This window comes from Streptomyces sp. STAM6 (genome assembly GCF_054963715.1).
This window is the reverse complement of the sequence record NZ_JBUEFZ010000041.1, coordinates 1-45842: the sequence shown is the minus strand read 5'-3', so window position 1 is coordinate 45842 and position 45842 is coordinate 1. Positions and strand designations below refer to the sequence as shown.

Genomic DNA, 45842 nt, shown 5'->3' with positions numbered 1-45842 from the left:
GGGCGGCGGCCAGGATGGGAACGGCCTTCTCCGGCCTCGGCGAAGGCGCCGGCCGAGGTCGTCGCCCGGTGACGAGGACAGGGATGACGGAGATGTACGACTACGACGTGCTGGTGGTCGGCTCGGCCAACGCCGACCTGGTGGTCGCCGTGGACCGACGGCCGGGGCCGGGCGAGACCGTGCTCGGCTCGGACCTGAGCGTTCACCCGGGAGGCAAGGGCGCGAACCAGGCCGTCGCCGCCGCCCGGCTCGGCGCCCGCACCGCCCTGCTGGCCCGGGTGGGGCACGACGAGCACGGCCGGATGCTGCTGGACTCCCAGCGCGAGGCCGGTGTGGACACGGTCGGCGTCCTGGTCGGCGGCGCCCCGACGGGGGTCGCGCTGATCACTGTCGACCCGTCGGGCGACAACAGCATCGTGGTCTCACCCGGCGCGAACGGCCGTCTGACGCCCGAGGACGTCCGGGCCGCCGGGACGCTCGTCCACGCGGCCCGGGTGGTCTCGGCCCAGCTGGAGATTCCCCGGGAGACGGTGCTGGAGACGGTACGGGCCCTGGCCCCGGACAGCCGCTTCATCCTGAATCCGTCCCCGCCGGCGCCGCTGCCCGGGGAAGTCCTCGCCGCCTGCGACCCACTGATCGTCAACGAACACGAGGCGCGGTACCTCCTCGGCGACGCGGCGGGGGACACCCCGGAGGACTGGGCACGCGGTCTGCTCTCCCGGGGCCCGAAGTCCGTGGTGGTCACACTCGGCGCGTCGGGCGCCCTCGTCGCCGCTGCCGGCTCCGTCACCCGGGTCACGAGCCCGCGGGTGACGGCCGTGGACACCACGGGCGCGGGTGACGCCTTCACCGCCGCCCTGGCCTGCCGCCTCGGCCGGGGCGACGACCTCACGACGGCCGCGGCCTACGCCGCTCGCGTCGGCGCCGCCGCCGTCACCCGCGGCGGCGCCCAGGGTTCCTTCCCGACCGCCGCCGAGGTCGACGCCCTGGCCGGCGGTGCCGGTGGCGAGGTCAGGGCTCTCTGAGGAGGTCCCTGGCCCTGACCGCCGACGGCTCGTCGGGGGCGATGAGTTCCAGCGTGTCGGCGAGGGACGCGCTCAACTCCCGGTCACCGGCCGCGAGCCGCGCCAGCGCCACCAGACGGGACCGGAAGTGCGGGCTCTGCGGGAGCCGGACCCGGCGCCCGAGGCGTTCCCCCGTGAGCTGGAGCCAGAGCTGGAAGCCCGCCTGGTCGTCGAAGACCTCGACGGTCTCCAGTTCGTCCACGACCGACTGTGACCACGCGTGGGCGTCGGTCCGGCCCCCGGCCTGACTGCCGGCCGGGGTCGCCGGGGTCGCCGGGGTGGGGTCGGCAACGGTCGGCGCCGTGGCGGAGGCCCCCGGAGCGGGCGCGAGGTGAGACGGTGCGGTCGGCCTCGGAGCGGACGCGGCGGGAGCTGCCGGGCCGGGCGCGGCAGCGGGTGCCGGTGCACGCCATCCCGCGGGCGGGGCGAGCCCCGGCACGCGGTCGACGGGCAGCGGTGGCGGCGCGACGGCCACCAGGTCGGCGATCCGGTCCGCGACGCGGCTGACGAAGCGGCGGTAGGCGTCCGGCTCGAACCGCATCAGGTCGACGACACAGCTGTCGGCGTACTCCTTGCCCAGGTCGGGAGAGCCCTTCTGGATCGCGTCGACCGCCTCCGGCCACGGTTCCCGCAGCCGGGTCCAGACGAGGGGGAGGATGCAGGGGGGCCGCCGGACACCGGTGGCCGCGGCGAGGCCGGCCCGTTCCTCGAACACCGCCCACTCCCTGCCGCACCACGTACTGGCGAAGTAGTCGTCGCTCACCAGCGGCACCAGTACCGACGCCGTGCACACCGCCTCCTCGATCAGCGGTTCCCAGTCGTCGCCGAGACGCAGCGCCCGCTGGTCGAGGAACCCGACGGTGGACACCCGCCGGCCGAGCTTCAGCTGGAGTTCGGTCTCCAGATCGGCGTGGAAGTCCCGGACGTAGTCCAAGTCGGCTTCCCTGCGCGGATAACTGGTGAAGAAGGGGTAAGGAAGTCGGTTCTCCGCTGCTGTCACAGGTGCCTCCGCTCTTACCGCCGGCCGGGCACGGCCGGCGTCGGTCATGGAACGCCCGGCCCGGTTTCCGGTGCGCGTTCCGGTGGCGTCTCGTATCCCTCCCGTTCCGCGTCGACCAGGCGCCGGAATTCCCGGACGCCGGGATCGTCGCCGCCCACGAGCCGCAGGGCGTCGGCGATCGTCTCCAGCATCGTCAGGCCGGGGGACAAGAACGCCCGGTCGACGAGCCCGGCCAGTCTGGTGCGGAGTAGGTCCGACTGCGGCAGCCTGAGCTTGCCGCATTTCCCCTCGATGGCGCTCTGCCAGGCCCACCAGGTCGCGTTCTCGTTGAGGAAGTCGAGTTGTTCCAGGGCATCGACCAGGGTGGTCCTCCGCCGGAGGTCGCCGGTGGTCTCCGCACGTGGCCGGGGAATGCCCTGAAGGGCAGGGGCCGGTGTCCGCTCCCTCCCCGTGGCCGGTTCCCCGAGCCCCAGCCTGCCCAGATCCAGCAGCCTCGGAACAGCCTTCGGTTTCACATCCTCACGCACCAGCATCCAGCTCACCTCGGTGATGAGGGCGGGATGGTCGCCCAGCCGCTCGGCGATCAGCTCCGAGGTGGGCGGGTCGACGGCGGTCGCGAGCGAGCGGACCAGGGCGGCGGCGCTGGCGCGGTCCAGCGGGCCGAGGGCCACGGAGTCCTTCGGCCAGCCGGCGGTGCGGGCCGACGGTGAGGTGATGAGGATGTGCCCGGCGCCGGTCCGTACGTGCTCGCGCACGGCCTCCGGGTCGGCGACGTCGTCGAACACCAGCAGCCAGCCGTCGTCCGGCCGCAGCAGCCCCTCCTCGCCCTCCTGCGCCTCCGGGACGGTCATGTTCGCCGCACGCAGTTCGCGGTGGAGCATCTCGCGCTGCTGCTCCAGGACGGCCTGGGGGTCGCCGGCCTTGCACGGGAGCCACCACACCACCTCGTAGCGCAGGGAGTAGCGGTGGCAGAACTCGACGGCCGTCTCGGTCCTGCCCGCCTTGGTGAAGCTCTCGGCCTCGTGGAGGAGAGCGGCGCCGTCCTGCTCCAGGTACTGGCATATGAGGTCGATCTCGCCGTCGCGCCCCGCGAAGTTGTGCAGGCGTGAGGGCACGTTCCAGACGGGCGGGAGCTGGGCCGGTGAGCGCGGCTGGTCCCGGGGCGCGGCGGCCAGGGTCACTCGGCCTCTCTCCACCGTCGGGCGACCCGGCCCGCGAGGCGACGGATCTTGGCGTACAGGGCGTCGGCCTCCTCCGCGCCGCCGCCCCGGAGGTCGACGAACTCGGCGGTCCGCAGCGACGGCGGTGGCAGTTCTCCGTCCACCCGGGCGAGGATCAGCCGGTCCTCGTCGTCGGCGGCGGGATCGGCGAGGGTACGGTCCCAGTCCTCCGGCGCGGAGGCGTAGGGCCCGAAATAGCCGCGCGACAGCAGTACGACGACGAACTCGCCAGCGGCTCTCGCGCGCCGCACGGCGTCGTGGACCGGTTCCCCGGACGACGCCTCCCAGCGGACCTGCCGGACGGTCACTTTCCGTCGTTTGAGGATCCAGGTGATCCAGTCGGCCCACTGCTGGTCCGCGCCGACGTAGCTCACCGCGACCGAGTCGGGATCGCCGAGGGGGCCCGCCGCCACGGGTACGTCGAGGCGTCTGGCGCTCAGCGGCGTCGTGTCCCGCAGCGGCTGGGCCGGCGCCCCGGCCTGGACGGGCCTGCGGGCGGGGCGGGCCCGGCCGGGTGCGGGGGCGAGCGGGCGCAGCCCGAGCTGTTGCGCGTCGATGATGCGGCGGGCGATGCGGCGCACCGCGGAGTAGTACTCCGTCTCGTCCCGCTCGCGCGCCAGGTCGTAGAGCCCCCGGTCGGCCGGTACCGGATGCTCTTCGGTGTCCAGCCGGGGCGGCGGTACTTCTTGATGCGGATCGCCGGTGAATGCGGTGCGCGACGTCACTTTCCAGCGCACGGAAATAAGACATTCCGAAGCGTCCCGCGAGGTGGTGGTGCGGTGCAGGGCAATGCGCTCGTGGAAGTGCCGCCATTCCCTGAGGCCGTCCGGGTCGGCGAGATAAGAATCGGACACCAGTGCAACCATGCAACCGACCGAGGCCGCGAGTTCGGCGGGGGTACCCTCGTCCGCCCCTGCCGCGGCCAGCCCCGCCCCCAGCCCCCCGTACGCCGACGACCCTTCCCTGATGCGAAGTTGATGCTCCAGGTCGGCGTGCAACCGCATCGCCCACGCGCGGCCGTCGCCGCGGGCGCAGCTCGTGAAGAAGTATGGCTTCACACAACGCCCCCAGCGGTCCGGCTCAAAAAAGTTCGAGAAACAGCGACAATGAGACCTACCGCCGGATTAAGTGGCTCATTGACTTTTCAGATACCAGAACGCAGGTCAATCGCGTTAGCATACAATAAAGCCCGGTTCAGCAGAGGTCCAGCCTAACAGGTGATCAAAGGGCATTCATAGAGCCGCATTGCTTTTCAGTCAGACGGAGCACGGAACCGGCCACTCGTCGTTTCGAGAGGCGCAGGTGTGTTCAGGGGAGGCCGGTGTGGTCCAGGTCGCACACAACACGGAACGAGCAGCCAGTGACCTCGATTCTCTGGTTCAGCAGATCGGCGCGACCAGCGGAATGCTCACCACCATGCCGGGGAGCGTCCTCGTCACGGCACTCCGCCGACGGCTGGCCCAGGAAGAGGCCGACTCCGTCCATGTCCCTCCGCTGTGGACCAGCGCCGTCTGAACCCCGCGGGCGAGCACCGTCCGGCCCCGGCACCCGGCGCCGCGGATGAGGGGGCCCATGAGGTCGTACGCCATCAGCCAGTTCGTCGTGAAGATCCATGGCCGCTGCAATCTCGCCTGCGACTACTGCTACATGCACCGTGCCGCGGGCCGCAGTTGGGCCTCCCGCCCGCGCGCGATGCCGGACCGGATCCTGGCCGCGGTGGTCGACCGGATCGGCCGGCATGCCGAACTGCACGGACTGCCCCGGGTGAGAGTGGTGCTGCACGGCGGTGAACCGCTCCTCGCGGGCCGTGAGCGGATCGACTCCTTCCTCACCGCCCTGCGCGACCGGTGCCGGGGCGCGGGGACCGCTCTGGACGTGGTCGTCCAGACCAACGGCACGCTCCTGGACACCCCGATGCTCGACCTGCTGCTGCGCCACCGCGTGCTGGTCGGCCTCAGCCTGGACGGCACCGCCCGCGCCCACGACAGGCACCGCACCAACGAGCGGGGCGAAGGGAGTTACGCCGCCACGGCCGCCGCGCTCAGGCGGCTGCGCGCCCCTCGCCACCGCAGCGTCTACGGCGGTCTGCTCTGTACGATCGACCTGGACGAGGACCCGGTGACCACGTACGAGGCGCTCCTCCGGCACCGGCCGCCCACCGTCGACTTCCTGCTCCCCCACGGCAACTGGAACCACCGGCCGCCGCGGGCGAACGATCCGGAGGCCCCGTACGGCCGTTGGCTGGCCGCCGTCTTCGACCGTTGGTACGGAGCCCCGTTGCGGGAGACCGGGGTGCGCATCCTGGACTCGGTCCTGTCGCGCTGCCTCGGCGGCCCCAGCGAGAGCGAGAGCGTCGGGCCCTCGGGCGCCGACGTGGTCGTCGTGGAGACCGACGGGGGCATCGAGCTCAACGACGCGCTCAAGTCCGTCGACGCCCGTGCGGCCAGGACCGGCCTGAACGTCGTCCGCCACACGTTCGAGGACGCGGCCGCCGACTCCCGGTACCGGGAGGAGACTTCGCCGTCCGCCGGGCTGAGCGAGCTCTGCCTCACCTGCCCGGTGCTCAGCGTCTGTGGCGGCGGTCTGCGCGCCCACCGCTACCGCGAAGGGAGCGGCTTCGCCAACCCGTCCGTCTACTGCGGAGACCTGCGGTTCCTCATCGAGCACATCAGCAGCCGCCTGCGCCGTGACCTGCGCGCCCTGGCCGCACCGGACGTGCTCACCGAACCGGCCGGCCACACCGGCCCCACGGGTGTCACCGAACCGGCCGCACCCCTTCTGGCGTCGCAGTCCACGGGCGCGGTCATCTCATCCTCCGGCAGGAGCGAAGGCGGCGGGCGATGCTGATAGAAGTGGGAGGCGTAAGCGCGGACTTCCCGGAGAAACGACATACAGTCATTCGTGTGAGGGCACTTGCCCCTGCCTCCACGACCGGTGCGACCCCCTCTGCCGGCCGCGGACCCCCAAGACGCCCGATTCCGCGCGGTCTCCGCGCCGGAGACCAGGAGCTGGGATGAGCACCACGCAACTCCGTTCCACCTCTGCGACGGCCCCGGAGGACGCTTCGGACGCCGGGGACCACCCAGCCCGGATCATCGGCTTCCACGCGTTCAAGGGCGGGGTGGGCCGGACGATGGCACTGGTCAACGTGGCCACCGTGCTCGCCAGGGCGGGCAAACGCGTTCTGATCGCCGACTGGGACATGGCCTCCCCCGGAGTCCACGGATACCTGAGTCCGTATCTGGACGATCCCTACCTCCGGGACAGCGAAGGCCTCCTCGACATCCTCACCGCCTACCTGGGCGACGAGCGGCACGACCGCCCCGCCGAGGTCCAACACGGCCACCTCGCACGGGAGTACGCCGAACGGCTCGTCGAGGCGGCGGTGCCGGTACGGATGCCCACCGAGGACGGCGGACTGCTCGACTTCCTCGGAGCCGGCCGCCAGGACCTGGACTACCCCACCGCGTACGCCGCCTTCGGGCGCACGGACTTCTACGACGGCATGCGCGGAAGCGCGCTGCTCGGAGCGCTCCGCGACGTGCTGCACGGCAGCGATTACCACTACGTGCTGGTGGACAGCGGCAGCGGCCACTCCCTCAGCGGCAACGTGTGCACCCTCCACCTCGCCGACACCCTGGTCCTCGGATTCAGCATGGGCGCCCGGGCCATCGACGGCGCGGCCGAGCTGGCCGAGGCCGCCCGCCAGGCAGAACCCGGGCTGCGCATCCTCCCCGTCCCGATGCAGGTGCCCCAGGACGACAAGGACAGACGCCGGCAGAGCCTCGTCGCCTGCCGCGCCGCGTTCGGCGACATCCTCGGCCTGTCCTGCGACAGCGCCGAGGAGCAGCGCTACTGGAGCGCCGCCGAGATCCCGCACATCCCCTTCTACGCGCACGAGGAACTCCTCGCCGTACTGATCGACGAGCCGGGCGAGCCGCTGCTGGCCGCGTACGAACGGCTCACCGGTGAGATCACCCGTGGCGCGGTGACCAAGACGGTGCCCCTCGAGGAGGGCGAGCGCGACCTCTACCGCGCCCGCGCGGAACGCGTCGCCGTCCGGGACGGCGCCTGGGTGCTCCTCCACTCCCCCCGCGACCGGATGTGGGCCGACTGGATCCGCGCCGAGGTGGCCAGGGCCGGGGTCAACCTCGGCGGGCGGCTCGTCGGGGACCCGGAGAACGTACCGTCCGACTGCCGCAAGGTGCTGGTGCTCTCCTCGTCCCACCTCGCGCACGACACCGCCGAGCGCGGCCGCCTCGACCACCTCGACGCCCTCCGCTCCACGCCGTGCTCCGGCGCCCCGGAGATCGTCGTGGTACGCGTCGGTGACGGCGCGCTGCCCGTCCTCGACCTGCTCCAGGCGCCCGAACTGCACCACCAGAGCGAGGACGAGGCACGCCGGCTGCTCCTGCACCACCTGCGGCTCCCGGCCCACCCGGCCGCACCCGGCTCCGGCGACCGCTCGATCGGCCCCCGCTTCCCGGGCCTGCGCCCGAAGGTGGCGAAGATGCCGGCGCAGTACCCCAAGTTCGTCGGGCGCGACACCGTCCTCGACGGTCTCCGCTCCCACCTGCGGCCGGGCGCCGCCGCCCCCTCCGTGGTCCTGGGCAGCAGGGCTCCCGGGATGGGCAAGAGCCAGATCGCGCTGGAGTACGTCCACCGGTTCGCCGCCGACTACGACGTCGTCTGGTGGCTGCCCGCCCACGACCCCACCGAGACCAGGTCCGCCCTCGGCCTGCTCGCCGAGCGCCTCGAACTCCCCAACGCGGCACGGTCACCGCAGGCCGCCCGCAGCGTGCTGGGCGGGCTCGGCGAGGACGGCAGCGCCCACGGCCGCTGGCTGCTCGTCTACGACAACGCCGCCGACCCCGCCTCCCTCTCCGGGCTCCTGCCGCCCGACAACACCGGCCACGTCATCATCACCTCGAACGACGAGGGGTGGGACGAGCACGCCCAGTGGATCGAGGTGCCGGAGCTCGGCCGGGACGAGTTCCACGCCCTGCTGCGCCGCCGGGCCGGCAGCCTCTCCGACGAGGACGCCGACCGCATCATGTTCGAGACCGGGCGGACGCCGCACGCGGCGGAGATGGCCGGGGGCTGGCTGGCCCGCAACGAGCCGCCCTACTCCCAGCACGTCGCCGTGTACCTGGAAAGCCTCCAGGAGTACAGCCGGCGGCAGGCCGCACTCCCCTCCACCGAGGGCTACGGGGCGGCCGAGGCAGCCGCCTGGAGCCTCGCCCTGGACGACCTCGAAGGACAGAAGCCCGGCGCGGTGCGCCTCCTCAAACTGTGCGCCTTCCTGTCACCCGACGGCATCGCCACGGACGTCTTCACGATGCCCCCCGTCCTCGACGAACTCGCCTCCGTCGACAGCGCGCTCGGGGACACCGCGCTGCTGCGGACGCTCCAGCCCCGGATCAGCCGGCTCCAGCTCGCCCGCTACGAGCCGCAGTCCGGCCGGCTCGTCCTGCGGCCCGCCCTCCAGCGCTTCCTGCTCTCCCGCATGGACGACGAGGAGCGCAAGCGGCTGCGGTCCGTCGCGCTCGCCGCGCTCGCCGCATACTCCCCGGTGGACGCCAAGGCCGACGACCCGGGCCAGGAAGACGTCTACCGCGAACTCCAGCGACACATCGTGCCGTCCGGCGCCCAGGACAGCGAAGCCCCCCAGGTGCGCCGCTGGCTGGTCAACCAGCTCCGCCACATGTGGCGGACCAACCAGTGGACCGCGGCCCGGACGATGGGCGACGAGATCCGCGAACGCTGGCGCGCCCGGCACGGTGACGACGACCTCCTGCTGCTCCGGCTGACGGCGCAGCTGGCCAACGTCTACCGTCTGCAGGCCCACTTCACCGACGCGTACTCCCTCACCTCGGACACCCTGCGCCGCCAGCGCGAACGTCTCGGCGCCGACCACCCGTTCACCCTCATGACCGCCCGCGGCCTCGGTGCCGACCTGCGCGCCATGAACCGCTTCACCGAGGGGTACGAGTCCGACAACGCCACCCTGGAGGGCCACCGGCTCGTCTTCGGCGAGGACCACCCCGACACCCTCCTCGCCGCGAACAACATGGCGCAGGCCCTGTACACGCTCGGCCAGTACGCAGAGGCCCTGGAGCTGGCCACCCAGACCTTCAACGCCCAGTGCCGGATACTCGGCGAGGAGCACGTACTGACCTGGTGGTTCGCCATAGCGACGGGCATGGCCCACCGCGAGCTCGGGGAACTGGAGCAGTCCGAGCGGCGGATGCGCGAGGCCATGGAGCGGAGCACGACGCTCAAGCGCGTCGGCGGCCAGCAGCGGCACGTGGCCGCCCGGGAACTGGCGACCACCCTGCGCCACCAGGGCCACGTCGAGTCCGCCGCGGGGCGGAGCCGGCAGGCCATGGGGCTCTACCGCGCGGCGCACACACTGGACGTGGAGGCGCAGAACGGGCTGCGCGCGCTGCTGGACAGCCACCACCCCGCGACCCTGATCACCACGCTCGGCCTCGCGACGGACCTGCACGCGATGGGCGAGAGCGACGACGCCGTCCGCCACGCCGACGAGGCGCTCAAGGGCTTCACCGCGATCTGCGGCACGGAGCACCAGGCCGCCCTCGCCTGCGCCGCGATGCGGGCCCGCTTCCTCAGCGACACCCGGAACCCCGGGAGGGCGCTCGAAGAGGGGCGGACCGCCGTGCGCAAGCTGCGCGCGCTGCTGGGCGCACACCACCCCGTGGTGCTCGCCGCGGACCTGAACCTCGCGACCGTGCTGGTGCGCGAAGGACGGCCGGACGAGGCCGTCGCGCTGGAGGAAACGGTCCTCGAGGCCGTCGGCCACCGGCACGGCGACGGGCATCCCCTGGCGCTCACGGCCGACCGCCACCTGCGGCACAGCCGTGCGGTGGCGGCCGGGGCGGACGACGCCGACTTCGTCCGGGGGACGGCCGAGGTGGCCGTCCTGCCCTTCTGATCCGCTGCCGGTCCGCCGCCGGCCCCCTCCGGTCCGGCGGCGTCCGCACCTCCGGTCCCACCGTCCCCGGCGGTGTGGCCGACGCCATTCTTATTGGCCAATTCCGCCATTAGCCCTTACAGCGCAACCCAGTTGAGCCATCCTGGTCGCGCGGCCGCCCCTCGGGGGGGCCGCGGAACCGACGGGGGCAGGAGGGGGAGCCCGTGATGGAGGCGCCTGTGAAGGACGGCCGACCGACGAGCGGGGCGGTACCGGACCCCGTAGTCATACGCACGGACCGTCTCGGCCCGGCAGCCGACGCGTTCCTGGAACTCTGCGCGAGTGCCGTGCTCCCGGCGGGCCTGCACTTCGTCGCCCACTACGACCACGGGATGTTCGACTTCTCGGCCGACGTCCTGGACCTCGCCCCCGGCCGTCCGCCCGTCCCCGGGCTGCGGGAGCTCTACCGCGCCGTGGGCAGCCAGCTGAGTTACACGCTCTCCCGCGTCGACCACGACCTCGCCGTGGCGGACGGCGGACGGCTGGTCCGCACCGTCCTGCGGTCCCCGATGGGCAGCCTCTTCTACTACGAGGTGCGCCCCGGCCGCGAGTACCTGCTCGGCGCCAGTGTGGGCCCACAGGACCCGGAGGCCGCCGCACAGCACATGGACCGGCTCGTGGACGCCTACCGGGCCGCCTCCCACCTCCCGGTCGCCCACCGGAGCGGCCCCGCCGCCATCACCCCCCTGTGGCCGGACAGCGCGGACCCGTGCTACATCCGCACGAGATCCGCGGCCACCGGCAGCACGGCCGGCTTCGCCGGCGCGGGCCTTTCCGGCGGCTTCGCCCCGACCGGGGGCTCCGGTCCGTCGAGCGGCTCCGGTCCGTTCAGCGGCTCCGGCCCGGGCGCCGGCACCGGTGAGCAGGTCCTGGCCCTCTGCCGCACCTTCCTCGACCCGGCGGACCTCCCCTACGTCGCCTGGCTGTCCGGCCCCCAGATGACCGGCTCGGTGGACGTCCTGGAACACCCGCGGCTGAACCCCTACTTCAGAGCCACCACCCACGAGACCCGCCGCCGCTCCTACGCCCGCCTCTCGTTACGCCTGCTGCGCACCTCGGCCCGGCTCGCCGACCCCACGTCCTCCCTGGGCCCCACGCACCTCGTGCGCAGCCTCTTCGACGTGGAGCAGGGCACGGTCCACCTTCGCTCCTTCGGTCCCGGCGGCCACCTGGTCGGCATCACCCTCGACCAGACGAGGGTGCCGGCGGCCGACGCCCGGATGAACCGCCTCGCGTCGGCGATCGACGACACCCTGAAGGCCCCCGCCTGCTACCTCCCGACGGCGCGCATCTGAGACGTGGCGCCAAACCAAAAAGCCCAGCTCAGAGTCGGTTCTGAGCTGGGCTTTGGCTGAGCCGCCTTCGGGATTCGAACCCGAGACCTACGCATTACAAGGGCATGCAAGATCGTGATCAGTGGTGCCGGACGGTGCCACCGAATCCTGTTCTCGCTGATCAGAGACCTGCAGCCTTGATCAGCATGACTCCAGGTCCGCTGTGGTGCCGCCCAGTCCGCTCACGCAGCGCTCACGCTTCAGACCTACGTCCGCACCCAGCAACTGAGCAACGCCCGGTTCTGCTGCCCCTGGTGCTGGGTCGTGTCGAGGGACGCGGTGAGAACAGCGATGCCGTTCGCGCCAGCCGCCGAGCCGCGGGTGCGCAGCGTCGTCGCTGCCGAGGTAGTCACGCCCAGCTGCTCGGGCGGCGACTGGTCCTGGATGAGCGCGAGTGTCATCGTGGCAATGACGGTTCCGATACCCACCGCCTTGCCTGCCAGCCAGGCAAGTTCACCGATTGCACTGAGGGACGCGCTGGAAACCTCAGCTTCCGGAAACCTCTTCGCCCGTACCGCCACCCTGCCTATGCTGCGACCCGCCCCCTTCCCAGACTGACGAGGCCGACATGCAGCAGTCATGGAACAGCGACCGCCGCCGCACCGCGATCGGTCGCTCCAGCCTCTCCGTGCCGGCGCGCCAGGCTCTGGCCGATCGCCAGCTCAACACGGACCGCACGATCCTCGACTACGGCTGCGGCCGAGGCGGCGACGTCGCCTCCCTCCAGCGCCTCGATTGCAAGATCACCGGTTGGGACCCCTACTACAACTCGAGCGCGCCGGTGGCCCCCTCCGACGTCGTCCTCCTCACCTACGTCCTGAACATCATCGAGGACCCCGTCGAGCGCCGGCAGACGCTCAAGGAGGCATGGAGGCTGACCACCTCCGTACTCATCGTCTCGGCTCGCCTCACCTGGGAGCGGTCCAAAGTCCGCGGCCAGGAGTACGGCGACGGCCTCCTCACCAGCCGGCAGACGTTCCAGCACCTCTTCAGCCCGGACGAGCTCCGGATCTACGTCGAGGAGGTCACAGAAACACGCTGCATATCGGCGGCCCCCGGCATCGTGTACGCCTTCAAGGACGACTCAGCCCGACTGGGCTACCTCGCGCACCGCATCGTCCCCGACGCCGAGTGGCTCGCTTCAGCCGATACCACTTCCGCTATCGCCTCGCTGGTCGACTACGTCGAACGGCGTGGCCGCCCGCCCCGTGTCGACGAGATGCCCCGGCCGATGGCCGAACAGCTCGCCCACCTGAAACCCGGCGAACTTAGGCGCCTCATACGCGACTCCGCAGACGCCGGGAGGGTCTCCGAGGGCGCCAAGCGCACGACGCTGAACACGTTGCTGTTCCTCGCCGTCGAGCTCTTCAACGGCCGAGGTCCGTTCAGCAGCCTCCCCCTCGGCATCCAGCTCGACGTCCGTTCGTTCTTCACCTCGTACAAGGAAGCCTGCAGGCGCTCCGACCGTCTGCTCCTCAAGCTCCGGGACGACACCTATATCCGGGGCGCCATGAACGCATCCAGCGTCGGCAAGATCACCCCGACCGCGCTGTACGTGCACCGCCGGGCGATCGACCGGATGCCGACAGTCCTGCGCCTGTACGAGCACTGCGCCTCCGTCGCCGCCGGCCGCCCTCAGGAATGGACCATCGCCAAGCTGAAGCACCAGGGGCGAGCCATCAGCTGGCTCGACTACCCGGAATTCGACAAGGACCCACACCCGCGGATCACGTCCTCGTACCTCGTAGATCTCAAGACTTTCGAGACCTCGCACATGTCCTACGCGAACTCTGCCAACCGTCCTCTGCTCCACCGCAAGCACGAATTCCTGGCGCCCGACGACCCGGACGTTCCGCGTTACCGCCGTCTGACCGAGTCCGAGCTACGCGCCGGCCTCTACGAGAATCCGCACCTGATCGGCACCGAGAATGGCTGGGAGGCCGAACTGATCAGGTGCGGTCGCATGCTTCGGGGACACCGGCTGGTCCAGCGCCCCGAAGACTGAGCAGCTCAAACCGTCAGAGGGCATCCGGTTGCATGTACGCGATCGTCTCCGCCAAGCCGTCCGGGTCGAAGTCCGAGACCTGCCCGGGAAACCACGAGAAGCGGAGGCCATTGGTGGCCACCTCCTCCGGGAGGCCCATTGCGGTCAGCACGTGGCTCGGCGTGTACGAGGCGCTGGTGCATGCGGAACCGGTCGCCACGGCCACCTGGTCCTTGATCCGTACGATCAGGGCCTCGGCATTGAGCCCGTCGAAGGTCACATTGAGGATGTGCGGGACCGCGTGGTCGGCATCGCCGTTGATCTGGAAGCGGGTCTTCCCGAGCGCGGCGAGCAGCCGCTCCCGCATCTCCTTCGCGTCCCGTTCCCAACGCGACCGGTTCTCCTGGAAAACCTTGGATGCTTCGTACAGCCCCATGACCAGTGGCACGGGAAGCGTCCCGGGGCGCAGCTTTCGTTCCTGCCCGCCGCCAAACATGATCGGCTCCAGCGGCACCTTGTCCCAGCCGCGGCGCCGGGTCACCAGAGCGCCGATCCCCTTGGGTGCACCGATCTTGTGACCGCTGATGCTGGTCAAATCGATGGGCGCCTTCAGGTCCTCGGGAACCTTCGCGTACCCCTGCGCGGCATCGACGTGGAGAAAAGTCGGGGTCTTCTGGAGCTTCTCCGCCAGCTCGGCCACGGGCTGGATGACGCCTGTCTCATTGTTCACGTGCATTAGCGAGACGAGCAGGGTGTCTGGCCTCAGCTTCTCCAGCACGGCCTCCGTAGAAATCCGCCCCGAGGGACCGGGCTTCAGGAAATCGACCTCGAACCCCTGCTTCTCCTGCAGATGCAGCAGGGGCTCGATGACCGCCTTGTGCTCGATAGCGGAGGTGATGATGTGCTTCCGGGCGTGCTTCTCTCCGTACGGGGCCATGCCGAGCAGCGCGATGTTGTTGGACTCCGTCGCTCCACTGGTGAAGATGACCTCTTCGGTCCTCACACCAACTGTCCTGGCGAGGAACGTCCTTGCCTCCTGGACCGCTTTCTTTGCCCGGGCTCCGTACTCATGGGTGCGGCTGCCGGCGTTGCCGAAGTCCTCGGTCATCCAGTGGAGCACCACGTCAGCCACCCGCGGCTCCACACGGGTCGTCGCCGCCACATCGAGATACGCCACCACCGCGCTCACCCATCCCAGAGCAATCATCCCGTTACCGGGTACGTCAAACCGTTAACGTACACGCATGCTCGGCTGACGCACAGCGCAGCGCCTCAGAGTTGTCAACGCAGACATCAACGTACGCCTTCCCGGGCAGGAACGTCCTTCGCGCCAGCCGGGCGTAACCCCAGACATGCCGGTGTGTCTTACGTACGTGAAGGTGACGTAACTTCAGCAAGCTCCGTACGTTAAACGGATGACGTACGCTAAGGTTGCCGGGTGGAGATCAAAGCAGCGACACCAGCGCCCCGAGTCGTAGCTCCGCGCACCTCAACGGGGTTCGAGTACACGTTCCCGGCGATCCGCGGCATCCAGGCAGGGCGCGAGTATTACGTCTCGATGTGCCCCCTGCGCCTCATCCCAAAGATCTTTATTTTCGACGAAGACGAGCTCTCGCCGGAACTACGCGCCCAGCGGCTCCTCAACAAGGGGCGCCTCCCGGCACTCACGAAGTACATTCTGGACAATCCAGGGGATTACGTCTTCAGCGCTTTGACCGCATCCGTCGACGGCGACGTGGAGTTCGACCATCTCGGCTCCGACGGCAACGCCTTCCGTACCGGGCAGCTGCGCATCCCCATGGACTCCCGCTTCCTGATCAACGACGGCCAGCACCGGCGCGCAGCCATCGAGCACGCCCTCAAGGAGAACCCGGACATCGGCAACGAGACGATCGCCATCGTCTTCTTCCATGACGCGGGGCTCGCCCGCTCGCAGCAGATGTTCGCGGACCTCAACCGGCACGCGGTACGTCCGGCCCGGTCCATCGGCGTCCTCTATGACCACCGGGACAGCGAAGCCCAGGTCGCGCGCTCGCTGGCCGGCCAGTGCAAGGTCTTCAAGGGCTACGTCGAGATGGAGAAGAGCACCCTCTCCGCCCGTTCCCGGATGATGTTCACCTTGAGCGCTCTCTACTACGGCACCCAGTCCCTCCTGCAGGGCCTGGAGATCGAGGCAGACGCCGCAGCCGAGCTGGCGCAGGAGTACTGGGAGCACATCGACACGACGCTTCCCGAGTGGGAGATGGTTCGCAAGCGAGAGCTCTCGGCACCCGAGATGCGGCGCGACTTCATCCACAGTCACGGAATCGCATTGCACGCTCTCGGCCGCATCGGAAATTCCCTACTTCGGGAATCCACCACGCCTAGTAAATGGAAACGGAAACTCTCCCCTCTGAAAAAGGTCGACTGGACTCGGTCAAATGCAGATTGGGAGGGCCGCGCCATCGTCGGCGGCCGTGTTTCCAAAAGCCACCAAAATGTAACTCTCACAGTCAACTACCTGCGCAATCACTTGCGCCTCGGCCTTAGCGCCGAAGAGCAGCGGGTAGAGGACGCATACCTGCGAGGCGAAGCATGAGCACCATCCCTCTGCAACTCGGCATCACGCCGGTGCGGCGGAAGCCATTCGACGGGCAACCCCTCGAAGAGGTCATCGCCAAGCTCTCAGACGAGGTTCGTGAGCTCTACACCGCCGACCAGGTGCCCTGGGTCATCGGATACAGCGGCGGCAAGGACTCCACCGCTGTCCTTCAGCTCGTATGGAACGCTATCGCCGCTCTGCCGGCGGAGCAGCGCACCAAGACGGTCCACGTCATCAGCACCGACACCCTCGTCGAGAACCCCGTCGTCGCGGCGTGGGTGACGACATCCCTGGAGACGATGGAGAAAGCCGCCGCCAAGCAGGGCCTCCCTATCGAGCCTCATCGCCTGACGCCGGAGATCAAGGACACCTTCTGGGTCAACCTGATCGGTCGGGGCTACCCGGCGCCGCGCCCCAAGTTCCGCTGGTGCACCGAGCGCCTCAAGATCAAGCCCTCCAACTCCTTCATTCGGAACGTCGTGGCAGCACATGGTGAGGCGATCATGGTGCTCGGTATCCGTAAGACCGAGAGCCAGGCGCGCGCCCGTGCCATGGAGAAGCACGAGAAGCGACGCGTCCGTGATCGTCTCTCCCCCAATGCAAACCTTCCCAACTCCCTCGTCTACAGCCCGGTCGAAGACTGGACCAACGACGACGTCTGGGAATACCTGATGCAGAAGCCCAACCCGTGGGGCTACAACAATCAGGATCTCCTCACCATGTACCAGGGCGCCTCCGGCGATGGCGAGTGCCCGCTCGTGGTCGACTCGACCACTCCCTCCTGCGGCTCTAGCCGCTTCGGGTGCTGGACGTGCACACTCGTCGAGCAGGACAAGTCGATGTCGGCGATGATCCAGAACGACGAGGAGAAGGAGTGGATGAGGCCGCTCCTGGACCTCCGCGACAAGCTCGACGCCCCGTTTGGCTATTTCGAAGAGGGCGAGGAAGGACTCCCCGCCGGCCGGAAGCTCCCGTACCCCCGCCCTGACCAGCCGGCCCGAGACTTCCGCCGCATGAACGGCAGGGTCATGGTCTACACGCGTCGGACTGATGGCGAAGAGGTCCCGATCCACGGCCCGTACCTGCAGAAGTTCCGCCAGGGCTGGCTCAAGGACCTGCTGGACGCCCAGACGTGGATTCGCGCCAACGCGCCGGAGCACGTCAAGAACATCGAGCTGATCACCCTCGACGAGCTGCACGAGATCCGCCGCATCTGGGTCTTCGACAAGCACGAGGTCGAGGACTCCCTCCCCCGTATCTACAAGGAGTCCACGGGCGAGGACTTCCCAGGCGGACCTCTGGACGAGCAGCTCGTCATGGGCGCAGACGAGATGGAGCTCCTGAAGGAGCTCTGCGGGGACGACGACCTGCACTACGACATGGTCCGCGAGCTTCTCTCCGTCGAGCGCAAGTACCGAACAATGTCCCGACGCGCTGGCCTCTTCCAAGCCCTGGAGACCGCTGTAAAGAAGGGTTACTACGAGGACAGCGCCGACGCCATCGACTTCGCGCAGCGCAAGAACAAGTGGCGTGAGGAATCGCAGACCCACCTGACCCTGGACGAAGAAACCAATATCGATGCTCCTGCGTAAGATCACTCTCGAAGAGTTCGGGGCTTACCGCGGCACCCAGTCGCTGGATCTGACCACCAAGACGAACAAGCCGATCGTCCTCATCGGCGGCCTCAATGGCTGCGGCAAGACTACCCTCCTCGACGCCATCCAGCTGGCACTGTACGGGCCGCGAGCGCGTTGCAGCGGTCGCGGCAGCAGGTCGTACGAGACGTACCTCCGCGAGAGCATCAACCGGCAAGCCGACCCCACCCGCGGTGCGCAGATCATCCTGGAGTTCACGGTCACGGTGGACGGCACGGAGCACTACTACAAGGTGGTCCGCAGCTGGCACACCAGCGGCAAGACGACGCTTAAGGAATTCGTGAACGCGTTCGTCGACGAGGAGTACGGCTCCAGGGCGAAGCCGGGGCGACGCGTCGAACCTGAGCTGAAGTACAGCCGGGTTCTCAGCCAGGAGTGGGCCGATCACATCGAGAGTCTGCTCCCGCTCGAGGTCGCCTCGCTGTCGTTTTTCGACGGAGAGAAGATCGAATCGCTCGCCGACCCCGAGCGCGCGGCATCGGTCATCGAATCGGCCATCCACTCGCTGCTCGGTGTCAGCACCGTCCAGCAGCTCCGTACGGACCTGCTCGCGCTCCAGCGCCGGCAGAAGCTGTCGGACGAAGAGCAGCACCTGATGGACAAGATCCACGCGGAGGAGCAGGAACGGCAGGCGGCCGACGCCGCTCTGGAGAATGCAGAACAACGGGCCGCGCAGCGCAACAGCGAGCTCGTCAAAGCTCGGCGCACTCTCGAAACGCTGGAGGCTGCCTACAAGCAGGAGGGCGGAAACCTCTTCGAGCGTCGCGTCGAGATCGAGCGCGAGTACGCGCAGGTTTCCGCTCGACTCGCCGAAATCCGCAGCTCCCTCGTCCAGTTGGCTGCAGGCCCGCTTCCGCTCCTGATGATGGGAAGTCACCTCAAGGAACTGCGCAAGCAGGCTGGTCGCGAGCGGACGGCAGCCGAGTCCCACCAGGTACTGGGGGTGCTCGAAGAGCGTGACCAGTGGCTACTGGACATGCTCCCTGACGAGGCGAAGGCCGCTGTAATGGAGAAGCTGGAGGCTGACCGCGCCAAGCGCGCCAAGTCCGCTGGCCTCAAGGTGGATCTCGGCCTCTCCCCAGACACGCTCCCCCAGCTGTCGGCACTCGACGAGGCACTCAGTCGCGACAAGGCACGAGCTGCCGAGCTCCTTCAGCAGGCTGCGGAAGCCGCCGAAGAGAGTGTGCAGCTGGAGCGTCAGCTGGCAGGTGTACCGGCCAAGAGCAAGGTCGAGGCCATCCAGAAGAAGCGTAAAGACCAGCTCCAGGAAGTCGCACGGCTGGAACGGGAGCACGAGAACAGCCTCAACAACGTCGACGAGTTGAAGCGCCGCCTCGAATACGTCTCCGCCTCTCTTCAGCGTGCCCATGAAGAGTTCGTTCGCACCAAGGTGAAGGCCGAAGAGGTCGAGCGGATCATCAAGTACTCGGAGAAGGCCCGGAAGACGCTGGAAAAGTTCGGCGATGCCCTCCTCAAGCGGCACATCAGCCGCCTCGAGGTAGCAATGCTCACGAGCTTCCAGACCCTCATGCGCAAGCAGGGCCTGGTGAACGACCTCCGCATCGATACCGACAAATTCACGCTCACCCTGGCTGACACCGACGGTGAACCGATCGATCCCGGCCGTCTCAGCGCGGGCGAGCGACAGCTACTCGCCGTCTCCCTACTCTGGGGCTTGATGAAGGTCGCCGGCAACCGCCTGCCCAGCGTCATCGACACGCCGCTCGGCCGGCTCGACAGCCGCCACCGCGAGCACTTGGTGGACCGATACTTCCCATACGCCAGCGACCAAGTCCTCCTTCTCTCCACCGATGAGGAGATCGACGAGTACCTGCTTGGCCGCCTCGAGAAGTCCGTCGCCCACACCTACACCCTGGTTCACGACGACACCACCTTCACCACCAGCGTCGTCGAGGGTTACTGGTGGAACGTAGGAGCCAGCAATGTCGCTTGAGAACATCCGCCTCGCCACCGCAAGTAAGGATCGCCTGAGCCGTCTGAAGCACACCACCGGCATCACCCAGTGGAACGTCCTGTGCCGCTGGGCACTGGTGCTCTCCCTGGCGGACGCCTCTACCCCCCTGGTTCGTGAGGTCGTCACCGACTCCAACGTCGAGATGTCCTGGAAGACCTTCGCCGGACCCCACGGCGACCTCTACCTCGCCCTGCTCAAGCAGCGCTGCGTGGCAGACGGACTGGAGCCGACGGACGAGAACGTCTCCCATACGCTGACGATCCATCTGGCCCGGGGGGTCGGGTACTTGGGTGCGCACAAGGAGATGACAGCGATCGAGGGGCTGATCGGGGCCGTAACAGCCGTCTAAATTGTCAAAAATTGCCCAGTTTAGGGCCGATTCGCCTGCGCGGGTCGGCCCTTCCCTGCACCTCCACACGATTGCGACCAGTCATCAGAAAACACAGATCCACTTAACTCATTGACACTTAAGCTGCCCTGTATGGCATCGGGACACGGCAGCACCTCGCTTCAGCTCTACCTCGTCGGCATCGGTGAGGTCCTGCGCAACAATCGCCTGGTCGTTCCCCAGTTCCAGCGCTCGTACTGCTGGAAGGTGGAGCAGGAGGTCCTCGACTACTGGACCGACCTGAACCGGGCGATCAACGGCGGGGCGAAGGAGGAGTACTTCTTCGGCACGATCGTGATCACCCAGGACGGCGACGGGACTCGGAAGCGGATCATCGACGGCCAACAGCGGCTGGTTACCTCCTCCCTCCTGATCGCTGCCATCCGCGACGAGCTGCGAACCCTGGAGGGGAACCTGCTCAAGGCGGACGACTCCCAGGCTGTGGGCATCAGCCGCACCTTCCTGGCCAGCAAGGCATGGAACGACAGGTACGCAGAGTCGCACCTCAAGCTCAACGAGAACGACAACCCCGACTTCCTCGGGATCACCACCGAGACCGCGCTCCCGGGGAAACCCGCGAGGACCGACTCCGACATCGTCAAGGCGTACCGGTTCTTCCGGGAAAAGATCTCGCAGTTCCGCAGCCTGCATGGGATGGACGCGGCCAACGTCCTCGAGAAATGGGTGAGCTACATCCAGCACCGGGCGCAGCTCGCCGTGGTCGAGACCCCGACCGAGGCAGACGCCTACGTGATCTTCGAGACTCTCAACAATCGAGGCGCCGACCTGACCACCGCGGACCTCCTGAAGAACCACCTCTTCGGAGCCGCCGGCGAGCAGCAGAACCTCAACGCGGTCCGGAACAACTGGCACCAGTCACTCGGGACGCTCCAGCTCGGGGCCGCCGATGCGAAGTTCACCAAGTTCCTGCGCCACTACTGGAGCTCGAAGGTTGGCAAGATCACCGAGCGCGATCTCTACGCGGAGATGCGCAAGGAGGTGACCCATCGACAGGAGGCGCTGCATTTCTCGGAGAACCTCCTGTCAGCCACACACGCCTACACCGCGCTCTCCAACCCGGAGAGCGACTTCTGGGCGACCAAATGCAGCGGCAACGGTCACCGTCCCGCTCTCGACACACTCGCCATGTTCGACCTGGTTCCCAACAAGATCCTCCTGCTGGCGGCAGTCGACCACTTCCACTCCCACGAGCTCGAGAAGCTCCTCCGGGCCATGGTGAACTGGTCAGTGCGCGGCATGATTATGAGCATGATGAACCGCGGCCGCTTCGAGGACCAGTACTCTCAGATCGCGGTCGCCATCCGGAATGGCGAGGTCACCACCACCGCGCAGGTCCGACTGCGCGTAGAGGACCTCATCCCCTCCGACACCGACTTCAGGGAGCAGTTCGCGCTCGCCACCATCGGAAGAAGCGATTCCAAACTTGCCCGGTTCTACCTAAGCGCCCTGGAAACGACAAGGCGAAAGGAGTCCCAGCCAGAGTTCGTCCCCAACAGCAACCCGAGCCAGGTCAATCTGGAGCACGTGTTCCCGCAGAACGCCAAGGAAGCCGACTGGGAGGACTTCATCAAGAAGAGCGGGGGCAAGCAGGACGCCGCCAGCTGGGTCTACCGCATTGGCAACATGGTGCTCCTGCAGGCTGGAGTGAACTCTAAGATCGGGAACAAGTCGTTTGCCGAAAAGGTCGAGGTCTTCAAGGCGTCGGGCTTCGAGCTGACCAGAAAGATCAGCGAGAAGAGCGAGTGGACCCCGGACAGCATCCGACTTCGGCAGACCGTCCTTGCCGGGCTCGCGGTCAAGACCTGGCCGCGCTGAACTACTGCAGGCACGGAGAACCCATTCCTCAACCGGCTCAAACGCCAAAGTATGTGAAATGTCAGCCTGTCGAGGCTGAAGCACGACTTCCCCCGCCTGCCCTTCTACTACATCCTCTCGAATACAAAAATAGCGCCGAGGCTGCAACCATTATTGATCAGAAACTCAAATGGTTCTCTTCGAGGGTGCAGCGGATGTGGAGGCCGTCGAAGTAGCCGCGGACGATGTGGGGCTGGCGCTGGCGGCAGTGGAAGAACCTGCGGTTCTCGGCTGCGAGTTGGGCCTGGTGGCGGGTCCTGCTGCTCATGAGCAGGCTGCGTTTGAGGTCGACGTTGACGAGTTCGTCGGGGGTCAGTTCGGGTGAGTACGGGGGGCAGAAAGTGCAGCTCGATCCTGTCGGCGTGGTCGGCCAGCCATGTGCGGACCACGTGAGAGCGGTGTGCGGAGTGACCGTTCACCACGAGGTGGATCTTGCGGTCGGAAGTGGCCGATGAGCCGGTCGAGGAAGCGGCACATGACTTTCGCGTCGAAGGTCTCGGTGAACACCATGAAGTGCATCCGGCCCTTCGCGCTGATCGCGGACATCGCATTCACGGAGAACCGATTGCCGGTGCGGCGCACGATGGGGGTGCGGCCCTTCTCGCCCCAGGTGCGACCGGTGACCTGATCAGAACGGATTCCGACCTGGTCGGCGAACAGCACCTCACCGTTCTCGGCCTTCGCCGTCGCCCGGATCGCCGGCCATGTCTCCTCCAGCCAGGTCCGCACCGCCTCCGGTTCTGCTCGACCGCGCGCTTGTCGGGCCGCTGGAACGACAGCCCCCAGCGCCGCAGGTACTTGCCCGCCCCGGGCTCGGTCATCCGCACCCGATACAGCTTCGCAATCAGCTCACCCACCTGGCCACGCGTCCACAACTGGCCACGAACACCCAGGTCACACGGCAGGTGATCCAAAATCGCCTGCCGCACTGCTGCCTGCTCGACCCCGGACAGCACCTGATGCTCACCCACGCGCCGCGCGGTCAGCGCCTCCCCCACCAGTTCACTCACGCAGCATTCGACGACCCGGAACGCTTACCGTTTCGGATCAATAAGTGGCATTTAACACTATCCGGTTGCCCACTATCAGACTCCTGACCCTCTCGCCGAAAAATCAATACACCTCCAACAACCTCGATGATTTTCGGCCGATACTCTCTGTAATGAAAGAGCTCTAATCGATGTAGCGTGAAGGTTTTTACTTTGCCATGCAGCGGATCCAGGCTTCATTCTAAATGAAAACGGAACGAAAAGTTCCGAGACTTAGGGCAGCCATCACACGCACCGCCCGGCACTCGAATGAAGTAACCCATATGAGGTGTCGCTTCACTTCCCGCGAGCGCCACCCTCCGGACCAGCAGTTTTAGAGTGCCAGTCTAGGGAGTCTTCCCTTCCGGATTTCCTCGACTGGCACCTAGGCGCCAAGTCGCACCGTTCGCGAAGTGCACTGCGACTTGGCGTGCCGCTGCACGAACATGGTTTCGCGTGTCGCAATGGCGGATCGAATCCAGGGGGCTTGAATTTATAAATCAAAAACTGTGACGCACAGCTACGTATAGCTGTCTGTGAGAACGTCTCGTTCCAAAGCGGTACGACTCGGATGGTGTCAGGGTTACCCCGTCATGGTCGTTCCTCTTCCCTTTGGCTCGCTGCAGCCGAGGGGGAGGGGTAGTTGGGCTCCGCTTTCCCCTGCTACGTGGCAACCGCATGAGCCCAAAGAAAGGAGCAACGTGCACAATCCGCTTGGCGACGATCACTGCTGCACCTCGACGTGCCTGCGGGATGAGGGCCGGAGCACGTCTGGTGGTCAGAGTAACGAGGCCCCTCGAAGGGGCGTATAACTCCGGCCACAATCACGGCAGTTGCCACCCTGGTAACTTCCCTGGCTGCACTGATCACGGCCTTCCGGTAGCAGGCAGCTGTACTGCAATAGTTGAGGCGCAGGTGACGCCGGCTGACCATCTGGGATCACCTTCAGCGTCTTGTCAAGAGTCGCATAACTTCCGAGCACGTTGACCCTATCGGCATCAGTGAATTAGGGCATGAAGCGCTTCGGTGCTAATTAAAGGCTCGATTCCCTGAGCGAATCAAGTCATGGCCCGCTCGTCCTCTTACCCTGCCGAGTTTCGCGAGTGTGCGGTACGCATGGTCGCGGAGATTATTCACAGCCACCCCACCGGGTGGGCCGTTATGAATGCGGTCGCCGCGGACCTGGGCATCGAGGCCGCGGCCACCGCAGAGTGGGCCGACTGGTTCAACAACCAGCTGCTTCACACCGCCATCGGAGACATCCCGCCCCATGAACACGAGACCAACTACTACGTTCCACAGAGGTGGGCAGGGTTGATAGCCGTACGGATTCCGGCTGTCGACCCTGCCCTGAGGTAGCGGCTTTACCAGTCCAGGTCAGCGCTGGCAAGGATGTCGCCAACGTCGTCCTTCTCTGCCTCCGGCGGCGTCCTTAGCCCCTCAAGGACGAGGTTCGAAATGACCGTGTCAAGGTCCTGGTCGGACTGACGATTTATAAGGGTCTGCAGGTGGGACAGGCCAGCGTTCGCGTACTCCTCGAAAATGAGGACCCGCTCGGGCTGCCGGTCCGCGCTGAGGATCTTCGGGTCGTCGGGGCACTCGACGGCTCCAAGCATGTCGAGAAGCACCTCCCCGTAGTCCCGGCTCTCCATCAGCGCGAGGCGAATCGGCTCGTCAGCCTGGTCGAACGGCTTGCGCTCGCCTCGGCGGCGGCCTAGCAGCGCGGCGAACATCATCGCCTCGACCATAGTCGCGAACGTCCCGGTCTTTCTGTCGGTGAGCTTACCGAGCAGGACCTCATGCTCTTGGGGACGGCGGAATCGGTCCGTGTAGGCCATCAGAAGGTCACCTTCTCCAGAACAGTGTGCTCGAAGTCGCCGTGTGACACGTACGGAACCTCACGATTGTTGATCACAATCGTCTCTTCGCCTGCCGACTGGTTCGGCGTATAAGAGCGCAGTACGTACATCTGGTTGGCGGCTTGCTGGAGGTTCTCCAGAACCTTTCCCCGCGCCTGCGACTGCGAGAGCAGGGTGACGATCTGGGATGTCAGCGCTGGCAGGGCCTTGGAGATTTCTTCCTGATAGGTCAGGTCGAGACTGCCGAAGGGGGCATCCATGACGACCGGGTAGACACCGCCGCTGCCGGTCTCGATAGTCGCCTCCCCCCTGTTCTTCTTTCGGGCACTGATGTTCCTGGCAACCTCGGAGACCGCGCCGACGAAGCTGAGCCCGAGGATCTGGTTCTCACCGGTGGAGCGGATGGCCACTCCACTCGCGGTGTGCAGCTCCAGCTCGAAGTCGTCGTTCAGCTCGGGTACGTAGCTCTTGATGAAGATCCGGGAGAAGACCTCCTTGACCTTCTTGTCAAGCTGGTCGCGGACCTCCTCGGTCTTGATCTCGAGGATCTCCTTCAGCGCGGCACGCACCTTCTCGACGAGCTCGACCTGCATCTGAACCTTGCGGGCCTTCTCGCTCTTGACCTCAGCATTCCGGTACTGGCGGCCTGTGGCCTCTGCCTCCTGCTTGATCGAGGTGACCTTGTTCTCAGCCTCCTTGTGCGCGACGCGGGCGTCAGTCTCCTTGGAGGCGTAGTTCTTCCGGCGCTCGATGAGGCGCTGGACGTCCTGGATGTTCACCCCCTCCAGCTGCCGATCGACATCAGAGCGTTCTGCTTCCAGCTCGCTGATCTCGGCGTCTGCTTTCTGAATGTCGGAAGCGTTGAGGGTGAGCTGCTCCAGGATCTCCTGGCGCCTCTCCTCCAGGTTCTTCATCTTGCCGCTGACCCGCATCCAGCTCTCCTGGACGTCCTCGAGACCGGCGTTGTACTTGCGCTTGTCCAGCTCCTCGTACTCCTGGGTCCCTTCTCGGACCTCACGGCCGCACATGCACAGCTGGGCTTCGAGAATGTCCTCGATGAAGCTGCGCTGGATGCCCGCGGGCAGCTGGCGGCGCTCGCGCATCTCGTCCGCGAGCTCAATCACCTTAGTGTCGATCCCGCTGGTCAGAGCCAGGAAGCCGTGCCGTGACAGCAGCTCGCGCTTGCGGCTCTTGTACTCCATGTGCCGGTCATGCGCGGCCTTGATCTGGCGGGTCAGCGAGTCCCGCTTCTTCTGGAGCGGCTCCGCCTCCCTGTTCTGGAGCAGGGCGCGGTCAATGGACTGGACTTCCTTCTGGAAGGCGCTGATCTCGCCGGAAAGGCGCAGCATCTCTGCCACCTCTTCCTTCTCGCGGGTGGCGAGCTGGTCCATATGGTCAGACAGCTGCTTCAGCCTGCTGTCCTCCTTGGAGTCGATCTCACTGGCGAGCTTTCGGGAGACCTTCGGCAGGTCCTCCAGAGCACGCTCGATGGCCTCCAAGTCCAGAAGGGTCTTGATGGCCTTCTGGACCTCCTGGTTCTTGCCTTCGCCTTCCCGCTTCACGTCGCCGGAGAACATCTTCTCCATGCGCTCACCGTTGAAGAAAAAGAACTGCCGCAGGCCCTTGGGCAGGATCTTCTCGATCCGGTCCTGGCCGTTGAGGATGCTCTGGGCTTCGCCGTCCGTCCCGATCTCCGTGACCGTCAGCTCGGGCTCGACGGGCTCCTGCTCCGCCTTCTCCTTGGTAACGGTGACGTGCCGGACCACGGAGAACCGGGTCCCGTCGTGCTCGAAGTCCAGCCGAACCGAGGCCGTGATGTCCTCCCCGAACGCCGTGTCCGCCCATGCTTTGTCGTGAATGACGCGATGCTGCTGTTCCACGTCTTCCGAGAAGGTGCCGTAGAGGGCCCAGGCGAACGCGTTGAGCAGGGTGGTCTTGCCGGCACCGTTGTTACCGAAAATGAGGACGGCGGGCTTGCCCTCCTCCACAGACAGGTCGAGAACCTGCTCACCATAGAAGGCTCGGAAGTTCTTCAGCGTCAGCTTGAGCAGCTTCACTTGGTCAGCTCCCTCACGGTGTCGACGATCTTCGGGACGACCTTGGTCGTCTCCCTGATGTGGATGTTCTCGGTCTCCAGGTCGATGACCTTCTGGACGAGGATCTTGGCTTCCCGCGGCAGCTCGTTCAGGACGTCGCGCACCGTTCGTGCGGGAGGCTGGCCGGCTGTTTCGTCGCTCACGGGTTACTCCTGGTTCGAGGTAGCGGGTACGGAAGGAATGGCAGTACTTGCAGTGAGGGCTCAGGTGTCGAAGAGGCCGTAGCGCTCGCGCACGGGGCGGAGGACATTGAGCGTGTCCCCCTCGTTGTCAGCGAGGTAGGCGAACTCTTCGACGCGAGCCAGTTCGCGACGGAGCAGGCTGCGTTCGGTCTCGTACTGAATCGCGTCCCCGCCCGCAGGCGGCACGACGACGAAGTCGATGATGTCCGCGTGCTTCTTGCCGGGCGCCTTGCGCAGGACGCGGCCGCGGCGCTGGATGAACTGGCGGGGGTTGGAGGAACTGGACAGGAGGTAGGCGGTCCGGGAGGCCGGGACGTCCACGCCTTCGTCCAGGCAGCGCATGGAGGAGATGACCTGGAGGTCGTTGTTCTCGAAGCGGCGCAGGATGTCCAGGCGGGCCGAGCGCTTGGTCTCCGAGGTGTAGCGGGCAGCGGGCATGTGCAGCTCGTTGCCGACCATCTCCATGACCTGGTCAATCTGACGCGGGCCGTCGGTGCCGTGTTCGTAGAGAAGGGGATGCTTGCCCTCGGCGCAGTAGATCAGCTGGTGGCTGGTGTCCCGGCGCCTCTCGATCTCCGCGTGGAGGATCTCCAGCTTGCCGCGGGCGTGGCCGATGATGTCGGCGCGCTTCTTCAGAAGTCGGCCGAGCGGGGAGTCCCGGTCGGCGGTCTCCTTCAGGTCTGTGCCAGCCGCGATCAGGCGGGCGATCTTCGCGCTGGTCTCTGCGTACAGTTCGGCTTCTTCGTCGTCCAGCTCCACGAGGATGGGCGTGTAGGTGTAGCGGCACAGGGCGCTGCGGCGGATGGCTTCGCCGATTCCCATCTCGAAGACGACTCGGTCGAAGTAGTCGGTGAGGGCGTCGGTTCCCTCCTCATCAAACCAGCGCTCCGGGGTGGCGGAGAGGCCGAGGCGGTACTGGGCCTTCTCCGGGAGGCGGGTACGCAAGTGCGCGGCGCCGAGGTTGTGGGCCTCGTCCGCGATGAGGAGGAGGTGCCCCCGGTAGGAGCTGAGCAGGTTCTGGAAGGCATCGCCGCCGAAGGTGGCGTTGGTAGTGACAATGACGCCGCTTCGGGTACCGCCGAGGGCGATGTTCTGGAGCAGGCTGTGAGCGCGCGGGGACCATCTGCTGGTCGTCTCGTAGGCCCGCAACGGTGTCACGCCGAACCACTCGATGTCCTTGGCCCATTGGTCGACCAGATGCTGGTACGGGGCCACGACGACAGTGAGGAGTGAGGCGGACGCATCGTTCTTCCGAAGGAGCGTGCCGAGCTGGGAGGCAGCGGAAAGTGCGGTCAGGGTCTTGCCTGTGCCTGTGGCCATGCGGAGGATGCCTCGGCACTGGTTGCGGAACCAGTTCTGGACCGCTTCCTTCTGGTAGTCGCGAACCTTCAGACTAGGCGGGATCGCAAGCGTGCCAGGAGGAGGCAGCGGCGTGGTGCGGATGGGGGTTCCGCCGGTCGGGAGTTCGTCCAGCTCGTACTGGTCTGCGGTGGCCCGGGCGCTGCGCTCGACGATCACCTTGGCGGCATCGGTGAACGGGATAACGCGCAGCATCTGCGTGCGGTTCTCCCAGAGGTCATCGAAGTCCTTGCTTATACGCGCGGCCCGGCGTGCATCGCTCGGTTCCCAGCTCCGATAGACCTCGATCGCCTCGAAGTTGCCAACGAGACCGGAGCGGGTCTCGTTGGCGCTGCCCTTGAAGGCGATGATGTCTCGGCCGTCCCGGAAGACACCAATCTTCTCGTGGTACATGCCGACGCGGCCACGCTCTTCGACATAGGCCAGCTTGAAATCGACTCGGTGCTCGGCGACCAGTCGTCCGAGCTTGCCGAGGCCGCGGGCTGCCCGCGCGTCCTCGACCGCCTGCTCTAGGTCGCGGAGGGCAGCACGCTGGAGGACTTTGCGCAGCTCGTAGCCGTCCTCAATGTCCTTGATGTCGGCCGGGTCAAGGTAGGGGGAGGCGATGATCCGCATGGTGCCGCCGCGCGCGGTGAACTCGTCGATTCCCTGCCCGAGCGTGGCGATCACGGACGCAGCGAAGTAGCCCACGGCCCGGTCGTAAGCGGTGGAGGCGGCGAGGGCAGGCAGGTAGAAGTCCTCGACAAGGTTGTTGCGGTCGCTGCGGTAGTCGGACTCCGCGCCGCAGTCGCGGAGGAAAGGGGAAGCCGCCATCAGATCAACCCCAGGTGGTCCATGAGGTCATCCACGTCGGGGGCCTCGTCGACGGGTTGGGGCTGCTGCTTGCCCGACGCGTCGGTCTCAGCGGTGCGGGCTGCGGGGGCAGCTGCTTCCTCGGAGCCAATGTCCAGGTCTTCACCTATACGGCGGACGATCCCTCCGCGTGCGGTGAAGGGCGCAATGGACATGGCGGCCCGCAGGCTGGACTCCTTGATGTCGAAGTCTCGGCGAAGAAGCGCCACGACCTTGTCTGCCTCAACCTGGCCGCCGTGCGCATCGACCATGTCAGAGATCAGTTCCTTGATCGGCTTGTACACCGGGAGGTGCCACTCGGTCAGCGCCCAGTGGTTCCGCTGGCTCCGGCTGAAGCGGGCATCCCCTTCGATCTGCTGCCGGAGATACTGGATCCCGATGGCGACGCCCGTGCGCTCCTTCAGCTCCTCGACAGTCAGCGGGGTGTCCGCCTCGCGCAAGGCGGCCTCCACCTTGTCGAGGCGCTCGCGCTCACGCTGAAGCCCGCCGCGCGAGCCGACGCCGCTGGCAGCCTCGGTGGTCAAGGCGGACGCTTCTTCTTCTCGGGAGGAAAGTCCCTGGGACGGGATTGCTGCAGCGGAGGGTGCAGTCGTGTCGGAACCGTCCTGGAGGCACCAGGCTCCCCTGGCCGTGATCGCGAAGCGCGCATCCGTGAAGAGCGCCTCTGTCACTTCTCCCTGTGGCACGACTCCGTCCAGTGCACCCTCGATGAGCGAGGTGCTCATGCCCTCAGCGCAGCCTTCGAGGAGCTGCGCGATGAGGTCTCCGGGCGACGCCTCCAGACCCGCTTCGCCGGCATCCGCCAGCGTGCCTGCAAGCGAAATGGATCCGTCACTCTCTGCTTCCCTGTTTTTGACTTCCTCGGCCGCACTCGAAGGGCTATTACCCTCCGTAGCGTTCTGCTCTGCCGAGGTTCTGTCGCCTCTCACTGCCCGACGCCGCTCGGAATCGGTGGAGCGATCCGGCACAACCCAGCCCTCGCCCGCCGTGAAGGTGGCGTCTCGGAGCATGCGCGAGACCACTCCAAGCTCCCCGTCCGCCGTCTCCGCCTCACCAAGAAGGTTACCGAGAGTGAGAATGCTCTTGCCGTTCTTATTTCCTAGCAGGAGGGCGGACAACTGGTCGACGAGCTCGGACAGCCCGCCAGAGACGACAGCGGTCTCAGTCGGCTGGGGCTTGGAGCGAGTCAACGAGATCTGGTTGCCCTCACAGTCAAGACCGCAGTGGATCAGCCACTGACGCAGGGTGTCGAGATCGCTGGGGACAGGCACCTGGCGTGCGTCGAGAAGAGCGGAGGCTGTCGACAGGCTCATCAACTCGTCGACACCAAGATCAAGGGCTCTCACCGTGGCGGCGCCGCACTCTTCCAGATCATCCATGAAGATCCACTGTCCGGTCGGGGACGCCGAAGTGGTCGCGTCCAGCCAGCGCATGCCGGTGAACAGGCGGAGGACGGTGAGCCTCTCCCCAATGTTCTCGCCAAGCCAGGCGTGGCGGTCCACAAACGAACTGACGAGGCAAGGTTTCCGCAGGTCAAGCTCCGCGTGCTCTATCCAGGCTCGGAGTATCGAATCCCCCTCAACACTGCGGTTGAACTCGTCCATAAGGAAGTTTCGGCACTGTCGCGCAGTCTCCCGAAGAAGGGCATGCTGAGAAGCAAGTTCGCCCAGCGGAACCGGAGCCTCTGCGCAGAAGTGCTGCAGGACGAGGTCCCGGTTGAAGCTGCTGAGCCCCTTGTACCAACGGTCGAATGCGTTCATGGCCTTCAGAGGTAGGGGTGGACGATGGTCAGCGCGCTGGGAGCAGCGCCTCATCACACGCGGCTATCGGGTTGCCCGTCACCGCGCATTAAAGGCGCCATTGGGTTGTTCGTTCCAGCACACCCCTGTGCCTCTTCCTCCCTCCTGGTACACCAGCGACAGAGCTGATGCTTCCAACGGTACGGGCGACGCCTTGAACTGACCCATGGTTCCCTGCACTGCAGCAGACGGGGAACGGCGGCCGCGGTCCTACAACCTCACGCCCGCCTCCATGTAGTGAATACGGCTCCAGATCGGGTCCGGCCTGACTGGACTGGTGCATGAGTCTCTGCTCTCGGCAACAGGTGAAACGAGGCCCTGGATCACTTTCCGTGCCAGAGCCACGGAGGGTCACCGAAACCGCGATCATGAACGGCCGTGAGCGATGTCGTGTCCGGGGACCTGGGGGAACCTCAGGTCGATGGTGTCCTGGTTGAAGGGGTAGTTGTAGGCGGCGAGTTGGGTGGTGGTGCGGACATGCACCTCTGCCGGCCCGGGACCCGGAAGTGAAGGGCCTGGTCGAACGCGCGAACGACTACCTGGAGACCAGCTTCCTACCCGGCCGCCTCTTCAACGCCCAGCTGACCGCCTGGCTGCAGATCGCGCTTCCCATCGCTACCAGAGGCGCGCTGGGCCGTGCACCGAGAGAACCGCGCCACGAAATGCCCAGAACCTTACTGGCACTCGTGGACGTCACGCACGGCTGATCGCATGATGGCGAAATCCAGTCCGGATTCGCGGGCGAGGTCCCACGCTGCGTCAACAGCCTTTCCTCCCAGACCGTGGTGGGTGAGGAAGCCGTTGGAGGCTTCGATGCCCCAGGTGCTGTGGATGACATAGGCCGACCTCCAAATTCGGGGGTAAGGGCCTCGCCCGCCGAGACTCGCCGGCCACTCTGACTCGTGGTACCTCGTCGAGGCCGACAGAGTGCTGACCGGGGACGGTTTGCCGGATGGTCCCGGACCAGCCTCGGGGTGACCGTATGGCTGGCAACATGAAGGAACGATGTGCGGCGCAGAGCGCAGCGGGAAGGGTCGCTCGACGCGCCACGCAGCCCCGAGCACACAGCTGACCGCCGCGCATTAGGGTGCAGGATGTGCAGCCGTCTCTGGTTCTCTTCGACCTCGACAACACCCTCGTGGACCGGCGAGGAACGCTCGCCGGCTGGGCCGCAGAGTTCACCGCCCAGAACGGCCTGGAGGACGAAGATCAGGCGAACGTCCTAGACATGGTGGCCGAGCGGGCCTATCCATCCACTTTTGAGACGATCCGCACCCGGTACCGACTGCCCATGTCGACTGCGGAGTTGTGGCACACGTACTGCACGGACATCGCTGCCTTGGTGTCGTGCCAGGCCGGGGTCCTCAACGGCTTGGAGGAGCTGCGTGCGGCCGGCTGGCGGGTGGGGGTGGCGACCAACGGTGCGGCGGATATCCAGCGCGCCAAGCTGCGGGCCACCGGTATCTCCGAGTGCGTGGACGGCGTCTTCGTCTCCGAGGAGGCTGACGCGCGCAAGCCGCAGACCCGCCACTTCGCCCTGGCGGCGGCCCGCTGCGGCACCGTGCTGCGCGACGGTGGCTGGATGGTCGGGGACAACCCGGTCAACGACATCGGCGGCGGACGCTCCGCAGGACTGCGCACCATCTGGATCGGCGAAGGCCGTTCCTGGCCGCCGGACGATCCCGGGCCGGACCACGTGGTGCCGCATGCACGCGCCGCCATCGACCTGCTGCTTTTGCACTCCGTCGATCACACAAGGACTGCGGCATGACGAGCACCATTGGGCTGTTGCACCCCGGCAGTATGGGCTCCGCCTTCGGCGCCCAGCTGCGCGCGAGCGGCCACATCGTGCTGTGGTGCCCCGACGGACGCAGCGACACAACCCGCCGCCCGCCCGAACGCGCGGGCCTCGAAGCCGCGGCGCTGCCTGAGCTTGTCTCCCGCTCCGATGTACTGCTCTCCCTATGCCCGCCCGCCGCAGCGGAGGAGACCGCCGGCCAGGTAGCCGAGCTCGGCGTGTCCGAAGCGGGCACGATCTATGTCGACGCGAACGCCGTCTCGCCGTCGCGCGTGGTGAATATCGCCGACCGCCTGGCCCCGACGCCGGTCATCGATGCAGCGGTGGTCGGGTCCCCTCCGGTGGGCGGCAAGTCCCCGACGCTCTACCTTTCCGGCGCCGTCGAGCAGGCCGACCGGATCGCCGAACTTTTCGCCGGCACCGATGTGCGGACCCACATCCTGGGCGACAGCATCGGCAAAGCCTCCGCACTCAAGCTCGCGTACTCCAGCTACCAGAAGGTGTCCCGGGTGCTGGCTGCCGTGGCCTACGGGGCGGCGGACACGTACGGGGTCGCGGACGAACTGCTGGTGATCGCGGCCAAGCGCACCCGCAGCTACCTCGTGGAGACCGACTACATCCCCAAGACCGCTGCCCGCGCCTGGCGTTGGGGCCCAGAGCTTGAGGACGCGGCGGCCCTTCTCGCCGACGCCGGGCTGCCGGACTCCCTTATGCACGCGGCTGCCGCGACGCTTGCCCGGTGGGACGGGAACAGAGACGATCAGCTCGATATCGCTGAGGCCCTGGAAGCTCTGCGCCTTGAGCGGGACCCGGACAACCCGAGTTGAGCAGGTCGCATCCGCTGGGGCGCTGACGTCCTGGCGTCATGTGCTGGCGGGGGCGACTTCGCTGCTGGCGGTCGGCGAGTGGATCGCGGAAGATCGAGGCCCTGGCACCACGTCCGCGACACCACCTTCGGCGAGGACGCCTCCCAGCTGCGGACAGGCAATGCACCCCGGGCGATGGCGACCTGGCGCAATCTCGCCATCGGCGCCATGCGGCTGGGCGGCGTCAAGAACATGGCCGCCGGCCTCCGCCGCAACGCACGCAACGCCTGCCGACCCTCGCGTGATCACAGACCGGACGTCATCCAGTCTTTGCCGAAGCCCTGGGTCCGACGGCTGAGGTTCATCTACTCTGTCGCCATGGCATGTAGGGTTTGTGGACTCGGTGGGCACAACAATCGCACATGTCTGGGTGAACACCCCACGTGTCCGAACTGCGGTAAGCCGACAGCCAACATGAACGACTACTCCGAGCGGCACGACAGCGATTACTGCTCTCCGTTTACCTCCTCCGATTGCTGGGGTGACGCGCGGTGACAGCGCTTGTCTGGACAGGGTGTGCCGATCCCGTCGAGAACGCGACTGACTGGGACGACGAGTCTCAGATGTGCAGCGCTTGTTATGAAGTCAGCGGCGGCCTCACGTAGCCGGTGTCGGAAAAGGCCCGCTGAACAGCGGGTCAGCTGGTTTCTGCCGCCTCCGCCATGAGACGGGCCCGCTTCTCGGCACGCGGTTCGGCTTTCCAGTCGGGCAGGAACGCCGACAGAACTGGGTCGCTTTCGATCTTCTGCTGGGTAGACCGCATGCCTTCGTCGATCAGCGCGTCCCACTTCTCCGTGGCGAACTCGACGCGGCAGGGCAAGTCCTTGATGATCTTCTCGTCCAGGGTCAGGTAGTTCGACGCACGCCCCCTGGCACCACGGGCCGTAGGCACGTACGCGTTGGCGCCGGCCTGGTCGGGAAGCAGGGAGATGAGGACCGCGTCTCCGTCCTCGGCGATCCTTCGGGCCGCCTTGTTGGCTGCCGAGATCTCTGCCTTGGAGGGTTCCCGTTCCAGCATCTCGATCAGGGTGCTGCGGATGCTCACCGTCTTCCGGCTGGCCAGCGCAGTCTGCAGGGCCTGGCGGAAGGTCTGCGTCATCGATGTCATAGCAGCGATTGTTGCGAATGGCTGTCCCGAGGCCGCGCGCTTGAGGGCGGCGCTCGGTGTGTGTTCCCCCGTACGGCAGACGCACGGGGCGTGGTCCCAGCGTGCTCACCCCTCACGAATAGGTTCGCTGCCACAAAGGCCGAAACGGCTGGGTTCGCTGTCAGACGTGTCGATTGAATGGCCCAGGGAGAGCAAGTTCGCCGGGGGCAGACAGGAAAGATCCTGCAAGGGCTGGTGTGCTGCTGCAAACCATGTCAACGTACAGACGCCCTGACGGAAAACCTTCCCCTTGATCCCACGGAGGCGCCCCTGCACCCGCACCACCCCAGCGAACCCTCCCACCCCGACTCGCCAGACCCGGTGTACTGGGTCACCCCGCGCCATCTGGCGGGTGACGACGGGGCCCTCGCCGAACGGATCGGCGACACCCTGGCTGGCCTCGGCTGGCGCATGTGGCCTACCTCCCGTCACACCCTGCTGTACGTCAGCCCAGATGAGCTGCGCGGCGCCGAATGGATCCTCGCGGCCTACCCGTTCGAACTGGGCGGCTCCCCGGTTGCCTGGCAGCTGAGCGCCCGCCCGGATGCCACCTCCGTGGTGCCTGCGTGGAACGCGTACTTCACGGCCGGCGTCCCGTACGAAGCGCTCGCCGATCTCCTCGTGGCGATCGGCACCCGCGAGACGCCCGACGTCGGCTTCGAGGCGCCTGGGACGGTCCTCAACGCACTGGGTGCCCAAGGCTGGATCCGCGATGTGGACCGCCCCCGCACCACCGCCACGGACCCCGGATTCTCCTGCAGCGTCTCCTTGGAGATGCTGCCGCCACTCATCCAGGACGCCGACCCGCGCCCTGACCTGGTGGGCTGGCAGGCATGGGCGGAACCCGTCGTCAGCGCCCCCTATTTGTGGTGTGCCAGCTTCAGCACCAGCGTCCCCCATGAGCTGGTGGCGGCATTCGCCTCCTCGCTCGCCTCACCGGCCCCGGTGCCCCGCCGAACCGTCCCTGCGAGCGCCGAAGGGCGGCTCACCGTCCTCCGCCGCAACTGACGGCGCCCGCCCAGAGGAGCCGCTGTCGTAAACGGCTCGTCGCCGATCTCCCGAGTGGCAGCAAGTCAGACGAGGCGCGCCACCGCGCCCGCCAGATGACAGAGAAGGAGTGTGCCTTGTTCTTGTTCCGACGCGCTCGCGAGGACCGCGCGTTTCGTGAAGCCCAGTGTGCGGGCCACGCGCTGCTCCTGCGGCTGCAGGCCACGCAGCCGTGGCCCAACTTCCCCGAGCCGACCTCACCCGCCGCAGGAGAAGGGGTTGTGCCCGACTTCCTGCCACCGGAGCTGCGGGTGCCGTCGCGCGAGGAGGTGGCCGGGGTGATGATGCGCTGGCTACAGCCGCTCGTCGTCGACGGCGAGGTCCGTACGTGCCCCGAGTGCGGCGCGTACCGGGACTGGATCGTCTTCTGCATGCGGGACGACTCGATATGGCTGCACTGCCGGGCGGGCCACGAGACGAAGGAGCCCGGCCTGGATGCGGTCTGGTTCAACCGCCACTCCGGTCCCGTCGACCAGTTCCACCCCACTCTCGAAGAGGGCCTGCGCCACCTCGGCCATTGACCTCCCGAAACCCCCACTCCCTTCGCACCGCCGGCTCCCGGAGGGCCGGCCTGGTCAGACCGTCCGCTACGCAGGCCACAACAGGCCAAAAAGCGGTTTCCGATGCGCCTTCACGCCAGGACCGTCCTCAGCCTCAGCGCCCTCGCTATCTTGGCCCTGGCGGGCTGTTCCGATGGCAGCGCCGCCTCCTCCGGTCCGATGTCCTCCCCGACCGTCCCGGTGCACCCGGACGGCGAGAGTGCCCCGGCGCTCGCCTCGCTGTCCTCGACCGCGCTGGCCAAGCTCCTCTTGGACGAGAGCGACCTCGGCGGGGGCTACACCCGCACGCCACAGCGCCCCGCGGCGCACGACGATGTGGCTGTGGTGGGCTGCCCGGCCATGGAGAAACTCGGCGGCGACACCGCGACCGGCACAAGTCTCGCCTTCCCCCGCAAGGCGAAGGCGTCCTTCACCTACGCCGGCGGCAGCAACTCCGAGCTGGCCGAAGAGCTGTACAGCGACACTGCGGCGAAGCTGTCCAAGGGCATTGGGGAGATCTTCGATGCGATGGTCTCCTGCCCCACGTACCAGATGGTGTCGGGCAACACCGTCGTCACGGTGGGAACGCAGGTGACGCCCGCCCCCGACCTGGGCAACGAGCAGTGGAGCCAGCTGCTCACCTACTCGATCGGTGGGCAGCGCAGCGTCGTCAAGCAGACGGCGATCCGAATCGGCAACGTCCTTATGCTCGTCTCGGGCGCGCCGGGACTTGTGGACGCCAATCTGGAGAAGGCGCTCGACAAGGCGCAGGCAGCCTTGTGACCTCCCGGTCGGCGTCGTTCGGCGCCGGCGCGCATGACTTTGTCGCCGTGTTCGCCGATTCCCTCAGTTCCAGTGCACCGGTGCTGCGCCGGGTGCTGTCGGAGGGCACATTCGACCGGCTCCTGGACGCTCCAGCAGTTCCAGGGCCTCCCACGCGGTGAAGCCGGGCCTCCCAGTTAGGGGAGCCCGGCTTCGTACTGCGGTGCCTTGTTGCGGCGTCTCCCAGCGCGTCACCGCACGCAGCTGAGATCGTGATCAGCGCCGTCGTGCCGGTGACGGCTGCGGGGCCGGGGCGGCTGCTGCCCTGTGCTCTGGAGCGTCGGGGCGCCGTGCTGCGCTGTCGGCCCAGGCTGGGCTGTGGGCTTGTGCTGCGCGGGCCTGTGTGCTGGGTGCCGGCCTTTCGCTGAGGCGTTGGATGCGCCAGGTCAGGACTCGTGCGGGGCGGCGGGCGTCGTTCAGGGCGCGCTGGTCTGCGATCTGCTGGAGGAGCTGTTCCGGGTCGTGTCCTGCTGCTTCCGCCTCGGCGAGAGCGGTGGTGAGAGCCGCGAAAGCGGGGTCTTCGATGATCTGCTCCGCGTGCTCGGGCACGACTTGGCGGAGGCGGCGGATCTGCCGCTCCACGGCCTGCTGGGGCGGCTGGCGCTGCGCGAGGGCGGCCAGGGGTGCGGCTGCGGCTTGGTCGTAGGCGGCCTGGAGGTGGAGCAGTGTCTGCTGGGCGGCGGCGACCTGCTGGTCGTGGTGGCGGAGCTGGTGCCAGCGGGCAGCAGCAACGACCACGAGGATCGCCGCGTCCAGGAACATCGCCAGGACGGCGCCGTCCTTGGGGGCGGGCTCGCGGAGCATGCCGCGTACTGCGCCGCGCAGGGCGCGGGCGTGGTGGTGTTCGGCCCGGATGCGGGAGCGAGTGGCACGCTCGAACGCGGTTGCCGCCTCTCGGAGTTGGGGGCGCAGGGGCTGGGGTGCGAGGAGGGGGAGGGCGTCGAGGGCCTCGCCGAAGGCGGCGAGGTGGGCCTGGGAGGCTTCGTCGTCCGTCTGGTCGAGGTGATGGGGGATGCGTTCGGCGGCGGCGGTGGCCTGGTGCCAGGGGTTGGGCCCGCGCCGGCCCGGCTTGTCAGCGGCCTGTGGGTCGATGCTCTCCAGGCGCTTTTGGATCTTGGGGAAGGAGAGGTCCGGGGCAAGTTCGGAGCCGGAGAACCAGACGGGCTCATTGTCGGCGGTGGTGGTGTCCTCGCTGGCGACCTTGTAGCCGCGCACGTCACCCGAGGGGAAGTAGACGACCTCGACGAGCACGCCGTCGAGGTGGTTGAGCAGATGGACGAACTCCTCCACGCTGGCAGCGGCGGCCACGGCGGTGCGCACGGTGGCGCTCAGCCGTTCGCGGGCAGGCTTCTCCTGGCCAGCGCGGCGGGCCTTCTCCTGCTCGGCACGGGTGGTCCGCTTCGCAGCGGTGCGGTCACCGCGGACCACTTGGAAGAGGTCGTATTCCTTCTCGATGACCTCTGGGCACGCATCGTTCAGCAGCTCGGAGCCGTACGTCGGTTCCGGGTCCGGCACCGCCTCCTCGGCGGGCTGATCCACCGGAGCGGTCTCCGGTGCCCGCTCATCGGCCGTCGGGGCGGCTTCGGGCGCGTGGCCGGGTCGGCCGGGCACCGCGACCGTCGGCCATGCGGCTTTGCCGGGTGCGGAATGCGGCTCGGGTGTCGTAGGTTGCACAGGGCAGCTCCTTATCCGGTGACGTCGGGCATGCAGGCCCGACTCACGCAGGTCGTTCGTTGGAATGCGGGCAGTGGAGTGTGCGGAGCCTCCGGTGTTGGCGCGCCGGGGGCTTTCTCGCTTCCTGGGCCGGGGCGAGGGAACACGGACAGTACGTCCGCGCCCCGACACAGTCCAGCGTTTCTGTGTCAGCTCAGCGCAGAAGCGTCTGCTATGGGCTCGGGCGGTCATGCGGCCAGGCCGAGCAGGTTCAACAGGTCGGCGGTCACGACGCGGTACGCCTTGCCCAGCCGCAGGACCTTGCACGGGTACTGGCCGCGCTTGGCCAGCTCGTAGCCCTTGCTCCGGCCTAGTACTGCAACGGTGCTTGCCGTGACGGTGGGGCAGGTTGGTCGTTGGTCAGATCATGGGTGGGGAACTTGCTGATGCCCGGTCGTGGGCTGGTGAATTGAAGGCCTTGCATGAGCGGTTCGTGCATCGTTTCGCCAGGTCGGAGCCGCGTGAGTCGGCTCTTGCTTATATGCGTGGGCTGATAAGTCCGCTGGAGCGGAAAAATGGTTGGACGCTTGCCGAGGAGGCTGGGCATGCGGGTCCGGACCGGATCCACCGGCTGCTGAACCGGATCGACTGGGACGCCGATGAGGTCCTCGACGACGTGCGGGACTACGTGGTCGAGCATCTCGGCGACCCGGAAGCGGTGCTGATCGTGGACGACACGGGTTTCCTGAAGAAGGGTGTCCGCTCGGCCGGGGTCCAGCGGCAGTACTCCGGAACGGCCGGCCGGACGGAGAACTCCCAGATCGGGGTGTTCCTCGCCTACGCCGGCGGCCGGGGCCGCACCCTGATCGACCGCCGCCTGTATCTGCCCACGTCCTGGACGGATGACCGTGAACGATGCCGGGCTGCGGGCATCGGGGACACGATCGCCTTCGAGACGAAAGTCGTCACCGCAAGGGCGATGGTCCGCCGGGCCCTCGCAGAGAAGATCCCGTTCCGGTGGGTGACCGCGGACGCCGCCTACGGCTTCTCCAAAGGCTGGCGGCACGAGCTGGAACAAGCAGATGTCTTCCATGTCATGGCCACCACCCGTCACGACACCGTCGTCACCCGCTGGGCCATGGACCATCCCGTCCACGACCTGTTTCCCGGTCTCCCGAGGCAGAAGTGGAAGCGCCGTTCCTGCGGCGACGGCGCCCACGGGCCGCGGGTCTACGACTGGGCGAGGGTGGAGGTCCGGCCCTGGCACCGCGAAGACCGCCGGCACTGGGTGATCGCCCGCCGCAGTGTGAGCCGGCCGCAGGAGATCTCCTATTACATCGCCTACTGCCCCGCAGACACCACACTCGATGAGCTCATCCGTGTCGCCGGCAGCCGATGGGCAGTGGAGGAATGCTTCCAGACAGCGAAGCAGGAGTGCGGGCTGGACGACTACCAGGTCCGCCGCTACGACGGCTGGCACCGCCACATGACCCTGGCCATGGCCGCCCACGCCTGCTTGACCGTCCTGCGGGCCCGTGAACTGGACGCCGGGAAAGCAGAAACGGATCCTCCGGCCTCGTCCCCCTCAGCCTTCCCGAGCTCAGACGCCTGATCCACCGCCTCACCCACCGCCGCCAAGCACCCATCGAACACGTCCTGCACTGGTCACACTGGCGCCGCAGACGACAACACCAAGCCCGCACCAGCCACTACAAACAACGCGGCCACACCCCACCAGAACCTGCCCAACCGTCACAGCAAGCACCGTTGCAGTACTAGCCCCAGCGCCCGGTTGCCGGTGTCGAGGTCAACGGCGGCGGGCAGGGCCAGCAGCTCTTCTCGCGTCATGCCCTTGGGGTGCTCGGCGGTGTTGTTGTTGCGCATCCAGTGCTCCGTTCATGTGAGCCCTCGGCGAACGCGGCATCACGTCCGGCTCCAGGCGATCACTAACCACTATCGGGAAGCTAGTGTGTCTTCATGACACAACGCGGTTTTACTTCTGGAGATGACGAAGACGACGTCCCCGAGTGGGTGGATCAGGTGATGGCCACGGTGGCCGCCGAGGTCCGTAGACGAAGGAAGGAGCTGCGCATGAGCGCCCAGGACCTGGCCGACCGTTGCGAGGAGATCGGCCATCCGATCCCGCGCAATGTGATCGCCAACATGGAATCCGGCCGCCGCGCCAACCTGCCCCTGGTCGACGTCCTCGTCCTCGCCGAAGCCCTACGGACCTATCCCATCTGCCTGCTCTACCCCGTCGGCTACGTCGACCGAGTCCAGCGCCTTCCCCTGCAGCACTCCGACCCGACGTGGGATGCCATGCGCTGGTTCACTGGCGACAGCGAGGACTTCGGCATGGAAGACGACATGCTCCGCAACTTCCGCGCCCACGTCCGCTACCAGCGTGCCGCCCTGGCCGCCCTGAAAGGCGAGAAGCACGAGCGCTGGAAAGCCGAGACGGCACCCAACCAGGCCGAACGCGAGGAAGCCGTACTCACCCAGGCCGACTACGCCGAAAGGGCGTTGGAAGCCAAGTACCGCCTCCGCAGCGCCCGCGCCTTCATCCGCGAAGACGGCGGCACACCACCTCACCTGCCACCAGATCTCGCCGACGTCGACCCGCACGTCGGCAACACCGATGATGAGAATGATCTTTGAAGGGTTCCACCCACCGCCGCTGCTACTGCCGCGACGCCCACACCGGCAAGCCGCTCGGCAAGAAGTGCCCGAAGCTCTCCAGCCGCAAGCACGGCTCGTACTCCATACGCCAGGAGCTCCCGCCCCGCGAGGACGGCACCCGCCGCTCCTTCAGCCGCGCCGGCTACGACTCCCTCAAGGCGGCCCAGGCCGACCTCGACCACGTCCGCGCCCTGCTCGGTCTCGCCGACACCGACGACCCCGAAGGCATGGCACTGATCGCCGCCATGCTGGAGGAGGTCGGCGACGAGAAGTCGCCACTGCCGGATGTCGAGGAGACCCGGCGGCGCCTGAAATCCGGTCAGGACCTGATCGGCCGCCTGACCGTCAGCGAGTGGCTCGACCGATGGCTCGACGGCAAACGCATCCGCAAGTCGGGACTCAACCGCTACGAGACCGACATCCGGTTCCACTTGAAGCCCCGGATCGGCCACCACCGTCTCGACCGCCTGCGCGTGAGCCATCTCAGCGACATGTTCACGGCCATCGCCGACGCCAATGCCGAGATCCTGGAGCAGAACGCCCAGCGCCGGGCCGCGGTCGACGAGTTGGCCACCGTGCCGTGGAAGGGCACGGACAACCGCGCCCGCCGCAAGGTGATGAAGACGGCGATCGACGCCATGCCGCCGTTCCGGCGTGTGACCGGCCCGGCTACCCGGCTGCGTATCAAGGCCACGCTGCGGTCTGCGTTGAACGACGCGATCGGCCAGCAGATCCTCACCTTCAACCCGGCCGCCCACGTCGAGCTCGACCCCGTTCGCAAGCCGAAGGCCCTGGTGTGGACCGACGCGCGGGTCGCCAGGTGGGAGCAGACGGGTGAGAAGCCTTCCCCCGTGATGGTCTGGACGCCCGAACAGACCGGCGCGTTCCTCGACTTCCTCGCGGAGGACCGGCTGTACGCGATGTGGCACCTGATCGCCTTCCGCGGCCTGCGGCGGGGCGAGGCATGCGGTCAGCCCTGGTCGGAGACCAACCTCGATGACCACTCCCTGACCGTCTCCGCCCAGCTCGTCCAGGACGGGTGGGAGGTCGAGACCTCCGAGCCCAAGACGGACAGCGGCTTCCGCGTGGTCGCGCTCGACGACGACACCGTCAGCGTCCTGAAGCGGCACCGCGAACAGCAGGACGCGGACCGCGAGGAGTGGGGATCGGCCTGGGTCGAGACCGGCATGGTCTTCACCCAGGAAGACGGCTCCTGGCTGCACCCCGGCAAGGTGACCGACCTCTTCGAGCGCCTCGTCGCCGCCTCCGGGCTCCCGCCGATCCGGCTGCACGACCTCCGGCACGGGGCGGCCACGCTCATGCTCGCCGCCGGCATCGACGTGAAGATCGTGTCGGACACGCTCGGGCACAGCGACACCCGGATCACGCGGGACATTTACCAGAGCGTTCTGCCGCAGGTCGGCAAGAACGCGGCTGAGGCCACCGCCAAGCTGGTTCCGCTTCAGCGGAAGACCGAGGCGGAGGAGGCCCGTAGGGCCGCCAGGAAGGCCAAGGACAAGGCGAAAGCCGAGGCCAGGGCCAAGAGGAAGGGCAAGCGGAAGAAGCCCAAGAAGTAGGGCACCGGACCGCTCCGCTCACGCATCGCTCACGCAAGCCATCTCGCGGTATCCCGGCCGTGTGACGCGTCATGCCCCGAGCAGCAGAAAACCCCAGGTCAGCGGCTATCTGTCCTGGGGTTTCTCGGAGCCGCCTTCGGGATTCGAACCCGAGACCTACGCATTACGAGGTCATTCTGCGCGCTCCGCCGACCTGCCATGCACGCTAGATAGCGCTCTGACCTGCACGTTTGGCATACCGGACTGTCTTGATCTATCCCGGACTATCCCGGGCTGATGTGTACGGCATGTGTACTGCCCCATTTCCGAGAGTGAGTTGAAAATCGACTCATGTAGAGCTCACCGCCTCGAAAAGAGGTGGCCCCGGTCGGCGGCTGCGTGCACCGAGTGGGGCCTGAGGTCACTTCCCTGTGCAAGAGGGAGAACCCGATGAGCAACACCGTACTGCCCTGGACCATACGGGCGAAAGGGCGCGTCAGCCGCCCCACCGAGCGAGCCGGAATCCAGGCCGCGCTGGAGACACAGAAGCCTCTCCCCGACATTCACCTGATCATCTCCGACATGATCGCCGCCCACCTGGCTGGCGACGTGGAGGGAGCCAACCAGTGCGCCCGCATGGTGTACCGGGCGGCAGGCGAGAAAGGAACCGAATCCGCATGACCAACACTCAGGAGACATGGCCCGAGGGCGTCCTGGCCCGCTACTTCACCCTCGGCGGCGCCACGGTCGACGTCACCGAGACCGGCCCCCGCGACGGTGAAGGCCTCTTCGTCACCGTGGCCCTCTGCAACGGCTGCCGGGAGATGCTCCGGACGCAGTGGGAGGACGGCTACCTCGACCACAAGGGCGGGTACCACCAGCTCGCTCGGGCCCACGCCGTGAGCCGCGCTGAGAAGCGTGCGCGTAGGTGGGCGCAGGACCACGCCAGCGGGTGCCGCGCTATGTCCCGGTCTAGCACCCGACGCCTGTAGCTGGCGCACGGGGCGGGGCGGGGCGGGGAAGCAAGGCGGCTGCCCTGGATGACGCCCAAGTAGGCCTGAGCGGGTTTCCGGTCCCGCCCCGCCCCGCCCCGCCGGATCACTCCACCGAGAAAGCGAGCACGTGATGTCCGAACGCAAGCGGAACAAGGCTGCCGTCAGTCTCCCCGCGAACCTCATCAGGGCCGTGAACAGCGCCGCGAAGCGCGCTAACGCGGTCAAGAACAAGGACGCCGACGGCAAGGGCAAGCCGTAGGTCTGCCCGAAGAGCCGACCCTACGCCCCAAAGCGGCACGGCCCCGACCGCCAGCGGTAGCGCGCTTAACGGTCAGGGCCGTGCCCGACCCCAGTCAGGAGTCACCATGACGGTATCGGACGAAGCGACCCGAGACGTAGCCGACCAGTTCACCGAGATCTACCAGCAGTACCAGCGTCGGCTACGCGTCTTCATCTGGAAGCGGCTGGACATCTCTCAGGAGCACCTCGCCGAGGAGCTCGCCCAGGAATCGTTCATCGAGCTGTGGCGCCGCTACCTGCTGGCCGGTAAGACCGTCGAACGGCCCTACGGCCTGCTGTGCACCATCGCCCGGCATCAGGTCCTGAACTACCGGAAGCTGGAGAAGAACGGGGAGAAGCCCCTGGACTTCGCCGACCCGACGAACACGCCGGTCATCGCCACCGGCAACACCTACGCGGCCGCGGCGCCGGGACTGCACCTGCTGGCGAATGAACTGGACGAAGCCATGGAGCGCATGGAGAAGGCGTCCAAGAGCTGGCGGACCCTGCACGCTCAGGCGCACCGCTTCCGCACCAGGCTCTCAAGCCAGGCGGCCGCTGCCCCGGGTTGGAAGGAGCAGCGGGAGGAGGACCTGGCGGTCGTCGAGCTACGTCAGACTGCCGCGCTGAAAAAGCTGCAAGAGGCCTGTCACCAGGTGGGGACGCTGCGCGCCGAGCTCGAGGCCACTGGTGGTCCGAACTGGAAGTCGTCCACTGGGATGCCGGCCAGCGCGGCCAAGAGCAACCGGCCCGCGGGGACCGTGTCGAGTGATGTCACCGTGACCCACTGCCCCAAGGGTCACCGCCTCGACCTGGCGAACACGCTCTTCGAAGAGTGGGGCCGACGGCGCTGCCGGACGTGCAGGGCTCTGTCCGCAGAAGCGAGCCAGCAGAAGTCGAAGGTGGGTGCCAGGTGAGCCGCCGGAACTTCCCCGACATCGTCGCCGGCGCGGCGGCCGCCGTCACGGTCCTGCTGACCGCGGCCGCGTTTTGGCTGTCGTATGAGCATCTGCACGACGTCGCTCACGACAACGGCCTTCGCCACAGTCCGGCCCGCGCCTGGGCCTGGCCCGCCACCATCGACCTGTTCATCCTCGTTGGCGAGCTGCTGATGCTGTACTCCGCACGGCGAGGCCGCGGCATCGACTGGTACGCCGTAGGCCTCACGGCCGTGGGGTCGCTGGGCTCCATCGCTCTGAACGTGGCCGGTGTCGGC

41 protein-coding genes and 1 pseudogene are annotated in these 45842 nt (G+C 67.2%); 26 read left to right on the top strand and 16 right to left on the bottom strand.

Translation table 11 applies throughout. The annotated features are described in order from the left end of the window. The first annotated feature begins 92 nt into the window (after window positions 1-92). The gene (locus tag ACY34K_RS30115; protein WP_462752732.1) at window positions 93-1025 is read left to right on the top strand and encodes a ribokinase; all 933 of its coding nucleotides are present in this window, start codon (window positions 93-95) and stop codon (window positions 1023-1025) included. Here ACY34K_RS30115 and ACY34K_RS30110 read toward each other — a convergent pair. The 3 genes from ACY34K_RS30110 to ACY34K_RS30100 form a co-directional block, all read right to left on the bottom strand. After that, window positions 1012-1998, bottom strand: a complete 987-nt coding sequence (locus ACY34K_RS30110; RefSeq protein ID WP_462752728.1) for a TIR domain-containing protein — start codon at window positions 1996-1998, stop codon at window positions 1012-1014. The two genes, ACY34K_RS30115 and ACY34K_RS30110, sit on opposite strands and share 14 nt — an antisense overlap. A gap of 110 nt (window positions 1999-2108) precedes the next feature. Further along, on the bottom strand, window positions 2109-3245 hold the full coding sequence (locus tag ACY34K_RS30105; protein WP_462752726.1) for a hypothetical protein: 1137 nt from the start codon (window positions 3243-3245) through the stop codon (window positions 2109-2111). After that, complete coding sequence (locus ACY34K_RS30100; RefSeq protein WP_462752724.1) at window positions 3242-4138, bottom strand: toll/interleukin-1 receptor domain-containing protein; 897 nt, start codon at window positions 4136-4138, stop codon at window positions 3242-3244. The genes ACY34K_RS30105 and ACY34K_RS30100 overlap by 4 nt, the downstream gene beginning before the upstream one ends. Window positions 4139-4607: 469 nt before the next feature. Between ACY34K_RS30100 and ACY34K_RS30095 the strand changes: the two genes are divergently transcribed. The 4 genes from ACY34K_RS30095 (at window position 4608) to ACY34K_RS30080 (ending at window position 11573) form a co-directional block, all read left to right on the top strand. Further along, on the top strand, window positions 4608-4799 hold the full coding sequence (locus tag ACY34K_RS30095) for a hypothetical protein (protein ID WP_462752722.1): 192 nt from the start codon (window positions 4608-4610) through the stop codon (window positions 4797-4799). Between the two features lie 57 nt (window positions 4800-4856). After that, window positions 4857-6131, top strand: a complete 1275-nt coding sequence (locus tag ACY34K_RS30090) for an FxsB family cyclophane-forming radical SAM/SPASM peptide maturase (RefSeq protein WP_462752720.1) — start codon at window positions 4857-4859, stop codon at window positions 6129-6131. Between the two features lie 166 nt (window positions 6132-6297). Next, on the top strand, window positions 6298-10239 hold the full coding sequence (gene fxsT / locus ACY34K_RS30085) for an FxSxx-COOH system tetratricopeptide repeat protein (RefSeq protein WP_462752718.1): 3942 nt from the start codon (window positions 6298-6300) through the stop codon (window positions 10237-10239). Between the two features lie 206 nt (window positions 10240-10445). Then, window positions 10446-11573, top strand: coding sequence for a hypothetical protein (locus ACY34K_RS30080; RefSeq protein ID WP_462752716.1), 1128 nt, complete (start codon window positions 10446-10448; stop codon window positions 11571-11573). A 245-nt stretch (window positions 11574-11818) separates the two neighbouring features. On the opposite strand, the gene ACY34K_RS30075 is transcribed toward ACY34K_RS30080, so the two are convergent. Beyond that, a complete protein-coding gene (locus ACY34K_RS30075; RefSeq protein ID WP_462752715.1) occupies window positions 11819-12133 on the bottom strand; it encodes a hypothetical protein in 315 nt (104 codons plus the stop codon). A gap of 47 nt (window positions 12134-12180) precedes the next feature. On the opposite strand from ACY34K_RS30075, the gene ACY34K_RS30070 reads away from it, so the two are divergent. Then, window positions 12181-13617 carry a DNA phosphorothioation-associated putative methyltransferase gene (locus ACY34K_RS30070; RefSeq protein WP_462752713.1) on the top strand — a complete coding sequence of 479 codons (1437 nt, stop codon included), beginning with the start codon at window positions 12181-12183 and terminating at the stop codon, window positions 13615-13617. Window positions 13618-13630: 13 nt separating this feature from the next. Here ACY34K_RS30070 and dndA read toward each other — a convergent pair whose 3' ends face one another. Continuing rightward, window positions 13631-14785, bottom strand: coding sequence for a cysteine desulfurase DndA (gene dndA, locus ACY34K_RS30065; protein WP_462752711.1), 1155 nt, complete (start codon window positions 14783-14785; stop codon window positions 13631-13633). Window positions 14786-15034: 249 nt separating this feature from the next. On the opposite strand from dndA, the gene dndB reads away from it, so the two are divergent. From dndB to ACY34K_RS30040, 5 genes are all read left to right on the top strand, one after another. Beyond that, window positions 15035-16174 carry a DNA sulfur modification protein DndB gene (gene dndB / locus ACY34K_RS30060; RefSeq protein ID WP_462752709.1) on the top strand — a complete coding sequence of 380 codons (1140 nt, stop codon included), beginning with the start codon at window positions 15035-15037 and terminating at the stop codon, window positions 16172-16174. Then, complete coding sequence (gene dndC, locus ACY34K_RS30055) at window positions 16171-17769, top strand: DNA phosphorothioation system sulfurtransferase DndC (RefSeq protein ID WP_462752708.1); 1599 nt, start codon at window positions 16171-16173, stop codon at window positions 17767-17769. Before dndB ends, dndC begins: the two co-directional genes overlap by 4 nt. Further along, window positions 17756-19786 (top strand): DNA sulfur modification protein DndD, encoded by a 2031-nt coding sequence (gene dndD, locus ACY34K_RS30050; protein WP_462752706.1) that lies wholly within the window; start codon window positions 17756-17758, stop codon window positions 19784-19786. The genes dndC and dndD overlap by 14 nt, the downstream gene beginning before the upstream one ends. Then, a complete protein-coding gene (gene dndE / locus ACY34K_RS30045) occupies window positions 19776-20156 on the top strand; it encodes a DNA sulfur modification protein DndE (RefSeq protein ID WP_462752704.1) in 381 nt (126 codons plus the stop codon). The genes dndD and dndE overlap by 11 nt, the downstream gene beginning before the upstream one ends. Window positions 20157-20288: 132 nt before the next feature. After that, entirely contained in the window at window positions 20289-22031 is a 1743-nt protein-coding gene (locus tag ACY34K_RS30040; protein ID WP_462752702.1) for a DUF262 domain-containing protein, read from the top strand. A 157-nt stretch (window positions 22032-22188) separates the two neighbouring features. On the opposite strand, the gene ACY34K_RS30035 is transcribed toward ACY34K_RS30040, so the two are convergent. From ACY34K_RS30035 to ACY34K_RS30025, 3 genes and pseudogenes are all read right to left on the bottom strand, one after another. Continuing rightward, window positions 22189-22338, bottom strand: a complete 150-nt coding sequence (locus ACY34K_RS30035) for a hypothetical protein (RefSeq protein ID WP_462752736.1) — start codon at window positions 22336-22338, stop codon at window positions 22189-22191. A gap of 121 nt (window positions 22339-22459) precedes the next feature. Further along, window positions 22460-22733, bottom strand: a pseudogene (locus tag ACY34K_RS30030) (transposase); the annotation flags it as partial. Beyond that, window positions 22622-22891: a winged helix-turn-helix domain-containing protein gene (locus ACY34K_RS30025; protein WP_462752730.1), complete on the bottom strand. Its 270-nt coding sequence runs from the start codon at window positions 22889-22891 to the stop codon at window positions 22622-22624. The gene ACY34K_RS30025 and the pseudogene ACY34K_RS30030, both read right to left, overlap by 112 nt. A 1368-nt stretch (window positions 22892-24259) precedes the next feature. Between ACY34K_RS30025 and ACY34K_RS30020 the strand changes: the two genes are divergently transcribed. Next, window positions 24260-24457: a hypothetical protein gene (locus tag ACY34K_RS30020; protein ID WP_399245695.1), complete on the top strand. Its 198-nt coding sequence runs from the start codon at window positions 24260-24262 to the stop codon at window positions 24455-24457. 5 nt (window positions 24458-24462) lie between these two features. On the opposite strand, the gene ACY34K_RS30015 is transcribed toward ACY34K_RS30020, so the two are convergent. The 5 genes from ACY34K_RS30015 to ACY34K_RS29995 are packed head-to-tail and all read right to left on the bottom strand — an operon-like array spanning window position 24463 to window position 31206. Further along, complete coding sequence (locus ACY34K_RS30015; RefSeq protein WP_403167734.1) at window positions 24463-24936, bottom strand: DNA phosphorothioation-associated protein 4; 474 nt, start codon at window positions 24934-24936, stop codon at window positions 24463-24465. Continuing rightward, on the bottom strand, window positions 24936-27014 hold the full coding sequence (locus ACY34K_RS30010; protein ID WP_462752700.1) for an AAA family ATPase: 2079 nt from the start codon (window positions 27012-27014) through the stop codon (window positions 24936-24938). The genes ACY34K_RS30015 and ACY34K_RS30010 overlap by 1 nt, the downstream gene beginning before the upstream one ends. Beyond that, window positions 27011-27196, bottom strand: a complete 186-nt coding sequence (locus ACY34K_RS30005) for a hypothetical protein (RefSeq protein WP_099930490.1) — start codon at window positions 27194-27196, stop codon at window positions 27011-27013. Before ACY34K_RS30005 ends, ACY34K_RS30010 begins: the two co-directional genes overlap by 4 nt. A 60-nt stretch (window positions 27197-27256) precedes the next feature. After that, entirely contained in the window at window positions 27257-29407 is a 2151-nt protein-coding gene (locus ACY34K_RS30000) for a DEAD/DEAH box helicase family protein (RefSeq protein ID WP_462752698.1), read from the bottom strand. After that, a complete protein-coding gene (locus ACY34K_RS29995) occupies window positions 29407-31206 on the bottom strand; it encodes a hypothetical protein (protein WP_462752696.1) in 1800 nt (599 codons plus the stop codon). The genes ACY34K_RS30000 and ACY34K_RS29995 overlap by 1 nt, the downstream gene beginning before the upstream one ends. Before the next feature lie 545 nt (window positions 31207-31751). Here ACY34K_RS29995 and ACY34K_RS29990 point away from each other — a divergent pair. The 3 genes from ACY34K_RS29990 (at window position 31752) to ACY34K_RS29980 (ending at window position 33870) form a co-directional block, all read left to right on the top strand. Next, window positions 31752-31952: a hypothetical protein gene (locus ACY34K_RS29990; RefSeq protein WP_462752694.1), complete on the top strand. Its 201-nt coding sequence runs from the start codon at window positions 31752-31754 to the stop codon at window positions 31950-31952. Window positions 31953-32341: 389 nt separating this feature from the next. After that, window positions 32342-33016: an HAD family hydrolase gene (locus tag ACY34K_RS29985; RefSeq protein ID WP_462752692.1), complete on the top strand. Its 675-nt coding sequence runs from the start codon at window positions 32342-32344 to the stop codon at window positions 33014-33016. After that, complete coding sequence (locus ACY34K_RS29980; protein ID WP_462752690.1) at window positions 33013-33870, top strand: NAD(P)-dependent oxidoreductase; 858 nt, start codon at window positions 33013-33015, stop codon at window positions 33868-33870. Before ACY34K_RS29985 ends, ACY34K_RS29980 begins: the two co-directional genes overlap by 4 nt. 676 nt (window positions 33871-34546) lie before the next feature. Here ACY34K_RS29980 and ACY34K_RS29975 read toward each other — a convergent pair. Continuing rightward, the gene (locus ACY34K_RS29975; RefSeq protein WP_462752688.1) at window positions 34547-35017 is read right to left on the bottom strand and encodes a hypothetical protein; all 471 of its coding nucleotides are present in this window, start codon (window positions 35015-35017) and stop codon (window positions 34547-34549) included. A gap of 360 nt (window positions 35018-35377) precedes the next feature. Here ACY34K_RS29975 and ACY34K_RS29970 point away from each other — a divergent pair, with 360 nt between their 5' ends. The 3 genes from ACY34K_RS29970 (at window position 35378) to ACY34K_RS29960 (ending at window position 37425) form a co-directional block, all read left to right on the top strand. Then, window positions 35378-36064: an SPDY domain-containing protein gene (locus tag ACY34K_RS29970; RefSeq protein ID WP_462752686.1), complete on the top strand. Its 687-nt coding sequence runs from the start codon at window positions 35378-35380 to the stop codon at window positions 36062-36064. A gap of 122 nt (window positions 36065-36186) precedes the next feature. After that, on the top strand, window positions 36187-36624 hold the full coding sequence (locus tag ACY34K_RS29965) for a hypothetical protein (RefSeq protein WP_462752684.1): 438 nt from the start codon (window positions 36187-36189) through the stop codon (window positions 36622-36624). A 102-nt stretch (window positions 36625-36726) separates the two neighbouring features. After that, complete coding sequence (locus ACY34K_RS29960) at window positions 36727-37425, top strand: hypothetical protein (RefSeq protein WP_462752682.1); 699 nt, start codon at window positions 36727-36729, stop codon at window positions 37423-37425. 255 nt (window positions 37426-37680) lie between these two features. Here ACY34K_RS29960 and ACY34K_RS29955 read toward each other — a convergent pair whose 3' ends face one another. After that, window positions 37681-39138 carry a mobilization protein gene (locus ACY34K_RS29955; RefSeq protein WP_462752680.1) on the bottom strand — a complete coding sequence of 486 codons (1458 nt, stop codon included), beginning with the start codon at window positions 39136-39138 and terminating at the stop codon, window positions 37681-37683. Window positions 39139-39544: 406 nt separating this feature from the next. Between ACY34K_RS29955 and ACY34K_RS29950 the strand changes: the two genes are divergently transcribed. Further along, complete coding sequence (locus tag ACY34K_RS29950) at window positions 39545-40729, top strand: IS701 family transposase (protein WP_462752678.1); 1185 nt, start codon at window positions 39545-39547, stop codon at window positions 40727-40729. Between the two features lie 140 nt (window positions 40730-40869). On the opposite strand, the gene ACY34K_RS29945 is transcribed toward ACY34K_RS29950, so the two are convergent. Beyond that, complete coding sequence (locus tag ACY34K_RS29945) at window positions 40870-41001, bottom strand: hypothetical protein (RefSeq protein ID WP_462752734.1); 132 nt, start codon at window positions 40999-41001, stop codon at window positions 40870-40872. Window positions 41002-41094: 93 nt separating this feature from the next. Between ACY34K_RS29945 and ACY34K_RS29940 the strand changes: the two genes are divergently transcribed. The 7 genes from ACY34K_RS29940 to ACY34K_RS29910 form a co-directional block, all read left to right on the top strand. After that, on the top strand, window positions 41095-41775 hold the full coding sequence (locus ACY34K_RS29940; protein WP_462752676.1) for a helix-turn-helix domain-containing protein: 681 nt from the start codon (window positions 41095-41097) through the stop codon (window positions 41773-41775). Beyond that, the gene (locus ACY34K_RS29935) at window positions 41772-43373 is read left to right on the top strand and encodes a tyrosine-type recombinase/integrase (protein ID WP_462752675.1); all 1602 of its coding nucleotides are present in this window, start codon (window positions 41772-41774) and stop codon (window positions 43371-43373) included. Before ACY34K_RS29940 ends, ACY34K_RS29935 begins: the two co-directional genes overlap by 4 nt. Window positions 43374-43802: 429 nt before the next feature. Then, complete coding sequence (locus ACY34K_RS29930) at window positions 43803-44033, top strand: hypothetical protein (protein WP_462752673.1); 231 nt, start codon at window positions 43803-43805, stop codon at window positions 44031-44033. Next, on the top strand, window positions 44030-44344 hold the full coding sequence (locus ACY34K_RS29925; protein WP_462752671.1) for a hypothetical protein: 315 nt from the start codon (window positions 44030-44032) through the stop codon (window positions 44342-44344). Before ACY34K_RS29930 ends, ACY34K_RS29925 begins: the two co-directional genes overlap by 4 nt. Before the next feature lie 133 nt (window positions 44345-44477). Beyond that, window positions 44478-44606, top strand: coding sequence for a hypothetical protein (locus ACY34K_RS29920; RefSeq protein WP_462752670.1), 129 nt, complete (start codon window positions 44478-44480; stop codon window positions 44604-44606). A gap of 106 nt (window positions 44607-44712) precedes the next feature. Next, window positions 44713-45543: an RNA polymerase sigma factor gene (locus tag ACY34K_RS29915; RefSeq protein ID WP_462752668.1), complete on the top strand. Its 831-nt coding sequence runs from the start codon at window positions 44713-44715 to the stop codon at window positions 45541-45543. Next, the coding region (locus tag ACY34K_RS29910) for a DUF2637 domain-containing protein (RefSeq protein ID WP_462752666.1) at window positions 45540-45842 on the top strand (303 nt) is incomplete at its 3' end. The genes ACY34K_RS29915 and ACY34K_RS29910, both read left to right, overlap by 4 nt.

Excerpts from the sequence above, each read along its gene's own strand:
- ACY34K_RS29975 (WP_462752688.1), bottom strand. The coding sequence starts at position 35,017 with ATGACATCGATGACGCAGACCTTCCGCCAGGCCCTGCAGACTGCGCTG.
- dndC (WP_462752708.1), top strand. The coding sequence starts at position 16,171 with ATGAGCACCATCCCTCTGCAACTCGGCATCACGCCGGTGCGGCGGAAG.
- ACY34K_RS30070 (WP_462752713.1), top strand. The coding sequence starts at position 12,181 with ATGCAGCAGTCATGGAACAGCGACCGCCGCCGCACCGCGATCGGTCGC.
- ACY34K_RS30035 (WP_462752736.1), bottom strand. The coding sequence starts at position 22,338 with ATGAGCAGCAGGACCCGCCACCAGGCCCAACTCGCAGCCGAGAACCGC.
- ACY34K_RS30080 (WP_462752716.1), top strand. The coding sequence starts at position 10,446 with ATGGAGGCGCCTGTGAAGGACGGCCGACCGACGAGCGGGGCGGTACCG.
- dndE (WP_462752704.1), top strand. The coding sequence starts at position 19,776 with ATGTCGCTTGAGAACATCCGCCTCGCCACCGCAAGTAAGGATCGCCTG.
- ACY34K_RS30040 (WP_462752702.1), top strand. The coding sequence starts at position 20,289 with ATGGCATCGGGACACGGCAGCACCTCGCTTCAGCTCTACCTCGTCGGC.
- ACY34K_RS29940 (WP_462752676.1), top strand. The coding sequence starts at position 41,095 with ATGACACAACGCGGTTTTACTTCTGGAGATGACGAAGACGACGTCCCC.
- ACY34K_RS29980 (WP_462752690.1), top strand. The coding sequence starts at position 33,013 with ATGACGAGCACCATTGGGCTGTTGCACCCCGGCAGTATGGGCTCCGCC.
- ACY34K_RS30025 (WP_462752730.1), bottom strand. The coding sequence starts at position 22,891 with ATGACCGAGCCCGGGGCGGGCAAGTACCTGCGGCGCTGGGGGCTGTCG.
- ACY34K_RS29915 (WP_462752668.1), top strand. The coding sequence starts at position 44,713 with ATGACGGTATCGGACGAAGCGACCCGAGACGTAGCCGACCAGTTCACC.
- ACY34K_RS30000 (WP_462752698.1), bottom strand. The coding sequence starts at position 29,407 with ATGGCGGCTTCCCCTTTCCTCCGCGACTGCGGCGCGGAGTCCGACTAC.
- fxsT (WP_462752718.1), top strand. The coding sequence starts at position 6,298 with ATGAGCACCACGCAACTCCGTTCCACCTCTGCGACGGCCCCGGAGGAC.
- ACY34K_RS30015 (WP_403167734.1), bottom strand. The coding sequence starts at position 24,936 with ATGGCCTACACGGACCGATTCCGCCGTCCCCAAGAGCATGAGGTCCTG.
- dndD (WP_462752706.1), top strand. The coding sequence starts at position 17,756 with ATGCTCCTGCGTAAGATCACTCTCGAAGAGTTCGGGGCTTACCGCGGC.
- ACY34K_RS29960 (WP_462752682.1), top strand. The coding sequence starts at position 36,727 with ATGCGCCTTCACGCCAGGACCGTCCTCAGCCTCAGCGCCCTCGCTATC.
- ACY34K_RS29995 (WP_462752696.1), bottom strand. The coding sequence starts at position 31,206 with ATGAACGCATTCGACCGTTGGTACAAGGGGCTCAGCAGCTTCAACCGG.
- ACY34K_RS30020 (WP_399245695.1), top strand. The coding sequence starts at position 24,260 with ATGAATGCGGTCGCCGCGGACCTGGGCATCGAGGCCGCGGCCACCGCA.
- ACY34K_RS29950 (WP_462752678.1), top strand. The coding sequence starts at position 39,545 with ATGGGTGGGGAACTTGCTGATGCCCGGTCGTGGGCTGGTGAATTGAAG.
- ACY34K_RS30090 (WP_462752720.1), top strand. The coding sequence starts at position 4,857 with ATGAGGTCGTACGCCATCAGCCAGTTCGTCGTGAAGATCCATGGCCGC.
- ACY34K_RS29920 (WP_462752670.1), top strand. The coding sequence starts at position 44,478 with ATGTCCGAACGCAAGCGGAACAAGGCTGCCGTCAGTCTCCCCGCGAAC.
- ACY34K_RS30115 (WP_462752732.1), top strand. The coding sequence starts at position 93 with ATGTACGACTACGACGTGCTGGTGGTCGGCTCGGCCAACGCCGACCTG.
- ACY34K_RS29945 (WP_462752734.1), bottom strand. The coding sequence starts at position 41,001 with ATGCGCAACAACAACACCGCCGAGCACCCCAAGGGCATGACGCGAGAA.
- ACY34K_RS29925 (WP_462752671.1), top strand. The coding sequence starts at position 44,030 with ATGACCAACACTCAGGAGACATGGCCCGAGGGCGTCCTGGCCCGCTAC.
- ACY34K_RS29930 (WP_462752673.1), top strand. The coding sequence starts at position 43,803 with ATGAGCAACACCGTACTGCCCTGGACCATACGGGCGAAAGGGCGCGTC.